At 62.4% G+C, this 56,171-nt stretch carries 52 protein-coding genes and 1 pseudogene (2 of these 53 only partly in view); 23 read left to right on the top strand and 30 right to left on the bottom strand.

Translation table 11 applies throughout. The features are described 5' to 3' along the window. The 3 genes from D8Y22_RS17590 to D8Y22_RS17580 all read left to right on the top strand — a co-directional run. Positions 1-445, top strand: the 3' end of a protein-coding gene (locus tag D8Y22_RS17590; RefSeq protein WP_141465992.1) for a chemotaxis protein CheW. 662 nt of this gene lie to the left of the window's left edge; only the last 445 of its 1,107 coding nucleotides appear in the window; the start codon falls outside the window, past its left edge; its stop codon occupies positions 443-445. Between the two features lie 19 nt (positions 446-464). Further along, positions 465-902 carry a chemotaxis protein CheW gene (locus D8Y22_RS17585; protein WP_141465991.1) on the top strand — a complete coding sequence of 146 codons (438 nt, stop codon included), beginning with the start codon at positions 465-467 and terminating at the stop codon, positions 900-902. A 264-nt stretch (positions 903-1,166) separates the two neighbouring features. Further along, positions 1,167-1,589 carry a hypothetical protein gene (locus D8Y22_RS17580; protein ID WP_141465990.1) on the top strand — a complete coding sequence of 141 codons (423 nt, stop codon included), beginning with the start codon at positions 1,167-1,169 and terminating at the stop codon, positions 1,587-1,589. Here the strand turns inward: D8Y22_RS17580 and D8Y22_RS17575 are convergent. After that, entirely contained in the window at positions 1,567-2,232 is a 666-nt protein-coding gene (locus tag D8Y22_RS17575; protein ID WP_141465989.1) for an HAD family hydrolase, read from the bottom strand. The genes D8Y22_RS17580 and D8Y22_RS17575 overlap by 23 nt on opposite strands. A gap of 68 nt (positions 2,233-2,300) precedes the next feature. Continuing rightward, on the bottom strand, positions 2,301-3,167 hold the full coding sequence (locus tag D8Y22_RS17570) for a hypothetical protein (protein WP_141465988.1): 867 nt from the start codon (positions 3,165-3,167) through the stop codon (positions 2,301-2,303). A gap of 364 nt (positions 3,168-3,531) precedes the next feature. Between D8Y22_RS17570 and D8Y22_RS17565 the strand changes: the two genes are divergently transcribed. The 6 genes from D8Y22_RS17565 (at position 3,532) to D8Y22_RS17540 (ending at position 9,050) form a co-directional block, all read left to right on the top strand. After that, a complete protein-coding gene (locus D8Y22_RS17565; protein ID WP_141465987.1) occupies positions 3,532-4,134 on the top strand; it encodes a helix-turn-helix domain-containing protein in 603 nt (200 codons plus the stop codon). A 17-nt stretch (positions 4,135-4,151) separates the two neighbouring features. Then, the gene (locus D8Y22_RS17560; protein WP_141465986.1) at positions 4,152-4,601 is read left to right on the top strand and encodes a DUF4870 domain-containing protein; all 450 of its coding nucleotides are present in this window, start codon (positions 4,152-4,154) and stop codon (positions 4,599-4,601) included. A 159-nt stretch (positions 4,602-4,760) separates the two neighbouring features. Continuing rightward, positions 4,761-6,521: a cation:proton antiporter gene (locus D8Y22_RS17555; RefSeq protein WP_141465985.1), complete on the top strand. Its 1,761-nt coding sequence runs from the start codon at positions 4,761-4,763 to the stop codon at positions 6,519-6,521. Further along, complete coding sequence (locus tag D8Y22_RS17550; protein ID WP_141465984.1) at positions 6,514-8,208, top strand: cation:proton antiporter domain-containing protein; 1,695 nt, start codon at positions 6,514-6,516, stop codon at positions 8,206-8,208. The genes D8Y22_RS17555 and D8Y22_RS17550 overlap by 8 nt, the downstream gene beginning before the upstream one ends. 132 nt (positions 8,209-8,340) lie before the next feature. Further along, positions 8,341-8,535 carry a hypothetical protein gene (locus D8Y22_RS17545; RefSeq protein WP_141465983.1) on the top strand — a complete coding sequence of 65 codons (195 nt, stop codon included), beginning with the start codon at positions 8,341-8,343 and terminating at the stop codon, positions 8,533-8,535. A gap of 71 nt (positions 8,536-8,606) precedes the next feature. After that, positions 8,607-9,050 (top strand): universal stress protein, encoded by a 444-nt coding sequence (locus D8Y22_RS17540; RefSeq protein ID WP_141465982.1) that lies wholly within the window; start codon positions 8,607-8,609, stop codon positions 9,048-9,050. A 75-nt stretch (positions 9,051-9,125) separates the two neighbouring features. Here D8Y22_RS17540 and D8Y22_RS17535 read toward each other — a convergent pair whose 3' ends face one another. Continuing rightward, positions 9,126-10,826, bottom strand: a complete 1,701-nt coding sequence (locus D8Y22_RS17535; RefSeq protein WP_141465981.1) for a cation:proton antiporter — start codon at positions 10,824-10,826, stop codon at positions 9,126-9,128. Further along, entirely contained in the window at positions 10,819-12,603 is a 1,785-nt protein-coding gene (locus D8Y22_RS17530; RefSeq protein ID WP_246084488.1) for a cation:proton antiporter, read from the bottom strand. The genes D8Y22_RS17535 and D8Y22_RS17530 overlap by 8 nt, the downstream gene beginning before the upstream one ends. A 190-nt stretch (positions 12,604-12,793) precedes the next feature. Here D8Y22_RS17530 and D8Y22_RS17525 point away from each other — a divergent pair, with 190 nt between their 5' ends. After that, positions 12,794-13,516 (top strand): LLM class flavin-dependent oxidoreductase, encoded by a 723-nt coding sequence (locus D8Y22_RS17525; protein WP_141465980.1) that lies wholly within the window; start codon positions 12,794-12,796, stop codon positions 13,514-13,516. Positions 13,517-13,565: 49 nt separating this feature from the next. On the opposite strand, the gene D8Y22_RS17520 is transcribed toward D8Y22_RS17525, so the two are convergent. Together D8Y22_RS17520 and D8Y22_RS17515 are read right to left on the bottom strand one after the other, a co-directional pair. Then, positions 13,566-15,212: a cation:proton antiporter domain-containing protein gene (locus D8Y22_RS17520; protein ID WP_141465979.1), complete on the bottom strand. Its 1,647-nt coding sequence runs from the start codon at positions 15,210-15,212 to the stop codon at positions 13,566-13,568. Further along, complete coding sequence (locus D8Y22_RS17515) at positions 15,205-16,923, bottom strand: cation:proton antiporter (RefSeq protein ID WP_141465978.1); 1,719 nt, start codon at positions 16,921-16,923, stop codon at positions 15,205-15,207. The genes D8Y22_RS17520 and D8Y22_RS17515 overlap by 8 nt, the downstream gene beginning before the upstream one ends. Before the next feature lie 234 nt (positions 16,924-17,157). On the opposite strand from D8Y22_RS17515, the gene D8Y22_RS17510 reads away from it, so the two are divergent. Then, on the top strand, positions 17,158-17,577 hold the full coding sequence (locus tag D8Y22_RS17510) for a VOC family protein (protein WP_141465977.1): 420 nt from the start codon (positions 17,158-17,160) through the stop codon (positions 17,575-17,577). 55 nt (positions 17,578-17,632) lie between these two features. On the opposite strand, the gene D8Y22_RS17505 is transcribed toward D8Y22_RS17510, so the two are convergent. Further along, the gene (locus D8Y22_RS17505) at positions 17,633-18,778 is read right to left on the bottom strand and encodes a thiolase family protein (RefSeq protein WP_141465976.1); all 1,146 of its coding nucleotides are present in this window, start codon (positions 18,776-18,778) and stop codon (positions 17,633-17,635) included. A 259-nt stretch (positions 18,779-19,037) separates the two neighbouring features. Between D8Y22_RS17505 and D8Y22_RS17500 the strand changes: the two genes are divergently transcribed. The 3 genes from D8Y22_RS17500 to D8Y22_RS17490 are packed head-to-tail and all read left to right on the top strand — an operon-like array spanning position 19,038 to position 20,352. After that, positions 19,038-19,346, top strand: coding sequence for a 50S ribosomal protein L21e (locus D8Y22_RS17500; RefSeq protein ID WP_141465975.1), 309 nt, complete (start codon positions 19,038-19,040; stop codon positions 19,344-19,346). 7 nt (positions 19,347-19,353) lie between these two features. Further along, positions 19,354-19,710 carry an RNA polymerase Rpb4 family protein gene (locus tag D8Y22_RS17495; protein ID WP_141465974.1) on the top strand — a complete coding sequence of 119 codons (357 nt, stop codon included), beginning with the start codon at positions 19,354-19,356 and terminating at the stop codon, positions 19,708-19,710. Between the two features lie 45 nt (positions 19,711-19,755). Continuing rightward, the gene (locus D8Y22_RS17490) at positions 19,756-20,352 is read left to right on the top strand and encodes a DUF655 domain-containing protein (protein WP_141465973.1); all 597 of its coding nucleotides are present in this window, start codon (positions 19,756-19,758) and stop codon (positions 20,350-20,352) included. A 173-nt stretch (positions 20,353-20,525) separates the two neighbouring features. Here D8Y22_RS17490 and D8Y22_RS17485 read toward each other — a convergent pair whose 3' ends face one another. Both D8Y22_RS17485 and D8Y22_RS17480 read right to left on the bottom strand, forming a co-directional pair. Further along, positions 20,526-21,389: a 2-oxoacid:ferredoxin oxidoreductase subunit beta gene (locus D8Y22_RS17485; RefSeq protein ID WP_141465972.1), complete on the bottom strand. Its 864-nt coding sequence runs from the start codon at positions 21,387-21,389 to the stop codon at positions 20,526-20,528. Continuing rightward, complete coding sequence (locus D8Y22_RS17480) at positions 21,389-23,140, bottom strand: 2-oxoacid:acceptor oxidoreductase subunit alpha (protein WP_141465971.1); 1,752 nt, start codon at positions 23,138-23,140, stop codon at positions 21,389-21,391. The genes D8Y22_RS17485 and D8Y22_RS17480 overlap by 1 nt, the downstream gene beginning before the upstream one ends. A 307-nt stretch (positions 23,141-23,447) precedes the next feature. On the opposite strand from D8Y22_RS17480, the gene D8Y22_RS17475 reads away from it, so the two are divergent. Beyond that, entirely contained in the window at positions 23,448-24,086 is a 639-nt protein-coding gene (locus D8Y22_RS17475; protein WP_141465970.1) for a ferredoxin--NADP reductase, read from the top strand. A 346-nt stretch (positions 24,087-24,432) separates the two neighbouring features. Here the strand turns inward: D8Y22_RS17475 and D8Y22_RS17470 are convergent, their stop codons facing one another. Beyond that, entirely contained in the window at positions 24,433-25,689 is a 1,257-nt protein-coding gene (locus D8Y22_RS17470; protein WP_141465969.1) for a magnesium transporter, read from the bottom strand. Positions 25,690-25,792: 103 nt separating this feature from the next. Then, positions 25,793-29,626, bottom strand: a complete 3,834-nt coding sequence (locus D8Y22_RS17465) for a PAS domain-containing sensor histidine kinase (RefSeq protein WP_141465968.1) — start codon at positions 29,624-29,626, stop codon at positions 25,793-25,795. Positions 29,627-29,964: 338 nt separating this feature from the next. On the opposite strand from D8Y22_RS17465, the gene phoU reads away from it, so the two are divergent. After that, entirely contained in the window at positions 29,965-30,636 is a 672-nt protein-coding gene (gene phoU / locus D8Y22_RS17460) for a phosphate signaling complex protein PhoU (RefSeq protein WP_141465967.1), read from the top strand. Here phoU and D8Y22_RS17455 read toward each other — a convergent pair. The 9 genes from D8Y22_RS17455 to D8Y22_RS17415 form a co-directional block, all read right to left on the bottom strand. Continuing rightward, positions 30,630-31,400 carry an ABC transporter permease gene (locus tag D8Y22_RS17455; protein ID WP_174811902.1) on the bottom strand — a complete coding sequence of 257 codons (771 nt, stop codon included), beginning with the start codon at positions 31,398-31,400 and terminating at the stop codon, positions 30,630-30,632. The two genes, phoU and D8Y22_RS17455, sit on opposite strands and share 7 nt — an antisense overlap. After that, positions 31,397-32,242, bottom strand: a complete 846-nt coding sequence (locus D8Y22_RS17450; RefSeq protein ID WP_141465966.1) for an ABC transporter permease — start codon at positions 32,240-32,242, stop codon at positions 31,397-31,399. The genes D8Y22_RS17455 and D8Y22_RS17450 overlap by 4 nt, the downstream gene beginning before the upstream one ends. Further along, complete coding sequence (locus D8Y22_RS17445) at positions 32,239-33,318, bottom strand: ABC transporter ATP-binding protein (protein ID WP_141465965.1); 1,080 nt, start codon at positions 33,316-33,318, stop codon at positions 32,239-32,241. The genes D8Y22_RS17450 and D8Y22_RS17445 overlap by 4 nt, the downstream gene beginning before the upstream one ends. Positions 33,319-33,352: 34 nt before the next feature. After that, positions 33,353-34,465 (bottom strand): ABC transporter substrate-binding protein, encoded by a 1,113-nt coding sequence (locus D8Y22_RS17440; RefSeq protein ID WP_141465964.1) that lies wholly within the window; start codon positions 34,463-34,465, stop codon positions 33,353-33,355. 238 nt (positions 34,466-34,703) lie between these two features. After that, positions 34,704-35,069: a hypothetical protein gene (locus D8Y22_RS17435; RefSeq protein ID WP_141465963.1), complete on the bottom strand. Its 366-nt coding sequence runs from the start codon at positions 35,067-35,069 to the stop codon at positions 34,704-34,706. 85 nt (positions 35,070-35,154) lie between these two features. Next, positions 35,155-36,837 carry an FAD-dependent monooxygenase gene (locus D8Y22_RS17430; protein WP_141465962.1) on the bottom strand — a complete coding sequence of 561 codons (1,683 nt, stop codon included), beginning with the start codon at positions 36,835-36,837 and terminating at the stop codon, positions 35,155-35,157. Beyond that, positions 36,834-38,396 (bottom strand): electron transfer flavoprotein subunit alpha/FixB family protein, encoded by a 1,563-nt coding sequence (locus D8Y22_RS17425; protein WP_141465961.1) that lies wholly within the window; start codon positions 38,394-38,396, stop codon positions 36,834-36,836. Before D8Y22_RS17425 ends, D8Y22_RS17430 begins: the two co-directional genes overlap by 4 nt. 2 nt (positions 38,397-38,398) lie before the next feature. Continuing rightward, complete coding sequence (locus tag D8Y22_RS17420; protein WP_141465960.1) at positions 38,399-39,265, bottom strand: electron transfer flavoprotein subunit beta/FixA family protein; 867 nt, start codon at positions 39,263-39,265, stop codon at positions 38,399-38,401. Positions 39,266-39,432: 167 nt separating this feature from the next. After that, entirely contained in the window at positions 39,433-40,290 is an 858-nt protein-coding gene (locus D8Y22_RS17415; protein WP_141465959.1) for a polymer-forming cytoskeletal protein, read from the bottom strand. Positions 40,291-40,444: 154 nt separating this feature from the next. Here D8Y22_RS17415 and D8Y22_RS17410 point away from each other — a divergent pair, with 154 nt between their 5' ends. After that, positions 40,445-40,642 carry a DUF5800 family protein gene (locus tag D8Y22_RS17410; protein WP_141465958.1) on the top strand — a complete coding sequence of 66 codons (198 nt, stop codon included), beginning with the start codon at positions 40,445-40,447 and terminating at the stop codon, positions 40,640-40,642. A 75-nt stretch (positions 40,643-40,717) separates the two neighbouring features. Here the strand turns inward: D8Y22_RS17410 and D8Y22_RS17405 are convergent, their stop codons facing one another. Beyond that, positions 40,718-41,245 (bottom strand): DUF7097 family protein, encoded by a 528-nt coding sequence (locus tag D8Y22_RS17405; protein ID WP_141465957.1) that lies wholly within the window; start codon positions 41,243-41,245, stop codon positions 40,718-40,720. A 336-nt stretch (positions 41,246-41,581) separates the two neighbouring features. Next, positions 41,582-43,051, bottom strand: a complete 1,470-nt coding sequence (locus D8Y22_RS17400; RefSeq protein ID WP_141465956.1) for an aldehyde dehydrogenase family protein — start codon at positions 43,049-43,051, stop codon at positions 41,582-41,584. A 202-nt stretch (positions 43,052-43,253) separates the two neighbouring features. Here D8Y22_RS17400 and dpsA point away from each other — a divergent pair, with 202 nt between their 5' ends. Next, positions 43,254-43,799 (top strand): DNA starvation/stationary phase protection protein DpsA, encoded by a 546-nt coding sequence (dpsA, locus tag D8Y22_RS17395; protein WP_141465955.1) that lies wholly within the window; start codon positions 43,254-43,256, stop codon positions 43,797-43,799. Positions 43,800-44,109: 310 nt separating this feature from the next. Here the strand turns inward: dpsA and D8Y22_RS17390 are convergent. Together D8Y22_RS17390 and D8Y22_RS22505 are read right to left on the bottom strand one after the other, a co-directional pair. After that, positions 44,110-45,442 (bottom strand): annotated as a pseudogene (locus tag D8Y22_RS17390) (RNA-guided endonuclease InsQ/TnpB family protein). 213 nt (positions 45,443-45,655) lie between these two features. Further along, positions 45,656-45,823 carry a hypothetical protein gene (locus D8Y22_RS22505; RefSeq protein WP_174811901.1) on the bottom strand — a complete coding sequence of 56 codons (168 nt, stop codon included), beginning with the start codon at positions 45,821-45,823 and terminating at the stop codon, positions 45,656-45,658. 147 nt (positions 45,824-45,970) lie between these two features. On the opposite strand from D8Y22_RS22505, the gene D8Y22_RS17380 reads away from it, so the two are divergent. Beyond that, entirely contained in the window at positions 45,971-46,510 is a 540-nt protein-coding gene (locus D8Y22_RS17380; RefSeq protein WP_141465954.1) for a macro domain-containing protein, read from the top strand. Between the two features lie 48 nt (positions 46,511-46,558). On the opposite strand, the gene D8Y22_RS17375 is transcribed toward D8Y22_RS17380, so the two are convergent. After that, positions 46,559-47,557, bottom strand: a complete 999-nt coding sequence (locus D8Y22_RS17375; RefSeq protein WP_141465953.1) for an ABC transporter permease — start codon at positions 47,555-47,557, stop codon at positions 46,559-46,561. Positions 47,558-47,771: 214 nt separating this feature from the next. On the opposite strand from D8Y22_RS17375, the gene D8Y22_RS17370 reads away from it, so the two are divergent. Continuing rightward, positions 47,772-48,887, top strand: coding sequence for an ABC transporter permease (locus D8Y22_RS17370; RefSeq protein ID WP_174811900.1), 1,116 nt, complete (start codon positions 47,772-47,774; stop codon positions 48,885-48,887). A 30-nt stretch (positions 48,888-48,917) separates the two neighbouring features. Here the strand turns inward: D8Y22_RS17370 and purM are convergent, their stop codons facing one another. The 5 genes from purM to D8Y22_RS17345 all read right to left on the bottom strand — a co-directional run bounded on the left by purM (position 48,918) and on the right by D8Y22_RS17345 (position 53,617). Continuing rightward, a complete protein-coding gene (purM, locus tag D8Y22_RS17365; protein ID WP_141465951.1) occupies positions 48,918-49,916 on the bottom strand; it encodes a phosphoribosylformylglycinamidine cyclo-ligase in 999 nt (332 codons plus the stop codon). An 80-nt stretch (positions 49,917-49,996) separates the two neighbouring features. Next, on the bottom strand, positions 49,997-50,635 hold the full coding sequence (locus tag D8Y22_RS17360) for a zinc metalloprotease (protein ID WP_141465950.1): 639 nt from the start codon (positions 50,633-50,635) through the stop codon (positions 49,997-49,999). Then, positions 50,632-52,404, bottom strand: coding sequence for a TraB/GumN family protein (locus tag D8Y22_RS17355; RefSeq protein WP_141465949.1), 1,773 nt, complete (start codon positions 52,402-52,404; stop codon positions 50,632-50,634). The genes D8Y22_RS17360 and D8Y22_RS17355 overlap by 4 nt, the downstream gene beginning before the upstream one ends. 112 nt (positions 52,405-52,516) lie before the next feature. Next, positions 52,517-52,951: a universal stress protein gene (locus D8Y22_RS17350; protein WP_141465948.1), complete on the bottom strand. Its 435-nt coding sequence runs from the start codon at positions 52,949-52,951 to the stop codon at positions 52,517-52,519. A 75-nt stretch (positions 52,952-53,026) separates the two neighbouring features. Next, on the bottom strand, positions 53,027-53,617 hold the full coding sequence (locus D8Y22_RS17345) for a 50S ribosomal protein L15e (protein WP_141465947.1): 591 nt from the start codon (positions 53,615-53,617) through the stop codon (positions 53,027-53,029). Positions 53,618-53,853: 236 nt separating this feature from the next. Between D8Y22_RS17345 and D8Y22_RS17340 the strand changes: the two genes are divergently transcribed. The 3 genes from D8Y22_RS17340 to D8Y22_RS17330 all read left to right on the top strand — a co-directional run. Then, the gene (locus tag D8Y22_RS17340; RefSeq protein ID WP_141465946.1) at positions 53,854-54,963 is read left to right on the top strand and encodes an OBG GTPase family GTP-binding protein; all 1,110 of its coding nucleotides are present in this window, start codon (positions 53,854-53,856) and stop codon (positions 54,961-54,963) included. An 84-nt stretch (positions 54,964-55,047) separates the two neighbouring features. Further along, the gene (locus D8Y22_RS17335; RefSeq protein WP_141465945.1) at positions 55,048-55,842 is read left to right on the top strand and encodes a VOC family protein; all 795 of its coding nucleotides are present in this window, start codon (positions 55,048-55,050) and stop codon (positions 55,840-55,842) included. A gap of 178 nt (positions 55,843-56,020) precedes the next feature. After that, on the top strand, positions 56,021-56,171 hold the 5' portion of the coding sequence (locus tag D8Y22_RS17330) for a CheR family methyltransferase (protein ID WP_141465944.1). 659 nt of this gene lie beyond the right edge of the window; the window shows 151 of its 810 coding nt (coding positions 1-151); it begins with the start codon at positions 56,021-56,023; its stop codon lies beyond the right edge, outside the window.

Below are 56,171 nucleotides of genomic sequence, written 5' to 3'. Positions count from 1 at the left end.
TACCATCCAAATGCTCGAGTTTTACCTCAACGACAGCCGATACGCGGTCGAAATCGAGCAAATCAGTGCGATCGTCGAGATGAAAGAGATCACGCGATTCCCGCGCGGTCCGGACGCGATCGATGGCGTCACCGACCTTCGCGGCGAAATTACGGCCGTCCTCGATCCCACAGTCATGCTCGACATCGAGCGAAACGAGCGCAGCGACGACCAGTACATCGTCGTCTTGGAACGCGACGACGACAAACAGAAACTCGGCGTTCGCGTCACGGATGTCTCCCAGGCCGTGACCTACCGAACGTCGCAGATCGACGAAACGGCCAGCGTCATGGACGCCGCCGAAGAGCACGAGTTCATCAACGGTATCATCAAGAAATCGACCGACGATCGAACCGAGCTCGTGACGTGGCTCGACACCGCCACGCTCATCGAACACACCGGGTAACTCCTCCAGACAACAATCTATGGCTTCAACGAAATCGACCCAACCGACGAGTACGGATGTCCTCGAGTTTACGCTCGGGGAGACTCGCTACTGCGTCGACATCGGCTACGTCGCAGAGATCGTCAACACGGACAAACTGACGGGGATTCCAAACACCCCACCACACGTCGAAGGCGTGATGGACCTTCGCGGGGAGACGACCAAAATCGTCAACCTCCGCGAAGTGTTCGACGACAGTACCGACGATACCGAGGATCTCGGTGAGCGGATCATCGTTTTCAAACGCAAACGCGGCTCGAGCGAGCGAATCGGCTGGCTCGCGGACGAAGTCCAACAGGTCAGCAAGCTCGAGACGAATACGGTCGACACCTCGGTCAAGGGCGATGGCATCGCCGGCATTGTTCGACGGGAGGACGACTTCGTACTCTGGATCGATCCGACGACGGTTCGCGTCTAGACGGCCACGAGACGCCAGTAGTCGGCCAACGTGGATCGTAACAATCCGATAGGAGACTCGGTTTTGTACCGAACCTGGATATGGTGTCACCGTGTACTGTCGGACAACAGGCTGTCCCTATCCGATCACGACTCACCGGTGTCGACGCCGGCGACGGCCGTTCGCATGCAGGGGGACCGTGAACCGGTTTCTCCGAGAGTACAATGTGTGGCCCATCGATTGGCGAGTCGAAGCGCGTTTGTCCCTCCCCAACCCAGCACCGACATGGTCGAGGAGCAGATTTCCGACGGCAAACGGATCGCCCAGTTGCTCGCGTCCGAACTCGAGGGCCGGAACGACGGCGGTCTCGAGGCTGTCGTCGTCACGAACGCTGACCGAGATGTCGAGCCGACGGCCGATGGCGCACGTGCCTACGACATCGCGTTCGCTGACACCGACGCCGACCCGGACGACGACGCTGAAACGGGGCGCCGGTTCGCCAGCGTGTTCGTCCAGGACGATCGAGCGCGCCTCGAGGTCGAGACATCCCAAGAAACTGCTGCAGAGACGGCCCGGAAATCCGAGTTGCGGGTCCGTCCGAAAGCAACCGAGCCGCCACGAACCCTCGTGTTCGTCGAAAACGGTGCAGCGGTTAAACGGGCGGCCGATGTCGTCCAGGCGGTCGTCAGAGACGCTCGAGACTCGTGATCAGGTCCGGAACGGTCGACGCTACCGACCCCTGTTCGACGTGGGCGATGGCTCGCGAATCGGGGCCGGGGCCGTCCTCGAGAAGCACCTGGATCGCGTCCATGCCGGCCTCGGTCGCCCCGACGATATCGGCCTCGAGCTCGTCGCCGACGTAGACCGTCGCCGTGGGGTCGACCCCGAGTGCGTCCGCGATCGCCTCGAACGCGCGCGGATCGGGCTTGCCGGCCTCGAGTTCGCCGGTCACGAGCGCGGCGTCGAAGCTCTCAGTCCAGCCCAGCGTCTCGAGTTTGTCCCGCTGGGCGCGGACGGGCCCGTTCGTCAGGAGCCCGACGCGGTAGTCGCGTTTGAGGTCTGCGAGCATCGCCTCGACGCCCGGCAGCGGCTCGATCACTGACGCGATCGTCTCGCGGTAGGCCGTCGCCAGTTCGGCGGGGTCCGTGTCGGTGTCCTGATCGGCGAGCAGATCGGCGAAGATCGGTTCGCGCGTCTCGCGCGTGAGATTTCGCCGGTGGGCTGCGAGATACTCCTCGCGTGTCAACGCGGGTGCGTCGGCGGCGTCGACGGCCTCCTGGAGCACTGTCTCCCGATCGCGCGTCGGGACCGCGAGCGTGTAGTCGAGGTCGAAGACGACCGCCTCTGGCATAGCTGTAGGAGCGTACTCGAGGGAGTTGAAGGTATGCCTTCCGGCTCGATCTCTCGAGTAGCGATCGGTTACGCGGGGGTGTAGTGTTCGCGGTGGACGATCTCGTCGTCGCCATCGACGACTGCAGTGACGACGATCTGGTCGCCCTCATCGTGGAGGGAGACGAGGAGCCAGGCGTCGGCCCACGCGCCTTCGACCGAGCCTTCGTACCCCTCGATCGTCGTCTCGACCTCGATTCGGTCGGCCTCGAGACCTGGGTCGTCGGTGAGGTGAACCTCGGCGAAGACCAGCGAGTCGTCCGCGTGGCCGTCCTCGAACCCATCACCGGCGTCGACATCGTACTCGATCCGCTTGAGGACATCCCCATCCTCGTCTTCGATCGGATCGTCGAAGACCGCCTCGGGATTGTCCGGCGTCTCGTCTTCCTCACCGATCCAGAAGACCACCCACTCTCCGTCTTCGGTCGTGAGTACCCAAACCGCTTCGTTCGCGTCGGACTCGGTGTTCCACTCGAGGGCGACCAGCCTGGTCTCGTTGCCGAGCGCGCGCTCGAGGTCGTCTTCGCCGAAGAAAAACGAGGCGTCCTCGAGTGCGAGGACATCCGCGGCCGTCGCGTCCTCGGTGACCGTCTCGGTCTCGTAGTCGCCCGTGGCCGGGATGCCGTCGAAATCGACCGTCAGGTCCTCGTCCGCGTAGCCGGACGGGTCGAGGGGACTCTCACTGTGGACGGCGGCTTCGATCCCCTCGAGATCTTCGTCTCGAGCGGCCTCGATGTAGGACTCAACGATGTCTTCCGGTGCGGTGTCGTTCCGTTCGTCGTCGTCCGTGGAATCGTCGTTCGAATCCTCGTCCGGTGGACGTTCGCCCGCGTCGTCTGTGCTGTCGGACCCGCCGTCGTCGGATGTCCCCGACTCATACGGTTTACTGTAAGTCATTTCCGGCGCAACCGCGACCCGGACGGCGGTTGCGCCGATAAATCGTTACAGCAATCCGTATCAGTCGACGGTTCACCGAGACAGCCGGCGACGATCGGGATCGATGCGATATTCGCGCTCAGGTACGTTCGGCGCTTCATGTATCCCGACTCGAGCGCCAGCAACGGCATAAACCGCCAGCCAATTTTCGCGGTCGCCCACTCCAAACCCTCTTACGGATTGGCGGGTCGCGCGGCGGTGATACCCGCATTGACACTGTCATCGGCGCCCGGCAAAACGGGGTTGTGAGGCGTGAAACGGAGTTTGGCGTCCGCCAAATCGATACCAGGGTTTACATCGTCGCTGCCCGTTCGGTCGACCACCGATGACCGCGCTCCCCGCCTGGATCGACGACCGGCTCGATCCGGAACTCAACAAAAAGCTCACTCAACGTCACGTTATCGAGACGATGATCGAGGCCGACCGCCCGTTCTTCTCCGCCCAGCAGATTCGAGCACGCGTCAGGCCCGACGTCAGCAAGGAGACCGTCCGCAACCGTCTCGCCGAACTCCGCGAGATCGATATCGTCGCCGCCGAAACCTACCCCGAGTCGATCACGCTGTACTACGTCAACCACCCCGAATCGAACTGGCCGCTCTCCCCCGAGGGACAGCAGGCGCTGGCCTACGACACGCCCCTCGAGACGCTGTCGCTGGGCGACTTTCTGCGACTCCGGAATCCGGCCGGGTTGCGAACGCTCGTGCTCGCGGGCTTTCAGTTGAGTCTGGTCCTGTTCTGTGCGGGGACCGTTTTCGCGGTGCTCGCCGTCGATCCGTCGATCCAGAGCGAGAACGGGTTCTGGGAGGCGGCCGCGAACCTCTTCGTGGTCGCCGTGGGCCTCCTGCTCGCCGAACGAGTCGTCCGTACCGTCCGCAACAGTGACTCCTGGGGCGTTCGTTCGATCCCGATGCGGTCTCACTCCGAGTGAACGATCTTCGTACAGCCATGTCTACCGAACACGATTCCACGTCCGCCGCCGAATCGACGACCGAACCCGGCCCGTCCCTGCTCACAGAGCGACCGCTGCTTGGCATCTTCGTCCACCTGCTGGGTCTGCTCACGAGTATTGTCGGTCCCGGCGTGCTCTATCTCGTCTCGAGTCGGGAGTTTACGCGCCAAAACGCCCGGAACGCCTTCAACTGGCAGCTGTTACTGGCGCTTTCCTGGACCGGCGTACTGGTCGCGATGGTTGGGTGGATCCTTCTCGCCGAGTTGCCCCTCGTGCCGGATCTGCTCGCCATCGCGATGTTTCTGGTGATCTTTCTCGCCATGTTCGGGCTGATCGTGCTCTCGTTTTGCAACCTGCTGTTCCCGCTCGTCGCGACTGGAAAAGCCATCTTCGGTAGCGCCTGGTCGTATCCGCTCGTGCCGGATTTCCTCGCGTATCTCGAGTGACCGACGACTGATACGGATTGTTGTAGCGTTGTGCCGGTGATCACCGACCCCGTTCCGTGTGGTAACTAGTAACGAATTATAACAGACCGTGCGGATCGGACTCCCTGTAGCGATTTCTTTCGGCAGAATTAATCCTTTTCGCACGTATCGGCTATACGAATGGTCGCCGACGTAGTGCTTACGGTCGACTTCGCGATTATCCTTCTGAGTGCGACGATCGTCGGCTTCATCGCCAAGCAGACGGGCCAACCGACGATCATCGCCTATATCCTCGCGGGGATCATCATCGGCCCGGCGGTCCTCGGCATCGTCGAGACCAGCGAACTCACCGAGTTGCTCTCGGAACTCGGCCTCGCCTTCTTGCTGTTCTTGCTCGGCATCAAGATGCGACTCGAGGACATCCAGCACGTCCTCACGCCGATCGTCAAGATATCGCTTCCCCAGATGGCTGCGGTCTTTCTGGCCGGCATGGGCGTGGCGCTGGCGCTGCCGCCGTTTGGCCTCCTCGAGTCGTTCCTGATCGGACTGGCGGTGATGTATAGCTCCACCGCAGTCGTCATCAAGATGCTCAACGACAAGGACGAGGCGACCTCGCTGCACGGCAAGATCGACGTCGGGGTCTTGCTCGTCCAAGACATCGTCGTCGTCATCATCCTGGCAGTGCTCGCCGCCGGCCAGCCGGACGATCTGGCCGAGGTCGCGACCACGCTCGCGGTCGTACTCGTGCTCGTGGCACTCATCACCGTCGCCGCGATCGGTGCCTCGAAGTCGGTGCTGCCGGTCGTCTTCCGGCGCATCGCGGACAACACGGAGGTCTTCTTCCTCGTCGCCATCTCGTGGGCGTTCCTGTTCGTGTTCGTCTCCGATAACATCAACCTCTTTCTCGCGCCGTTTGGCATCGAAGCCTATCTCTCGATCGAGATGGGCGCGTTCCTCGCCGGCCTGGCGATCGCCCAACTGCCCTACAGCAAGGAGCTCCAGGATCGGGTCAACCCGCTGACCGACCTGTTCGTCATGGTGTTTTTCGTCTCGGTCGCACTCGACCTCGAGGCCGCCCAGTTGCTCGGCCTCTGGCAAGAGGCAATCGTCGCCGCACTCGTGTTGATGCCAGTGAAGTTCCTGATCTTCTTCTATCTGCTCGACTGGCAGGGATTCGACACAGAGACGACGTTTCTCGGCTCGATCAACATGATCCAGGTCAGCGAGTTTGGCATCATCGTCGCCGCCGTTGCCTTCGAGGGCGGGTTCATCCAGGCTGAAGTGCTCGGCTTCATGACCCTGCTCGCAATCTTTACGATGAGCGTCTCGGTGTACTTCATCGAGTTCAACCACGCGCTGTTCAACCGGTTCGAGCCGACGCTCGAGCGGTGGACCGGCGACGGCGAGTTCGAGGGCGGCAAGCAGGAATATAGCGGTCACGCCGTCGTCATCGGCTACGACGATGTGACGAAAAACGCGCTTCCGTTGCTCGCCGATCACTACGAGGACGTCGTCGTCGTCGATCGGACAGTCAGCCACATCGAAACCCTCAAGCAAGAAGGGTACGACGCGATTTACGGCGACTTCCGGAACTCGACGATACGGAAGGACGCGGCCGTCAAACAGGCCGACTTTGTCCTCTCGTCGTCGGTCCAGACGGAAGTGAACAAAGCGCTGCTCCGAGAAGTGAGTGACGACGCGACGGTGTTCGTCGAAGCCGAACGAGTCGATCACGCGCGCGATCTCTACGCGAACGGCGCACACTGTGTTATCATGACGCCACATCTCGCAGCGGACAGACTCGCGGACTATCTCCGGGCATACCTTGAGGGCGAGGACGACACGCTGATGGAAGCGATCGACAGCGATGTCGAACTGCTCGAGAAGCCGGACCCGTTCCCGGCCGATCACGACCGTCTCGGAGGTGAACTCGATGACTGACCTGCTCACAGCGGTCACGATCATCTTCATCGTTGCGGGGCCATTCCTCCTCGTGGCGAACCGGCTCGATCTTCCAACGGTGCCGTTTTTCGTCCTCGCGGGGATCGTCGCCGGAGAGTTCATCGATCCGGACCTCTTGCTCGAACTCGCGTACTACGGGATCGCGCTGCTGGTGTTCGCATTTGGCGCTCGGATCGACCTGTCGGGCGTCAGGACGGTGCTCGCCGACGGTGAATTTGCGGCGATCGGTCAGATCCTGGTCGTCGGATCGCTCGGTGTCGGGTTCGGCCTTGTACTCGGCGTTCCGCCGATAGAGGCAATTTACCTCGGAATCGCTGCCGCACTCTCGTCGACGATCGTCGGCACCGCGCTGTTACAGCGCACCATCAACTCAGATCCCGTTCGCGGACGGCTCGTGCGCTCGATCCAGTTCGTCCAGGACCTGCTTGCTATCCTTTTCATCCTCCTGTTGGGTGCGGGGACACTCGAAATCGGCTACGTGGGGCCGGCGCTCGCCGTTGGGGTAGCGTTGCTGTTGGCGGCTGTCCTCGTTAACCGGTACCTGTTCGATGTCGTCGGCCGGTTAGCGGGAGACTCGGACGAACTTATGATCCTGGGGGTCATCACGTTGCTCGCGGTGTTCGTCGGGGCAGCCGAATTCGCCGGTATCCCGATCGTCGTCGGCGCGTTCGCAGCCGGACTCGCCGTGCGGTACGATCCGGTCGACTACCTCGGGTTGTTCAACGGCCTCCAGTCGCTCAGGGACTTCTTCGTCGCCATCTTTTTCGTCACGATCGGCGCGCTCGTTGTCTTCCCGTTCGTCGGCGGTATCGGGTGGGCCGAGTCCGTGGAGAAGCTGGTGCTCGTCGCCGGCCTCGTCGCCCTGACCGCGGTCGTGAAGCCGGCCGTCACCACGGCGATACTCATCTCCCGCGGCTACGAGGCGCGTTCGGCGACGCTCGCCAGTCTCAACACGGATCAGATCAGCGAGTTCGCGCTCATCATCGCGATCCAGGCCTTCATGATCGAGGCGTTGAGCCCGGCAGTCTTCGACGCCATCATCCTCGCCGCAGCAGTGACGATGGTGACCTCGAGCCTGACCCACCGATACGACGAACAGATCTACCGGACGCTCGCCGACCGCGGGGTAATCGTCGGTCGCCACGACCGAGTCGACGAGTGGAGCGATGTCCCGGACGACATCGCCGACCACGTCGTCATCGTCGGCTACGGTCGGCAGGGGAGAACCCTGGTCCAAACCTGTGAAGAGATGGATCACCCCTACGTCGTCATCGAAAACGATCCTGCCCGCAGAGCGGACGTTGTCAGTGAGTGTGTGGCCGTCGTCATCGGTGACGCGATGGAACGCTACACGTGGGAAAAGGCAAACACCGCCGACGCAAAACTCGTCATTTCGACGGTCAACTCCCAGCCCGTCTCGCGTCACATTCTTTCGCTGGATACCGAGGCCGAAGTGACGCTGCGGGCCCCGGACCGAGCGACTGCCCTAGAACTGCTCGATGCAGGCGCGCTGTACGTCGGCCAGCCCGATCTACTCGCTGGCCAGCAGCTGGCCCAGCAGGTTCGCGGACTGCTCGACGGCGACCTGACCCGCGAGGAGCTCCGGGAACAGCAGCAGGCCGAACTCGAACGTCGGGCCGACTACCTGCCGCTTCATCTCCGGTGAACTCGTCCTACCGGACCGTCCGAGTCAATCTCCCAAATCGCACTGACTGTCACTGTCCGGATCGGCCTTACATTGTCCCGACCGTCGAATCGAACCAGCAGGCCTTTGACCGCGGTTTCGATAGAGAACACCGTGTTCGAGGCCAACCAGGTGCTACGAATCGGGCGTAACCTGCTCGTTTACGCCGCGGGAGTCGGATTGCTCGTGGTCGGCGCGCTCGGGATGGCAGACGCCATCGATCTGTCGACGGTTGTCGGTACGTCGCTGTTCGTCGTCGGATTAGTCCTCGTGTTGGTCGTCCACGAGTACTTCGGCGGCCCGGTGTGAGCAGTTGACGGTGTCGATACCCACCGTATCGATCGGTGAACTATTTTGCCGCCAGACCAGCAAGTCCTCGTATGGATGATTCGACCCCCGACTCGATCGATCTCCTCGAGAACGTTCTCCTGCCAGTCGCACACGAGGAGGACGCCGAAAAAACCGCCCGCGCGCTCGAGCCGTACGACCCGGCTGCCGTGACTGTGCTCCACGTCGTCGAGAAAGGTGGCGGCGTGCCGGACAAGACTCCGATCGAGCAATCCGAAGAGGTGGCCGCCGACGCGTTCGCCGCCGTACGGCGGGTATTTCCGGCGGCCGACGATCACACTGCCTACGCCAGGAACGTCGTCGACGCGATCTTCGACGCGGCCGACGAGGTCGATGCCAGCGCAATCGCGTACCGATCCCGCGGCGGAAACCGGCTGTTGCAGTTCCTTTCGGGCGATCGATCGCTCAAGCTCGTTACCCGGGCTCGTCGGCCCGTTATCGCCCTTCCGATCGAGGACAGACGGGAACCAACGTAACGGCTTCGCGAGCAGGACCCATCCGGATCGGGGAGCCTGCCCGGGTCGCACTACGATCCGTCGTATTCGGGCGGCTCAGATCCGTTCGTCGCGGCTCGCGAACCCGTACCGCTCGAGCGTCTGGAAGTACTCGAGTTGAGCTTGTTCGAGCGCGGCGGCGTCGGTGTCGCCCGAGGCGAGGTCCTCGACCGTCGAGACGAGTTGCTCGCCGGCGAGGACGTTCGGTACGGCGACGTGGGTCGCGCCCGCCTCGAGCAACTCACTCGCGGTGTCGGCCGATTCCGAGCGCAACAGTACGTCGGCGTCCGGTTCGCGTTCGAGGATTGTCTCGGAAACCGGCCGATGGTCGACCGTCGAGACGACGAGCGCCGCGTCGTCGATCTGGGCCTTCTGCCACGGATATTCAGCCAGCGCGTCGCCAAGCACGTAGTTGCGACACTCGGCGTTGAGCTCGTCCCACAGCACCGGATCGTTCTCGAGGACGACGTAGGACTGGTCGAACTCCTCGAGCGTCTGGACGAGTCGGCGGCCGATACGCCCGTAGCCGACCACGACGGCGTGGCCCGTGAGGTTGTCGACGTGGCTCCGCTCGTCGACCTTGCGCGTCCGCTGGCCGCGAAACAACCGGGCGACGACGATCTCGTAGACAGTGTCTTCGGACCGCCGGGCGAGGAATGTGATCAGCATCGTCGCCGCGGCCGCGAGGATGATCGCCTCGAACACCGCCTCGGCGATCGTTCCCATCAGCAGCGCCTGAATGGCGATGATGAGCGCGAACTCGCTGACCTGGTTGAGACTCGAGCCCGCCAGAAACGCCGTTCGGGCGTCGTAGCCCTCGTAGATGAACGAGAGGACGTGGACGAGCGGGTTGAGGACGAGCACCAGTCCCGTGAGCGCGCCCGCGATGAGGAGGACCTCGAGCGACGGGAACGTCACCAGCGCCCCGACAGTGACGAAGAATATCGCGACGAAGAAGTCCGTAATCGAGTCGATACCGTTCTGGACCTCGAGGGCCTGCGTGCCGTCGCTGCGGATGGCAACGCCGGCGGCGAACGCGCCGACGACGATCGAGAGCCCGACGTACTCGGCGGCGCCGATGAACGCGATCAGGATCGAGATGCTCCCGACGAGAACGAGTTCGCCGTCGCCGGCGGCCAGCCGAACCACGAGTGGGAAGCCGTGGCGGTAGATCACCAGTCCGGCGACGACGAACAAGACGCCGTAGCCGATCTGGGCGGCGATGGCGTCGGCGGTGACGACCTCCGTACTGAGGATCAACAGCAAGGCGATCGCAATCAGATCGTCGAAAAAGTGGATCGACGACGCCAGCCGACCGTGGACCAGGTTCTGGCGGATCTCCGAGCCGAGCACCACGCCGCCAACCAGCGACGAACTCAACACGACGGCCGCGCTGAAGTAGACGGCGTTGCGGACGGGATCGGTGAAGCCGAACAACTCGGCGAACCCGAAGCCGACGCCGAAGGCGATCGGTGCGACGACGGCCAGCTGGGTGAGCGCGGCGATCTCGGCGTCTCGAAGCACCGACTCGAGGTCGCCGAAGTCGATCCGGATCGCGAAGACGAACACGAGGAAGGCGATTCCCCACTGGGCCAAGACAATGATCTCCGCCTGGGTGACCGACTCGAAACCGCCCGCTATCAGGCCCGCGATGATGTAGAACGGGATCGGCGAGAGCCCGAAGTGGTTCGCGATCAGCGAGAGGGTGCCGGCGGTGACGAAGACGACGGCGAGCGTGATCACCAGCTCTTCAGCCATCGATATCACCCCCTGGCGTTCGATCGGCGTCGTCGACTGGTTCGTCGTCGACGCGGCCCCCCGTGGCCATCCCGTCCGCGCCGGCTCGACGGTGTCCGCCCTGTCGTGCCCGGATCCCCTCGACGTCTCGAGCGATCGTCTCGTCGAACGTCTGCTTGTCGGAGACGTACAACTCGAGGTACTCGCTCAATTTCTCGGCGGCCATGTGCGTACTCATGACGACGTAGGTCGCACCGCGGTTGTAGAGGGCGCGAGCGTCGTCGATGCGCTCGGCCTCGACGAAGACGGTCGCCTCGTCGTCGACTTCCTCGAGCAGTGCTTCGTTGACTTCACGCTCGACGCTCGAACTCAGGACGAACTTAGCCCCCTTCAGGTTCGCCTCCTTGCGAACTTCTGTATGGCGGAAGTCGCCAAAGACGTACTCGTATCGACCTGCCTCCTCGAGCGCCTCGATGTGGTCGGTCTGCCTGTCGATGACGACGACCTCTTCGTACGTGTCTTCGAGAAGCGGTAGGGCGCGCTCGGTGATCTCGTCGTAGCCGATGGCGATCGCGTGGTTCTGGTAGGTGCTGATCTCGGCGTCTTTCTCCTCGTCGGTCTCGAACCGCTGGAACCACGGCTCGAGGCGGGCGTAGATCGCGTGGTTGTAGGCGATGATGTACGTCGAGACGCCCATCGTCAGCAGCGCCATCAGACTGAGATAGCCCAGCACGTCGGGGCCGATGTAGCCCTGATCGATCGCGAGCGCGCCGACGATCAGCGAGAACTCGCTGACCTGGACCATGTTGATCGAGCCGAGAAAGGAGGTCTCGACGTCGAATCCCTCTCGGTCGATCAGGTAGAACATGATCCAGAAGTTGCCGACCATCAGGACGATCGAGGCGACGATCGCCTGCCACCAGTAGGCCAGCAGACTCGAGAGCCCGTCGATCTGGAGGCCGATGGTGGCGAAGAACACGAGGATGAAGAAGTCCGTGATCGGCGTGATTCGATCCTCGAGTTCCTTGCTGTAGGGGAGTTGGGCGAGGCTGATCCCGGCGAGGAACGCGCCGACTTTCGGATCGAGGTCGGCCCCTTCGGCGATGGCGACGAACAGGAACGCCCAGGCGATGGCGACGATGAGAAAGACGTCCTTGTTGTCCGCGATGCGCCGGAAGAGGCCGGGGAGGATGTACCGCGAAGAAAACAGCGAGAAGATGCCGATAAACGACATCATCACGAGGATGATGCCGAGCGTCGAGGCGATGTCGGCCGCATTCCCGAGCTCGTCGGCGGTAAATAGCGCGAGGACGACAACGAGATAGATATCTTGAACGATGAGGACGCCGACGTCGATCTTACCCGGTAGACTGGTGATCTCGTCCTTGTCGGTGAGGATCTTGACGATGATCGGCGTCGCGCCGAAGACGGTCGCCAGCGAGATGACGAGGATTTCGGTGGTCCCAAACCCGAGCGCCCACGCGACAAGAAACGCAAGCGCCGTCTGCATGACGGTCTGGCCGATGGCGACGTTCGTGACTGCGGGGAGAATCTCGCGAATGTCCTCGAATCGCATCTTCAGCCCGAGTAAAAACAGCAAGAAGGCGAAGCCGAGGTCGGCCATCAGTTCCACCAGCCCCTCCTCGGTCACCACGTCAAAGACGACCGGTCCGAGGATGATTCCCGTGAGAATGTAGGCGATGATCGTCGGTTGCCCCGTCTGTCGGGCGATCAATCCGATACCCGTCGCGACGACGACGATGATCGCAAAGTCGGCCGCAAGGGCAATTTCGCTCATCCGAAAAGTATTCGACTCCCTCTATGTGCAACCGGCTTTTATGCGTTGTCTTCCCGACAGTCCCACGTCCAACGTTTCGTATCGGTGAGCACCGCAGTAACGGATCGATTTCCCGACCCGTCGACTGTGGTAGTATGGGTGCCGTCGTGGTCGGACCGCCCGTTCCCGAACGCTCGAGGACGGAGACACTATGGTCGAGATCAGACACAAACTCGTCAGCGAACTGCACGGCCCGAACGACCTCGTCGAGTACGCCCAACTGACCGAGCAGTCGAACCTCGCGTTCGCCAACGTCTCGGATCACTTCCATCCGTGGCTTCCCGAACAGGGCGAGAGTCGATGGTCTGGAACGTCCTCGGGGCGATCGCTCAGGCGACCGACGATTAGCCACCACGGGGAGTACTACACCGTCGAGAACGCGAAGTTGTACACGCTTCCCGACGAGCTGCCCGAGATCGGAATCGCAGCGGACGGACCGAAGACGGCCCGCAAAGCAGGCGAGATCGGTGACGGCCTCATCACGGTCGTGCCGGACGAGGGGCTGGTCGACGCTTTCGAGTCGAGTGCGGACGCCGAAGACGCACCGATTTACGGCGAGGCGACCGTCTGCTACGCCGAAGACGACGCCGAGGCGATCGAGACGGTCGCCGACCTGTGGCCACAGGAGGTCCTCCCGAGTTCGTTGCTCTGGGACCTCCCCACGCCGGCACACTTCGCAGAGGCGACCCAGGCCGTCGCGCGGGCGGACATCGCCGAGACGGCCCCCTGCGGGCCGGATCCAGAGGCTCACATCGAGGCGATCCAGGCGTACGTCGACGCCGGCTTCGACATGGTGGCGATCCACCAGGTCGGCTCCCGACAGGCGGAGTTTCTCGAGTTCTACGAGGAAGCGGTACTGCCCTCGTTCGACTGATCGACGCGTCGGTCAAGCCGTCCACACTCGCCACCGCTTCGGGCGGTCGTCACTCGCCAGTTGTCTCTTCCCCGTCGCGACTCCGCTGAGTGAACGCCTCGAGCGAAATGTCGTCGGCCAGCAGCGCCTCGAGGTCGTCGCCGATGCGGTCGGCTGCGATGGCGTCGGGATAGATGACGCCGTCCGCGCCGCGCTCGAGGAACGTCACGGCCGCGTCGGTCGTTTCGACGCGGACGAGGCGGGGGACATCCGTCTCGAGGTCGACGACCGCTTCGGTACTGTCACGTTCGGGCGAGAGTGCGACGACGGCAGCGGCGTCCTCGAGACGGGCGGCCGCCCAGACACGGTCGTCGAGCACGTCGCCGTAGACGTACTCGTCACAGTGGTCCTCAATCTCCACCATCAGAGTCGGGTTGTCTTCGACGACGAGGATCGGGCGGTCGAACCGATCACGTTGCTCTACGAGCTGTCGACCGCCGTGTTGGTAATCGACGACGATCACGTGATCGGAGAGATCCTCGGAGACATCCGTCCGCGCGCCGGAGGTGCCGCCGATGGCCCGAAGGAAGCCACGCTCGTCCAGGGAGCGAACGATCGAACCGCCGTGGCGACTGGTGTAACTCGCGACGAGCATGGAGATCGCCGTCGCCAGCACGATCGCGTCGAACAGCGGGCGGGCGATCTGCTCGGCAGCGAGTGCCTCGACTGCAACGAGCAGCGTGAAGACGCTGATCTGATCGAGCGTCAGTCCGGCGAGAATCGCCGTCCGACCGTCGAATCCGCACCGGCCGAGAACGGCGGCGAGCACCAGCGGGTTCACGACGAGGATCGCCACGAGCAACGCGATCGTATAGCCGCCCGTCTCGAACCCCGGAACCGTCAACAACGCGCCGACGGTGACGAAGAAGATCGGCGTGAAAAAGTCCTCGAGATCGTCGACCGTATCGACCAACTCGAGGGAGTGTGGGTAGTCGTCCGCGATGGCGATGCCGGCGGCGAAGGCGCCGACGACGATCGAGAGGCCGGCGAGTTCGGCCAGCGCGATGAACCCGATCACGAACGAGATGCCGACGAGCATCATCACCTCGGAGTCGCCCTGTAGCCTCGCCGTCAGCCGGTGGAAGAGGAGGTATCGAACGCCGAGACCGAGCGCGATCAGCCCGGCCGCGACCGCAAACTGCTCGAGTGCCGGTGTGGCGGCGTAGACGAACGCACCCAACGCGAGAACGACGACCACGCCCAGGACGTCCTCCGTGAAGTGGATCGACTCCGCCAAGCGTTCGTAGGTCGGTCTGGCGCCGCTTGGCGCATCGAGATAGCTCGTCGCGACGAGCGAAGAGCTCAGGGCGGCGGCCACGCCGAAGTACACAGCGTTCACCCCGTCGAGACCGAACCCGAGACCGACGCCGAACCCGAGCGCACCGGTCACTGTCGCTTGCAGAATGCCGACACCGACGCCGATCCGACCGCGCGAGCGCAGCGCGTCGAGGTCGACGTGGACGCCAAAGAGGAACACGAGAAAGGCGATCCCCCACTGGGCGAGATCCAGCAGCGCCGTCTCGTCGACGAACGCGCCGGCGACGATGCCGGCGAGCAGGTAGAACGGGATCACTGGGAGCCCGCGCTGTGCTGCCACAATCAGCAGAACGGCCGCGAGGACGAATATCAGCGTCAGTGCGAACAGCATCTCATACATCGGTCTCACCTCCAGTACCGGCGTCGCTCGTCGACCGAGACGACGGACCGATCGCGCGCTCGTTGAGCGCCTCGATCTGCCGGTCGAACGTCTCCGAGTCCTCGAGGTCCGCGAGCAGCCTCGCCACCGCGTCGCCGACGAGGCCGCGTCCGTCGACGACGTAGTCGGCGCCGGCTTCGGACAGCGTTTCGGCGTCCGTATCGGTGGTCGCCGCGACGATCGATACCGCGTCGTCGGTCTCCTCGAGTAGCCGTCGGTTGACATCGATCCGTTCGCTTGCACTGACGAGGACGTCGGCTCCGGCGAGGTTCGCAGCCTGTCGAATGTCGCCGTGTCTGGCGTTGCCGAAGATGAAGCCGTACTCGGCGTCGGCCAGTTCCTCGACGTACTCGGCACCGTCCTCGACGAAGACGATGTCGTCGACGGCGTCCTCGAGCACCGTCGCGAGTTCGTCGGTCAGTCGGCTGTAGCCGACGATTACCGCGTGATCGTCGTACTCGACGGGCTGGGCGTCGATGGTGTCCTCGCGCTCGAGGCGTTCGAGGACGGGCCTGACGTAGCTGTAGATCTGACGGTTGTAGATCACGTAGTACGTCGAGATCGGCATCGTGATGAGTGCCATCAGGCTGAGGAAGCCGAGGATCCCCTCCTCGACGAACCCCTGGTCGACGGCGAGTGCCCCCAGTACCAGCGAGAACTCGCTGACCTGAAGCATCGAAATCGTCCCGAGAAAGGAGGTCTCGATATCGAAGCGCTGGCTGTAGAACAGGCCGAAGACGATGACGAAGTTGATCCCGATCAACAGCACGGAGGCGATAAGCGCCTCCTGCCAGTACGCAAGCAGCTGCTCGAGTTCCATCTGGAGGGCGATCGACGCAAAGAAAACGGCGATGAAGAAGTTCGTCGCCGGTCGCATCCGTTCTTTGAGTTCCGTGCTGTAGGGCAGTTGAGCCAGCGCGAGCCCAGCGAGGAAGGCACCGATTTCGACGGAGAGCTCGAGGCTCTCGGCGGCGAAGATGAACAGAAACGCCCAGGCGGCGCCGACGGTAAAGAGGGTACTCTTATTCCGTGCGCTGGCTCGCAACAGCGCGGGGAGAAAGTACTTGCTGGCGAGATACGCGACGACCCCGATGGCGCTCATCAGGGCGAGAACGCGACCGATACTGAACGCGATCTCGCCGACGTCGTCGACGGTGCCGACCGTCAGTATCGCCAGGGCCATCACGAGGTAGATGTCCTGAAAGATGAGGATACCGACGTCGACCTTGCCGTACAGCGCCTTCAGATCCTCCTTGTCGCCGAGTACCTTGACGATGATCGGCGTCGCGCCGAAGGTCGTCGCCAGCGCGATCATCAGCGATTGAAAAAGCGTAAAGCCGAGCAAGAGTGCAACCGCCGTCGAAGCGACCGCCTGCAGAATCGCCTGTCCGAGTGCGATCGCGCCGACGGGTCTGGCGATCCCTCTGATGTCGTCGAAACGCATCTCGATGCCGAGCAAAAAGAGCAGGAAACCGAGGCCGAGTTCCGAGACGACCTCGATCAACTGATCCTCCGCGACGATCCCGAGCCCAATCGGGCCGACGACGACGCCAGTCAGCACGTAGGCGACGATCGTCGGCTGTTTCGTCAATCGAGCCGCGTAGCTCAGGACGGTCGCCGCGACGATGAGCAACGCGAAGTCCGTCGCCAGCGCGATTCCACCGACCGTCATCGTTTCCCGTCGAGAGCGGCGAGGTCGATCGTCGGATGCCACCTACTCTCAGCGGCCGGAAACGCAGTCACTCCGTTCAACGGATACTGAAACACGACGACCGGGATTTTGAATTGTGCCTGCCCTTTCAGCGTCCCCCGTCGATCGGCACCCGACGTGTCGACCGTGGCCGCTCACGCTCGAGGTCCCCTCGGAGACGGAACGCTTTCCCAGCCGGCCCGACGAGTATCACCCGTGACAGATCCTACCGCACATCACGTCGGAATCACCGTCAGCGACCTCGAGGCCGTACTCCCCTTCTATCGGGATGTCCTCGGCCTCGAGGTCGTCGATCGATTCGCCGTCGGTGGCGAGGCCTTCGCCGAAGCGGTCGACATCGAGCGTGCACGCGGCGAATTTGCCCACCTCGAAGCCGACGACTGTCGGATCGAGCTCGTCGAGTACGATCCCGAGGCCCGCGCTTCCCCTGCAACTGGCCTCAATCAGGCGGGTGCGATCCACATCGGACTCACCGTCGACGATCTCGAGAATTTCGTCGCCGGGTTACCCGACGATGTCGACACGTTGAGCGAGCCCAGAACGACCGACAGCGGCACCACGATCTGCTTTCTCCGGGACCCGGAACAGAATCTCGTCGAACTGCTCGAGGCCTGATCGTCTCGTCGAACTGCGCTGAGGACGACGCCCCTCGAGCGGACTCGACTCGGGATTACTCGGGGAGGCTAAACTCGATCGCCGCACCCTGTCCGAAGCCGACACACTCGGTGGCGATCCCGCGTTCGACGCCCCGGCGACGCATCTCGTGGACGAGCGTCACTGGCAGACGCGCCCCCGAGGCACCGAGCGGGTGGCCGATGGCGATTGCGCCGCCGTTGACGTTGAGTCGATCGTCCGGAATGCCGAGTTCGTGCTGAGAGTAGATCGTCTGGCTCGCGAAGGCTTCGTTGATCTCGACCAGTCCGTAGTCGTCGATGTCACGACCCGCACGCTCGAGCAGGCCTTCGGTTGCGGGCACCGGGCCGATCCCCATGACGGTCGGGTCGACGCCGGCGACGTAGCTGGTGCCGACTTCCGCGAGGACCTCGAGGTCCTGTTCGTCGGCGAACTCGCGGCTAGTCAACAAAACGCCGGCCGCGCCGTCGGCGATCTGGGAGGCGGTGCCGGGGGTGACGGTGCCGTCTTCCTTGAAGACGGTCGGCAACTCGGCGAGTTTCTCGGCGGTCGTTCCCGGCCGAAGTCCCTCGTCCTCGTCGTGGATGCCGTCGTCGGTCTCGATCGGGACGATTTCCTCGTCGAAGCGGCCCTCTTCGGTCGCTTCGACGGCTCGTTGCTGGCTCCGTGCGCCGTAGGCGTCCTGTTCTTCGCGGCTGACATCGTACTTCTCGGCGACTTTTTCGGCGGTGACGCCCATCGCGAGGTTCTCCATGCCGTACTTCTCGTCGAGTTTCGGATGCATGTCGCCGCTGCTTGCTGCCCCCATCTTGACACGACTCATACTCTCGACGCCGCCGGCGAAGACGGCCTGATGGCGACCTGCCGCGATCGAGTCCGCCGCGCTAATGATCGCCTGTGCGGAGGACGCACACTGGCGGTCGACCGTCGTCGCCGGCACGTTCTCGCCGAGCTCCGAAAAGAGCGCGATCTGGCGGGCGATGTTGGTCCGTTGTTCGCCGCGTTGCTGGGCACAGCCCCACATCAGGTCGTCGATCTGATCGCCATCGAGGCCCGTTTCCTCGAGCATCGCGTCGACGAGCGGAATCGAGAGGTCCTCGCTTCGCATGTCTGCGAGCGCGCCGTCTTCTTTTCCCTGGGCCGTCCGGACTGCGCTTACCAAAACCGGTGTCGTATCGGTCATGATTCATCACAATCTTTGACTATACTAATAGATACGTGATTCGGAAATCCATCGACGGCGGTCGGTTAGCTGACGGCGGCGGTTCCAGTGGCGTCCCACACCTGCACTGGTGAGCGAAATCATTCGGTGGGTATCGATGTCGCTCACCAGTCGGCGGTCGGAACGGGACGAAGACCGGCTACCCACACGGCTGGGGACCCGCTCGCTGTCGGAATACGTGTGTTTTATAACCGTCACTGGCTAACGGCGTTGTACGACTATGCCCCACTCTAATGGCCCTCGGCAAGGAACCCGGAACAAGCTTGCAAACGATCCTCGAGACCGCGGCGGATCGCCGCCACAGCGTGCGATTCAGCAGTACGAGGAAGGCGAGAAGGTCCACCTCAAGATCGACCCGAGCATCCACAAGGGACGCTTCCACCCACGGTTCGACGGGCTCACCGGCGAGGTCGTCGGCACCCAGGGCAACGCGTTCAAAGTCCGCATCAACGACGGCGGGAAAGACAAGACGCTGATCGTCACGGCAGCCCACATGCGCGCCCAGGACCGAGCCGAAGATCGCGTCTGAACCCAGTATGACGATCTTCAAGGAGATCGTCGACGAGGAGTTCCTCACGGTCTCGGAAACGAAGGAGCTGCTCGCCGACATCGAAGCCGAACGCGCACTCGACGAGGATCGGGAGCTGCGCTACGAACTCGCTCGAGCGATCGAACACGTCAACCGATTCACCACCCTGGAGCCAGCGGAGGCCCAGGACTTGGTCGACGAACTCGAGGACGTAGAGAAAGTTGACGAACCGACAGCCTACAAGATCGCGAATCTGTTGCCGCGGAATCGAGACGAGCTTCGATCGGTGTACGCACAGCAACGATACTCGTTGTCCGGGGACGAACTCGACGAGATTTTAGATGTCGTCGCGAAGTACGCCTGAAAGCGAGCCGACTCTTTAAGTACGCCGTTCACGTACCGTCAGTCAATGAGCGAAGCGGACAGCGACGGGACAGATGCCCGGCGCGCGGTCGTGTTGGATTATCTCGCGCACGGTCTCTCCGACGACGCGCGACCTCAATACGAGAAGTCTCCCGCCGGTTACGCCCTCGGAATCGACGACTTCACGCTGTACGAGGTCGCCTTCGACGAGGAGGAACGACTGACTATCGGGAGCGAGGTGACGGTCGCACCGGTGGATGCGCGCGAGGTCGTCCTCGAGTGTCGCGAGGTCGAGTACGGCGATCTCTCTTCGGGTGCCAAATCCGAACTGGAGTACGTCGTCGCCGACTTAGTCGAGGAAAACGAAGATCGATTCGTCGACTTCTACAACGATGCACAGCCGATCACACTTCGGCTTCACCAGCTGAATCTGTTGCCGGGAATCGGGAAGAAACTCCGTAACGGCATCCTCGACGAGCGAAAACGAAAGTCCTTCGAGAGCTTCGAGGAGCTTTCGGAGCGCGTTTCCGGGCTGCACGACCCCGACGAGATTCTCGTCGAACGCATCATCGAGGAACTGCGTGACGACGATCTGAAGTATCAGACGTTCGTCGGCCGGAACGAGCAGGAACAGAACCAGTAGCTGGCGGGTGGTATCCTTTTTACGGGAGGTCGAAGAACTCGCGTTTCGTTCACCTACCTCCAGATTCCGACATCTCTCGTTGCTCGATACCCAATCCGTCGCGCAGTAAGGAAAGCACGTGGGTAACGAGGGGGCAGCATCGACAAAAAACGGAAACCAACGGATCTACAGCGTTAGTAGAACTCGCGGACGAGATCCATCGCGTCCTCGGGAGCGCCATCGGGAATCTCGGACATATCTTCGGTGACGCCGTGTTGTTCGTGGTACGGGACCGATTGCTCGTCCTGATACATCACGCCCTGATACTCCTTGTCCGCGTCCAGGATGACCTCTTTAGCGGACTCGTAGTCGTTCGGGTCGTGACCCGCTTCCTCTAAGTCGACCAGCGTGTCGCGGAAGTAGTCGTAGGTGTCGACGTCGTTGAACGTGACACACGGACTGAAGACGTTGACGAAGCCGAAGCCGTCGTGTTCGATGGCCGCCTCGACGATCTCCTGGTGGCGCAGAGCGTCGGAGGCAAACGACTGGGCGATGAAGGTCGCACCCGATGCCAACGCGAGGGCAAGCGGGTTGACCGGTGGCTGCTGTGGACCTTCGGGGGTCGTCGAGGTTTCGAAGTCAGACCGCGAGGTCGGCGAGGCCTGGCCCTTCGTCAGGCCGTAGATGCGGTTGTCCATGACGACGTAGGACATGTCGACGTTTCGACGGACGGCGTGGACGAAGTGACCGGCACCGATCGAGTAGCCGTCGCCGTCGCCGCCGGCGACCATGACCTCGATATCGGGACGGGCCATCTTGACGCCGGTGCCGACCGGGAGCGCGCGGCCGTGGACGCCGTGCAGCGCGTAGCTGTGCATGTAGGTCCCGATCTTGCCGGAACAGCCGATGCCGGCCACGACGAACGTGTTGTCGGGATCGTTGCCCGTTCCCGCGAGGGCTTTCATCATACCGTTCATCGTCCCGAAGTCACCGCAGCCGGGACACCAGGTCGGTTGCTTGTCGGATTTGAAGTCTGTGAATCTGACGTCGGAGCTCATTATGCAGGCACCTCTTCGGAGAGTTGGTCGGTGATCTCTTCGGCGAGTTCGTCCGCCTTGAAGCGGACGCCGGTATACTTGTTGATGCGCTTGACGCGAGTAAGTGTGTCGTGTTCGATCACGTCTGCGAACTGTCCCGTCGCGTTACACTCGACGACGATGGTCTCCTCGGCGGCCTCGATCTCCTCGGTCAGATCCGGTCGCGGGAAGATGTATGGGACTGAGATCACGCGAACGTCGATCCCGTCGTCCTCTAAGTACTCGAGGGCTTCGACGAGTGCGCCCTCGTTCGACCCCCACGAGATGACGAGGTTATCGGCGTCGGGATCGCCGAAGTCGCGGTACTCCCACTCCTCTGTATTTTTAGCCGTCTCGACCTTGCGGTTGCGCTTGTCGACCTGTCGAACGCGTTCGTCCTGCGCTTCGGTTCGGCGACCGAGTTCGTCGTGCTCGAGTCCGGTGGACATGTGGGCGCCGTCGACGGTGCCGGGTTTGGCACGCGGGCTGACGCCGTCGTCGGTGACGGCGTGGGCGCGGAATCGACCCTGAGAGTCGAGCCACTCGTCGACACCATCATCGTCGACGAGTTTCCCACGGTCGATCTCGACATCGTCCATGTCGAAGGCTTCCGGCGGGAACGTCTGCTCGGTGACGGACATCGCCAGATCGGAGACGAGGAACACCGGCGTATTGTACTTCTCGGCCAGGTTGAACGCCTTGATCGTCTTCCAGAAACACTCGGTGATCGTCGTGGGTGCGACGACGAATCGCGGGACTTCACCGTGACCGGCGTACAACGCCATGTTGAGATCGCCCTGTTCCTGCTTCGTCGGCATCCCGGTCGAGGGGCCCGAGCGCTGGACGTCGGTGATGACCAGCGGCGTTTCGCTGGTTGCGACGAGACCGAACGTTTCGGTCATGAGGTCGACCCCGGCACCCGACGTTGCGGTCATCGATCGCGCGCCGCCGCGTGCGGCACCGAGTGCCATGTTGATCGCGGAGAGTTCGTCCTCGGCCTGGACGACGTGGCCGCCGTACTCTTCGATGCGGCCCGTCAGGTACTCCATGATGGACGTCGCGGGCGTGATCGGATATCCGGCGTAGAAGCGACAGCCGGCAGCGAGTGCACCCATGCCGATCGCCTCGTTGCCGTTCAACAGGACGTAGTCCTCGTCGGTGACCTCGAGATCGTACCCCAGATCCAGATCGTAGTTCGCCTGGACGTACTCCTGTCCCGCACGGGCGGCCGCTTTGTTGTTCTGGACGATCTTCGATCCCTTGCCACCGAAGCGTTTCTCGAGGGCTTCGTCGAGGTATTCCACGTCGAAGCCGGTGATCTCGCAGGCGGCACCGAGCGCGACGATGTTGCGCATGATCGCCCCGCCAGCCTCTTCGGCCAGTGACTTCAGCGGGACGTCGACAGCGGTAGCGCCGTCGGGAATGTCGGCCTCCCAGGAGCGTTCGCCGTCGTAGATGATCGCGCTGCCGTCGTGAAGTTCGTCGACGTTCTCGTCGATCGTTCGCTGGGTTAGTGCGACGAGGATGTCGAGTCTGTCGACGACGCTCTGGACATCCTCGACCGCCGTCCGAATCTTGTAGGCGGTGTAGCCGCCACGGATTCGTGAGGCGAAATCTTTCGACGTGAATACGTGGCGCCCGGCTCTGGCGAGTGCCTGAGCAAAGATCTTCCCGGTGGAGTCGATACCGTCTCCGGCCTCGCCTCCAACCGCCCAGTTGAGGTCCTCAGCCATGTTATGCCGAACCTTGCCCCCAGTAAATGAAAAGGCTTCTGAAAACCCAACCGGATCGTCCGTTCGGTGGGTGATATGTCCGAGGCAGGAGGACAGTTTCATTAATCATTATGGAGTTTGTCGAAGAAACCCAACAACAACGCGCCTGGCAAAAATTGCAAGCATGCGTCGGCCTCTCGGGCAGGTCACACGATACCTCTCATGAATCAGTCACAGACGACGAATCGAACCGACGTTCCGTACCCCGAACCGGTCGATGACGGACAGAACGGAACGCCTTTTCAATCAGCCCCCGAACGTCTTACTCATGGAGGGGACGCCAGTCACCGTCGAATCGGTACGCGACGTCGGCCCAGCAACCGTTGCACTCGAGCTCGAGACGCCCACAGCGTTCGATGCGCTGCCCGGACAGTTCGTCCTGCTGCGGGCTTCGCCCGCGGACGAAGAACTCGCGCGCCACTACACGCTTTCCTCGCCGTCGGTCGGTGAGACGTTCGAACTCACGGTCGGCATCGATCCGGACGGTGATCTCTCACCCTGGCTCGCCGAGCGTGAACCCGGTGATACGGTCCACGTCGAGGGACCGTTCGGCGAAATTACCTACGAGCGCGACCGCGATGTCGTCGCCGTCGCGGGCGGACCGGGTGTCGGTCCCGCCGTCTCTATCGCCGAAGCCGCCACAGCGACAGGCTACGACGCGGTCGTCGTCTACCAGGACGACGAGCCGGCACACACCGACCGGCTCGAGGCTCTCAAGGCCGACGGTGCAACTGTCCACGTCCTCGAGAGCGATGACGACGGCGAACTCGCAGATGCGATCGAAACCCACGTCGGCGACGGCCAGATCTACGCGTTCGGATTCGCGGAGTTCGTCAGAACCGTCGCGGACGAAATCGACGCTGCCGGCGGCGACAGTGACGACGCACTGATCGAAAACTTCGGCTGACGATCCGTCGCTTTCGTCCGGACTATAGGGCGTCATACGGACCGCTGTAGTTCTTTACCGGTGATCACCCGGACGGGGTCGGTGATCACCGGTAAAACGCTACAACAATCCGTATCAGAGGACGATTCACATGATCTTCTTTTCATCCTATTTAGACTGACATATTCCTGGGTACACCGCACTTCTCTCGCATAGAGGGCAGGTTGGAGCCACCAGATCGGCCAAGCACAGCAGTGACAGGTGTTTGCTAGTGGCTTCCCAAGCCTGCACTGCTGGGTCGAACCGACACCCGCCAACTGGTTCGACCCAGCAGTCGACGGTTGGAACGGAACGGTACTAGCAGCGCTTACAACAGGACTGCCTGGGCTAATCCGAGGAAAACGAAAAAGCCCAGCACATCGGTCGCCGTCGTGATGAAGATCGTCGCAGACGTGGCTGGATCGAATCCTACCCGGTCGAGTAACAGCGGCGTAATGGCACCGAAAAAGCCTGCGATCACGAGATTTGCGACCATTGAGATGCCAATAACGGCCCCGAGTAAGAGGCCAAATTCGCCGAACGAAAAGGCGATGGCGATCACGGCGACGAGCACACCGGTAATCAGCCCGTTGACGGCACCGGCAACGACTTCGTTGAAAATGACACGCTTGCCAGTGTTGAGTGACACCTCATCGAGTGAAATCCCGCGGACCGTGACCGCCATCGCCTGTGTGCCAGCATTGCCACCCATCCCAGCGACGACCGGCATGTACGCTGCTAAGATGGCGACAGCAGCGATGGTTGACTCGAACAACCCAACCACCGCTGCAGCCATAAACGCCGTTCCGAGGTTGAGAATCAACCACTTGTATCGTCGCCGTACCTTCGTTCCAGGACCGTCGAGAACACTCTCTTCTTCAGCGACCCCGGTAAACTCGTAGAGCGTTTGCCCCCGTGCCTCTTCGAGCAGCCGTAACAGGTCCTCGGCGTGAATCACGCCGAGGATGTCTTCCTCTTCATCGAGCACGGCAACGGACCGCTCACGGTTTTGCTTGAAGACCTCGAGAACCGCTTCGTCATCGTGGTCGTACCGGACGTGCGGTGTCTCTTGAACGTAGTCGCTGATCGCCTCGGTTTCGGGATCGGCCACGGACAGCGCTGCGCCGGGGAGTTCGCCTCGTAATTCCTCATCGTCAGTAACGAAGATCGTCGGAACCTGTCCCCTTCTCTCTTCGAACCGACGAACGCGTTCGATCACTTCCGAGAAGTCCCGCCTTTCATCGACGGTGACGTAATCGAGGCTCATCACCCCGGCTGCACTTTCAGGGTCGAACGAGAGTAAGAAGTTGATTTTCTCGCGGCGTTCGCTATCGAGCGTCGCGAGCAGCGCTTCACGTGTCTCCTCGTCAGTGTACCCGAGAACGTCCGTCACCTCGTCCGGATCGAGCCGGGCGATAAACGTCTCCAGTTCCGACCGACCCATATCAGCTATAAGGTGTTCTTTTACGTCTTCGGTGAGTCGGAAGAACACCTCTCTCCACTCGTTCAGTGGCAAGTCTGTGAACGGATCCGACGGCTCCGGATCTACCGCAATTGCTTCCTGTAGGCCCGTCTGCCGAGTCATATGCAGATCAAATAAATCAGGCAGTAAAACACAACCGATAGCGTATCGTGAAAACACGACATCAACAGTCGTTACAGCGGTAGCGAGGCGAAAGCCCACGTGGTCATCCCTCGATCGCCGGCAACGATACCAGAAACGTTGATCCCTCACCGGGGGTCGACTCGACCCGAACGGTACCGCCGTGGCGTTCGGCGATCCGTTGGCACAGCGCCAATCCGATCCCCGTTCCGGTGTAAGAATCACGGCTGTGTAGGCGCTGGAACACCTCGAAGATTCGATCCTGGTCGGCTGGATCGATGCCGATCCCTTCGTCTTCGACCGCGATCGTCCACTGTGACCCGTTTCGTTCGGCGTCGATGTGGACGCGTGGCGGCTCGTCGCCGCTGTACTCGAGCGCATTCGACAGCAGATTTTGGAAAAGCTGTCGCAGCTGGTTCGAGTCGCCATCGACCGTCGGGAGCGATTCGGTGGTAACCTCGGCACCGGTCTCCCGGATCTGGACCTGCAGATCGTCGAGCACGTCTCCGATCACGCGTTCGAGATCGGTCGGCTCGAACGGCTCACCTTGTGTCTCGACGCGGGAGTACGCTAGCAGCCCGTCGATCATCTCGCGCATGCGGTCGGCACCGTCGACGGCGAACTCGAGGAACTCCTGACCGTCCGCGTCGAGTTCGTCGCCGTACCGGTTCTCGATCAACTGGAGGTAACTCGAGACCATCCGCAGCGGCTCCTGGAGGTCGTGGGAGGCGGCGTAGGCGAAGTGTTCGAGACGTTCGTTCGAGGCCTCGACCTGGTCGATCGTCTGCTCGAGTCGCCGCTGATACTCGCGTCGTTCGGTGATCTCGGTCATCGTGACAACGGCCCGGCTGACCGCGCCGTCCCCGTCGACGATCGGCATCCCGTGTTCCATGATGATCCGTCGGTCGCCGTCGGCGGTCTCGATCTCGTAGACGTTCGGATCGGTAACGGCCGATCCCTCGAGGACCTGTGCGAGGGTCCACTCCTCGGGTGCGACCGGTTCGCCGGAGTCGGCCCACACCCCCGTCTGTCGCTCGTAGGGTGAGACGGAGCCGCTGTGAAAGTACTCGCCACCCCAAATCTCCGTCGCGGTGTTGTTCGCTTTGGTCACCTCGCCGTCCTGGTTCGCGACGACGACGCCGATCGGGAGGACGTCGAACAGCGTCTCGAGCTGTTTGCGACTCTCCTCGAGCGCGATCTCGGCGCGCTTTCGCTCCGTGATGTCGGTCAACGCGCCTGGGAACGTCACGGACTCGCTGTCGTCGTCACACTCGACGTGACCGCGCGCGACGACCCACCGGAGCTCGCCGTCACCGTTCCGGACGCGATACTCGGATTCGTACTCGCCACAGCTGTCGACAGCGTCCTCGATCTGCGCCTCGACTCGCGCGCGGTCATCCTCGTGTATCGACGAGAGCAGTCGGTCAATCGGGACGCCCTCGCGAGCCGTCTCCGGATCGATACCGAAGGTCTTGGCGAACGAGCGATCGGCGACGAACGTATCCGAGTCGACGTGCCACTCCCAGGTACCGACCGCCCCGGCCTCGGTCGCGGCCTCGAGCTGGGATTTGGCGTCTTCGAGGTACCGCTCTCGTTCTTTCTGTTCGGTGATATCCTGGGCCATCGTCATGCCGGCGAAGATCGCCCCTTGCTCGTCGGTAATCGGCACCGACCGGATCTGCCACTCCTGCTCGGCGTACTCGAGTTCGATCGTCTCCTCGCTGCCGTCGAGAGCGGACTCGAGAGCGGGCTCGAGTACGTCTGCAGTTTCGGCGGGCCAGGCGTCTCTCACGGTTTCCCCCTCGAGATCGTCGGGATCGACCGGTATCCTGTCGAAGCCCTGTCCAGCTGCCAGCGTATACTCGAGATCGTGATCGAACAGCGTCACGATCCCGTTCGGAAAGTACTCTGCAAGCGTCCGGTGTCGGCGTTCGGACTCGAGCAGTTCTCGGTCGCGTTCTTTCCGCTCGGAGATGTCTCGGAAGTAGACGGACAGGCCAGTTTCGGACGGATAGGCGTGAATGTCGAACCACGTTTCCAGCGGTGCGGGATAGTAGAGTTCGAACGAGGTGGCATCCTGGGTTTCCATCGCCCGCTCGTACTCCTCGCGGAGTTTCGAGTCGGCACCCCACTCGAAGACATCCCAGATGTTCTCCCCGAGCAGTCCCTGGTCCTCGACGTCGATCAACGCCCGCGCGCGATCGTTGACGTATGTGAACGTCCAGTCGTCGTCCAGCGCGTAAAAGGCGTCGGTGATCCGGTTGACGGTCGCCTCGAGTTCGCTCTCGAGTTCGACTTCGCGGCGCTTGATCGGCGTCACGTCTTCGACGATGGCGACGGTTCGATCGCCCTGATCGTCGTCCTCGATCGAGACGGCGCTCGTGACGAGCCACTGCTGGCTCCCGTCGGAGCGATCGATGCGGAGTACTCGATCCAGGGTCGGCTCTCCAGTCTCGATCGTTTGCCTGACGGGGTACGCAGACGGCGTGAGTCGCCGCCCGCGATCGTCGAAGACGGTTCCATCGAAGCTGACATCGCTGATTGTCTCCGATCCGTTCGCCGTCGTCGACGTCTCGATGTCGAGGAGGTCGTCACTGCGATCGTTGCACCTGACGGGGTCGCCCCCGTCGTCGAACACCACGATACCGACGGGACTCACCTCGAGGATCCGATCGATCAGATCGCGTTCGCGTTGAAGCTTCTGCTCGCGCTCCCGGCGGTCGGTCATGTCGCGGGTGACTTTCACGTAGCCGCGGTGGGTCCCGTCGTCGTCTCGGACCGCCGTGATCGTGACGTTGGCCCAGAAGCGACTGCCGTCCCGTCGCACGCGCCAGCCTGCGTCTTCCGCCGACCCGGTCTCGTCGGCCCGCTCGAGATTGGTTTCGGGAATCCCGGCTGCCCGATCCGACTCCGTGTAGAACGTCGAGACGTAGTCCCCGAGAATCTCCTCGCGCTCGTACCCTTTGATCCGTCGGGCACCCTCGTTCCAACTGATCACGCGGCCCTGGCGGTCTAACCGAAAGATGGCGTACTCTTCGACCGCATCGATCATCGTCTGAAACTGTGCTTCGCTCTCGCGCAGCGCGGTTTCCGATCGCTTTCGGTCGGTGATGTCGTAGTAGAGCTCGACGCGACCGCCCGCGTACTGGCCCGATTCGATCGGTTGACTCCGGTGCTCGAGCCAGCGTTCCTCGCGGTCGTCGCCTGCGGTCACGCGACACTCGAACCGTTCGACGTAGCTGTTGTCCTCGTAGGATGCACGCACAGTGTCTCTGAACCGTGCTGACTCCTCGAACACCCCGGCGATCTCGTCGTCGAGTACGGTAGGTTTGTCGCGACCGAGCAGTGCCGATCGATCGAGGCCGAAGTACTCCTCGATCGTCTCGTCGACCCAGGCGATATCGAACTCGTCGTCGAGGACGAACACGCCGATATCGGCCTCGTCAAGAACATTCGTGATCGTCTCGTAGGATTCTCGGGCGTCTTCGAGATGTTCACTCTGCTGGCGTCGGTTGGAAACGTCCCGAGCGACGCCGATACTGCCGGCGAACTCGCCGTTCTCTTCGAGTACCGACGGTCGAACCTCGACTGGAATCCAGTCACCCTCGGCGGTTTCGACCTCGAGTCCGACGGTATCGCACGGCTCGCCGGTGGCGATCTGTTGGCGCAGCTCTCGCTCGACTCGCGAGCGGTCCTCGCTCGCGAGCACTCGCGTTGCGGGTTCGCCGATCAGTTCCGACCGATCGTACCCCGTCATCTCGAGGACGATATCGTTGACGGCGACGAATCGACCCCTTCGGTCGAGCTGGTAGATGCCGTCGTCGATCGCATCAACGAGCGTTTGGTAGCGCTCGCGCGCGATGTCGTCGGCGGCGTCCCCCCAGAACGCCTGTTCGCCGTCCGTCGCTCCATTTCCCATGGTATCCGGTGGGCTTTCTCCCGGATAAACACCACGCCGGTCGACGATCCTCCGGACTATTGTAGGCCGTGCCGTGGAACCGCGACCTCTTGGGAGGCCACTGGTATATCGGTTCGAGAGACCGTCCCGTCATACGGTTTACTGTAAGTCATTGCCGGCGCAACTGCGACCCGGACGGCGGTTGCGCCGGTAAATCGTTACAGCAATCCGTATCAATCGTGGTTCGACCACCGTTGGTCACTTGCTATCACACCGAGGGGACCGTCGGTGCGGATGGTCAGCCCGGCGATTTCGCGGCGAGCACAAGTTATATTGTTCCACGTACAGGTGCCACCACCATGGCTCGGAAATCCTATCAAGAACAGCTCGCGGAACTCCGCGAGGATATCCTCTACATGAGCGAGGTCGTGATGGAACGGCTTCGCGTCGGTCTCGACGCCTTAGAGCAGAAAGACGAAGCGCTCGCTCGTGAGGTTATCGAAGGCGACGGCGAGATCAACCGGATGTATCTCGACTTAGAGCAAGACTGTATCGACCTGCTGGCGCTCCAACAGCCCGTCGCCAGTGACCTGCGATTTATCGCCGCCTCGTTCAAGATTATCACCGATTTAGAACGCATCGCGGATCTCGCGGTCAATCTCGGCGAGTACACCTTAGACGCCGAAGAGAACCTCTTTCCCGATGTCGACGTCCAAGAGATGGGCGAGTTGACCCTCGAGATGATCGAGACCGCGATGGACGCCTACGATACCGAAGACACCGACGCCTGTCGAGCGCTTGCCGAGCGCGACGACGATCTCGATCACTTCGCCGAACGCGCGAGCGAAATCGTCGTTCGAGACCTGATCGAGCGCGAGCTCGACTCCCCACAGGAGGTCGAAATCCTGCTTCAGGACGTCTCTCGGCTGTTGCTGACGATCCGGGATCTAGAACGCGTCGGCGATCACGCGGTCAACATCGCCGCGCGAACGCTGTACATGGTCGAAAACGACGACGAACTGATTTACTGAATCCGGTCGCCGAGGGCGCCGGCGACCAGCGCCAGTGCGACCAGGACGGTCGCCAGCGCGCTGATCTCCGGACTGAGTCCGGTCTGGATCTGCGTGTAGATGATCACCGGCACGGTCGTCGTCTCCGGCGAGACGAGAAACTGCGTCGCGGTAAACTCGCCAAAGGAAAAGACGAACGCGATAACCATCCCCGCGACGATCGACGGAGCCAGGATCGGCAGCGTCACGTTACAGACCGTCTCGAGACTGTTCGCACCCAGCGTCCGCGAGGCTGCCTCGAGTCTGTCGTCGAAGGTGAGCAGTCGCGCGCGCACGATGAGGAAGACGAACGGGAAGGTGAGTACGGCGTGGCCGAGGATGATCTGGACGTAGCCGGTTGGGATGCCGACCTGACTGCCGAACCGCAACAGTGCCAGCCCGACGATGACCGGCGAGATCATCAGGGGCAACAGCATGACCGTCGCGAGCGATTCCTTGTAGGGTATCTCGCTTCTGACGAATCCGAAGGCGGTAATCGTCCCCATCGTTCCCGCCAGCAAGGCCGCACAGATCCCGACGATCGTACTCGTCGTAATCGCACTGATCATCTGACTGTTCTGGAACAGGGAAACGTACCACTCGAGACTGACGCCGTCGGAGGGAATCGTTGGCGCCTGGTTGACCGTCAGTGACGTGAGGACGACGATGACGACCGGAAGCAGCAAGATTGCGTAGACGACCACCAAGAGCGGTGAGAACGCGAGTTTCTGGAGTCGCTCGTTCATAGATCACCGAGCACCTCCGAGACGTTCGCGACGTGATTGAAGGCCCCGATGACGATCAGCAACGAGCCGGTAAAGACGACGGCCATCGCCGCGGCCAGGGAGACGCTGTAGCTCTGTGCTTCCTCGATGACGTTTGCCATCATGAAGTTGCTCGGCCCGCCCATGATCGCCGGCGCGAGGAACGAACCGGCGGCGAGAATAAAGACGAACAGCGTCGCGGCGATGACACCGGAGAGTGAAAGCGGGAAGATGACCGACCGAAGCGTCTGGAACTGCCCGGCACCCAACGTGCGCGAGGCGTGGATGAGTTCGTCGTCGATCGATTGCAACGAGTTGTAAATTGGCAGTACGGCAAACGGTAACAGCGCGCTCATGAGCCCCAGGATAACACCGTTTCGGGAGTTCATGATCCCGAAATCGGTGCCAAACAGTTGCTGGACCGGCCCCGACGAGAGAAAGAAGAGTCGAACGCCGAAAAACCGGATGATGATCGCGACCCACAGCGGCAACAACACTAACGTCAGCAGGAGGAACGGCCGCGACGATTTAAACGCGATGTAGTAGGCCGTTAGATAGCCCAAAAGCAGCGTGAGTACCGTCGTCAGTAACGCGTAGCCGAACGTCCGATACAACGCCTGCCGGTAGACTGCCTGCAGGGCCTGCTCGTAGTTTGCAAGCAGGCTGCCGTCGCCGAAGTTCAAACTCTCGAACAGCAGGTAGACGACCGGAACGACGAAAAACACCGAGAGCCACAGCAGGCCGATACCGATCAAGACCCGCGGCGAAACGAACCTGCGAACCGGTCGTGGCAACGCTGCCGAAGACACCGTGATCGTCCTCATAGCACGATCACGTCCGACGGATCGAACTCGATCGTTATCGCCTCGCCTAACTCGAGATCGATCGTCGCGTCCGCGTAGGCAGTCACCGTCGTTCCGTCCTCGAGGGTCGCTTCGATCTCGTTTCGGTGGCCGAGATACTCGATGTGTGCCACCGTCGCCTCGAACGCGTTTGCCGTCCCGGTTTGCTGGCCCGTCTTCCGGATGTCGATCTGTTCGGGCCGGACGTACAGCGAGACCTGTTCGTCGACACTATCGTCCGTATCCGCGAACTCGATCCGTCGGTCGCCGACGCTGACGGCGGCGGTGTCGGTCGCCAGTACCTGGCCGTCGCCGCTACTCGAGGGGGCGGTCGCCGTCCCGGTGAACTTCGTCGACTTGCCGACGAACTCGGCGACGAACTCGGTATCGGGCGCTCGGTAGAGTTCTTTGGGCGAGCCCTCCTGTTCTTTCTGTCCGTCGTTCATGACGATCACGCGATCGGACATCGAGAGCGCTTCGGCCTGATCGTGGGTGACGTGTAACGTCGTCACGTCGACCTCGCGTTGGATCTGTTTGATCTCGTTTCGCATGTCCTCTCGGAGCACGCGATCGAGTCCGGTCAGGGGTTCGTCGAGCAACAGAATGTCCGGCTCGTAGGCCAGGGCACGTGCCAGCGAGAGTCGCCGTTGCTGGCCGCCGGAGAGTTCGGTTGGCTTGTGATCACCGTGGTCGCCGAGTTGGACCATCTCGAGGAACCGCTGGGCCTGTTCGTCGTGATCTCGGCCCTCGAATCCCTGCATCTCGAGACCGTAGGTGATGTTCTCGAGGGCAGTCATGTGGGGAAACAGCGCCGAGTGCTGGAAGACGAACCCGATGTTGCGTTCGTCCGTCGGCACGTTCGTAACGTCCTCGCCCCGCAGGGAGACCGATCCCTCGGTGGCCGCCCTGAGGCCGGCGATCGTGTGCAGCGTCGTACTTTTGCCACAACCACTCGGTCCGAGCAGCGTCGCGAACTCGCCCTGTTCGATCTTGAACGAGAGGTCGTCGACGGCGACGAGCGACCCGTAGGCTTTCGTCAATCCGTGTACTTCGAGCATGTGTCAGTAAGAATCGTCGTCAGCGTTGGGAAGTCTAGGCTCCGGCCTTGATTTCGTTGAACGTCTGTTCGATCTCCGCGAGATGGGGCATGACGGCCGTCCAGTCGAAGGAGACGACATCGTCGGCATCCATCGATTCGAACCGTCCCTCCATCGTCTCGTGGTCGCCTTCCAACGGGATCGGGTAGTAGTGTTGTTCGACCATGTCGATGGCGATGTCTTCCTGGTAGATCCAATTGAGCAGATCGTAGACCTCTTCTTTCATGTCGCTCTCCTCGAGAATCGAAAAGGCGACCGACCACTGGATACAGCCTTCGTCCGGGACCGTATACGCCATCGGATGGCCGTCGTGGTGTAGCGCTTCGACGCGACCGCCCCAGGCCGAGGCGGCGCTTGCCTCACCCTCCCGAAGATCCGTCATGAAGTCGTTGCCGGCCATCCAGTAGTCGTAGACGTTCTGGTGTTGGGCTTCCATCTCGGCGACGACTTCGTCGTACATATCGTCGTCCTCGACGACCTCGGCAGGCTGGTAGCCAAGCGCCGCACAGCAGTTACCGAAGCGCGTCGGTGCGCTGTCGAACAGCGTTACCTCGCCCTCGAGGTCGTCGTCTTTGATATCCTCCCAGGAGGAGATGTCACCGACATCCTCGGTGTTGTATCCCAGCCCCTGTGTCGAGATGTGATAGAACAACCCTTTGTCGTGGCCTTGCAGGAACTCGATCTCTCGCCACTCCTCTTGGATGTTGTCCGTGTAGTTCGGTACTTGGTCGTAGTCGATGTCGGCCAGATAATCGGTCTCGGCGAAATCCGGATGCGCCTCGTTCAGCGCGTAGCCGTACGGTGAGAGGCTAACGAGATCGAACGAGCCGGGGTTCGCCGAGATTTGGTCGAACATCTCGGTGTCCTGTGCGGCCGCCTGGTACTCGATCTCGATGCCGCTTTCTTCCTCCCACTCCTCGAGGACCGCCTGTTCGGCGTCCTGGATGACGCCGCCCCGATTGAGGTAGGTGATCGTCTCGCTTCCCCCACCGTTTCCACCGCCGGTACACCCTGCTAACGCTACAGCACCGGCCCCAGCACCGAGTTGCAGATACGTTCGTCGTGAAACACTCCGCGTGGGGTTTGCTCCCGTGTGTCCGTCACGCATAGTACAGCCGTGATCCCGCCATCCCATTAAACTTTCGTGATCAATATGAGTATTGGAAGGATTTCACCCATAGATACGAACCACATCTAACTATACTAAGTGACTAGTAAACAGGAGAAGCTATTTAGTGGAATTAGATAACAACCATAAACCACAGTCTTGGCGCAATTGTTACGTGCAACTCACAGTGATACGGCGCGACAGCTCACGCTTTCCCCTGTGTGAACCGAAGAAATCGTTACGCTCGGGATGGAACTCCGGTCAATAGTTGGCCGACATCGTCGATATTTCGCGTCTCGAGCAACAGTTCCGCCGCTTCCCGCACGGTGAAATCGGCCTCGAGGTCGACGCCGTGACACCGAGTGTAACACTCGAGCCAGGCGTTCATCGCGTCGGTCAGCGCCTCGAGTTCGGCCGCGGAAAACGGAACGAGCCGACCGCCGGTGCGCGCTTCGACGTAGAGCCAGACCGCCTGTCCGGCCCCGTCTCGAAGGAACTCGCTCGGTTCGTCGGGACAGGCCGTCGATCCCTTTCGCTCGATGGCAGTCCGGTCGCGCTCGGCACGGCGCTGTAAGGCGGCGATACGCGAGCCGTACCGGCTCATACGGATTCCTGTACCGATTTACCGGCGCGCCCGCGACCCGGACGGCGGGTGCGCCGGAACTGACTTCCAGTAAACCGTATCACGGTTACCCCTCGCGGTACTCGACGCCCTTGCCGCCGCGGGGATGTTCCCACTCGGTGTCGGCAACGACCGCACAGGTCCCACACTCGACGCAGGGCTGCGTATCGAGGCTGACGACCGTCTCTTCGGAACCGTTGCGTTTGACTTCCTCGGAGCGATAACAGCCCCCGCCGAAGTCCTCGGCACTGACCGGGCAGGCGTAGACGGCCGACCCGCTCGCATCGACGGACTCGTCGCGCAGTTCGATGTGTGGGTTGCCGACATCCGTATCGTAGGTCAGATCGCCGATGCGCTCCTCGAGCGTCGGCGGTTCGACCTCGTTCTCCCAGTGGATCGTCCGGCCGTGTTGTTCGCCGATGACCGACGGTAGCGTCACGTAGCCGGTACTTGTGTCGGGTAGCATCGACACCAGGAACGGCGAGTTGTACGCCCGCTGTAACAGACGATTCGAGATCGGATTACCAACCGCGACGGAGCCGAGTGGCGACTCGAGCACCCGATCGACGACGTTCGTAATCACGTCGCGCTCTGCGAGCGTGCGAGAGACCTCGTAGCGCCGTGGTCGGAGCTTGGCCATCGTCCCCGACTCCTCGAGCATCTGGGTATAGCGACGGCCGGCGGCTGCCGGATCGGCGTTCCCGCGGGTGACGGCGAATGCGTCGGCTGCGAGCGCCCCCGCGGTGACGGCGTGGTTCATCCCCTTGATGATCGGCCCCTGGGCCTGCATCTGCCCGGCGGCGTCACCGACGAGGACGAGTCTGTCCTGATACGGCTCGGGATGGGCGACCTTCTTCGAGTCGGGCACGAGTTTCGCGGCGTACTCGCGTTCGTCGTACTCGTCGCCGAGCCAGGTCGCCATCATCGGATGCGTGAGCAAGGCATCCAGCAACTCCTGTGGTTCGGCTTGCTGTTCGACGAGGCTGTCGAGGTGGAAGACGGTCCCGATCGAGAGCGAGTCCTCGTTCGTGTAGAGGAAGCCCCCGCCCCGGACATCCTCGAAGAGGTCGCCCGAAAAGAGGTGGGCGACGCCCTCGTCGTCGTCGATATCGAACCGGTCGTTGACGACCGCCGGATCCATGTCGACGACGGCTTTGACGCCCTGGAACCACTCGTCGGGCTCCTCCCAATCCATCAATCCGGCCTCGCGGCCGAGTTCGGAGTTGACGCCGTCGGCCGCGACGATCAGGTCCGCCTCGATCGGATCGAGTTCGTCGCAGGTGACGCCGACGATCTCGCCGCGCTCGCGAAGAAGGCCGTTGACGCGAACGTTCGTCAGGACGCCGCCGCCGGTCTCGCTGGTCTTCTCGTGGACCCGGTCCTCGAGCCAGGCGTCCATCCGCCGGCGCAAGACGGCGTCACACCAGTCGGTGTCGTGCTCGTGGAGGTCGGTGAGATCGTAGGTCTTGACCTTGTTGCCCGCCACGTTGTGGATGCGGTAGTCGGTGACGGGTCGTTCGGCCGCCGCCTCGCGGAAGCCGTCGAAGAGATCGTCCAGCGTATAGGGCGCGGATTCCTCGCCGTAGATGAGGCCCCCGGAGACGTTCTTCGATCCGGATTTGGTGCCGCGCTCTAAGACGAGCGTCTCGATACCGTGATCGGCCAGTCGCGCCGCAGCCGCGGCCCCGCCCGGGCCACAGCCCACGACGACCGCTTCGTAGTGCTCTCGATCCGTGTCTGTCTCGCTCATTCGTCGTCACCTCCGCTGCCGTCTGCGACGGCCTCGAGTGCTATCTCGCCCGATTCGACTGCCTCGGTGATCTCTGGGAGAACCTCGAACAGATCGCCCTCGACGAAGTAGTCGCTGAAGTCCCGGATCCGCGCGCTCGGATCGGTGTTGACCGAGACGATCGTGTCGGATTCGTCCATCCCGACCTTGTGCTGGACCGCCCCGGAGACGCCCGCGGCGATGTAGAGGTCGGGTGCGACCACCTGTCCCGTCTCACCGATCTGGCGCACCTCTTTCGAGTACTCCTCGACGTGACCGTCGAACTCGTAGGAGGAGGTTACGATCCCTCGCGTGATCCCGAGTTCGGCGTTCTCGAAGGCCTCGACGAGGTCGAGGCCGAGTTCCATCCCCTTGGTAGGGTCGTCCGCGATACCCCGGCCGAGACAGACGATCACCTCGTGGCCGGTCAGATCGACGCCGGCCTCGAGTTGGTCGTACTCGGTGATCTCGACGCGGAACCACTCCTCGGGCAGTTCCATCTCGTGTTCGACCACGAGGCCGTCCCGGTCGTGGTCGGGTTCCATCGGCTCGAAGCTGCCGGGGATGACCGAGGCCCCTTGTGGGTGGAACTCCCGGCCCGGATTGTCCAGACAGAGGATCGTCGAGTACTCGAAGCCCGAGAAGTCGGGCCGTTTCATGTGCAAGACTTTCTGGAAGGTTTTCTTGACGCCGGGCTCGCCGGTCTTGACGGGGTTGGAGACCTCGTTCTCCTCGATGAAGAGGTCCGAACAGTCCGACGCCAGTCCGGAGTCGAGTTCGGCCTGCACCTTCGCCGAGAGGTCCCGCCCGTTGTTCGTCGCCGGGAACAGTACATACCTGGGTTTGTCGTAGTCACGCCAGTCCGTGCTCTCGGTCGAACCCTCGCCGCGAGCCATGTGGGCCGAAATCTCGGTGTAGGGCTTGTGGAGGAATCGCTCGAGGCGGTCGTCGTCGTGATAGACCGCGACATCTGCGCCGTAGGCGATACACTCCTCGGCGAGCCCTTCGCAGTCGTCGCCCATCAAAAACGCGACGACTCGTTCTTCGTCCTCGTAGTCCTCGGCGAACTGGTCCATCAACTCGCGAGCCTTCCCGAGCATCTCCTTGGATACCTCGAGTAACTCTCCCTGCTGAGTCTCGCAGAACACCCACATATCTTCGTAGTGGCCGTCCTCGAGACCCCGGACGTGTTTCTTGTCCCGGGTTGGGTGTGAGAGACCATCGTCTGGTTCCGCTTGGTCTTCCGCGGACTCGTCCGCTTGCTCGTCTGGCTCGACTTCGTCCACCTCCTCGCCTTCTGCCTCCTCGCCGACGCTCTCTTTGGTCTCCTCGTACTCGCCTTCGGTCTCGGTGTCACCCTCGACACCGTCGCCCGATTCGACAGCCTCGAGGCGCTTGTGGACCGCCTCACGGGCCGTTTGTCGATCCTGGCCGGCCTGTTCGGCCTCGAGAACGGACTGGAGGACGTCCTCGTCGTCGATCGTCTCGAGTTCGTCGCTCAGCTCCTCGACCGTGTACTCGTCGGGATCTAGGTCCGTCATCGTTATTCACCTGCCTCCGCGTACGGTTGCATTGCCTCGAGGACCTCTGCCATTCCGCCGCTGTCGTCGGGATCGATCATCGTCGCCTCCCGCTCGGAAGGGGCTTTCGGGATCGGATCGACCGAGGAGACGATCGTCGGCGAGCCGTCGAGGCCGATATAGTCCGGATCGAGGTTTAGATCCTGCTGGCTCCAGGTCGTCAGATGGTCCTCGTGCTCCTGAGCACGTTGCTCGGTCTCCGCGCGCAACCGCTTGTGCGTGAGCCTGTGTGAGGCCTTTCGATACGTGGGCTCGAACTCCGGATCGGTGACGACGACGCAGGGTAGGGGCGCTTCGACGGTCTCGATCTCGTCGACATCGCCCTCGACGAGTCGCTTCGCCCGCAACCGCCGCTCGTCGGGATCGATATCCAGCGCGATGACGTGGGTGACGATCGGCCAGTCCATCGCCCAGGCAGTCTGTGGACCGGTCTGGCCCGTCTCGCCGTCGGCCGATTTGAAGCCAGCGAAGAGAATGTCGATCTCCTCGACTTCCTCCTGGTACTTTTCGAGCCCAGCACTCAGCGTGATTGCCGTCGCCCAGGTGTCCGAGGCCGCGAGTTCCCGATCCGACAGGAGATAGCTGTCGTCGGTGTAGACCGACTCCATCGCGCCTTGAAGGACGTCCGCATACCCCGGTGGCCCCATACTCATCCCACTGACGTGCCCGCCATGGCGGACCTTCGTCTGTAAGGCCGCCTCGACCGCAAACGCGTCGTTCGGATTCATCACGGTCGGTGTCTTCCCCCGTTCTAGATGGCCCTCCTCGTCGAACGACACCGCGCCCTCCGAGAAGTCCGGTACCCCTTTCGTCAGTACGATCGATCGCATCTATTCCTCCCTGTCCCGTGCGTGTCTTTTACTACCATGCCTGCCTATCACTATCGTAACTAACAGTATTAAGGATGGGGGTCCCAATCGTCACCGGAAATTAGTCCGCAGCCAGCTGTGACTGGTCACTCTTGGCCCGTCTCGAGTGTCGCGATTATCGCGGAGAATTACTCGTCTTCGCGTTTGGTCGTTCCCATCGTGATTTCGCCGTTCGCTCTGATCGTCCCGTCGATCTCGGCTTCGGGACCAAGCTCGAGGGCGCGACAGGAGACGTCGCCGAGAATGCGGGCGTCTTCGGCGATCGTCACGTCACCGTTGCGAGTGGTGAGATCGCCGTGAATGCGCGTCTTCGGGCCAACGGTGATGTCGCCGCGGGCGCGAAGGCTCCCGAAGATGTTACAATCGGCACCGACATCGATCGATTCGGCACGAACGTTGCCGTGCAAACGACAGTCGTCGCCGATTCGTGCCGGCGTCGAAACCCGCCAGGCGTCGTCGCTGACCGTCGCATTGCGGGGGATCACGAGGGGTTCAGTCTCGGGTTCCTCGCCGTCTTCGTCGACGAGTTCCGAGATCAGCCGCTGGGCTGTCTCTTCCTCGCCGACGACCAGCAGGTGCTTGAGATAGACGAAAAGCAGGACGATCGTCGGCATCGGGTTCCGAATGACGATCCAGCCGTTTGCCTCGAACCCCTCCTCGATGTCGACGTCGTCGCCGATATCGAGGTCGCCCGCGACTTTCAACTCGCCGGCGATGTGGACGCGCTCACCGATGTAGGCGTCCTGGCCCACCAACACATTTTCGGCGACGTCACACCACATATCGAGTCGACAGTCGCCGTCGGCTTCGATCTCGCCGCCGAATTCGACGTTCTCGCCGGCCAGGACGTTTCGGCCACGAACACCGAACTCGACGCTCGAGCGCGCACCGACCAGGACGTCGCCGTCGGTCTCTAAGGCGACTTCCTTCGCTTCCGTCCCGTCGGGGACCACGAGTTCGTCGAGCGGATCGCTGCGTACGGCCACACTCAGTCCCCATGTAACCGGCCGGTAATAAACTTCGTCGTTGGCCGTCCGACAGCCGTCATTCGAACTGGGCGTCGTGGCCACACGATCACGACCGTGCCGCTGGCACGCTCGTAACGGCCACCTTTTATTTGCTGATCGCATACGACTCGCCATGACCACGCTTGCGTTCGACGACGACGGCGTCGACGTCGTCTACGAAGGCACCGAGTTCCGCCTCGAGCGCGACCTGATCGAGGAAGCGACAGAAAAGACCTACTTCGACGTGACCGACCACGAAGTGCTGAAAATCGTCGCCGAACAGCCGAACCTACAGGGCGAGCCGCGTCGTATCGGCGATATCGTCGACTAGCGGAGCCGACCGTCTCGGCTCGCTGACGGGACGCTCTAGCGATGCAAGCATTTCGCCGGAACTGGCGCATTTCCGTCACTCATCCTCGCCGTATCGCTCGGCGGCTGATTCGAAGCCGAGTTCTTCGTTCTCGCGGCCGCGGCGTTGCTCTGACGCGGCGATCGCGTCCGGCTCCGGCGCAGCATCGTCGGTGATCCGCGCCCACGACTTGTGGACTTTCGAATGGCACCAGCGACAGAGATACACCGTAATCTCGTGGGAGAGGGTCTCGCCGTCGCGAGCATAGGAGAGGTGGTGTTCCTCGAGCAGCGGGCGCTCGTCGTCATGGGCCATCCGTTTTTCCTCGAGGCCACAGCGCACGCACTCGCGATCGCGATTGCGCGAGCGAAAGTGCGGACAGTCCGCCCACGTCTCGTCGGTCTCGGGGTCGACGACGGGACAGGCGTACTCCTGGGCGGCGCGCTCGCGGGCGAATTCCGGATCGTGACCGTAGTGCTCGAGGGCGTACCGACACTGGCCCTCGCCGGTGAGGTAATCGCAGAGGTCGGCGAACTCGTAGGGATCGTCGACGCCGACGGCAGTTCCCTGTGGCGTTTTCTCCATCGCTTTGGCCCCCGTTGGTGACCGATCGATTTGAATCTTTCATACGGTGTACTGTACGTCGTTTCCGGCGCAATCGCCGCCTAATCGCGGTTGCGTCGGTGCATCGTTACGGCAATCCGTCTCGCACGGAATCTCGTCGGTCACTGCCGGCGGTCTCGCAGGACGGTCGCGGTCACGTCGAGATCGTTCCACGAGATCGTATCAGCCGATCGTCGCCGCTCGCCGAGGCTGGGAAACGCTGAAAACTGGACCATTCTCGAGAACCGGTCATCGCTGATCCTCGTGTCGACTGTCGGGACCGATCAAAACTGGCAACGCTCGCGGCCGACGATGGTCCTACAGGACGATGCTCTTCTTTCGCATCAGCTCGTGAATCGTCGCGTCGAGGCCCTCGCGACCGATTCCCGAGCGCTTGTTCCCGCCGAATGGGATGTCGCCGAGACCGTGGCTTGGCGGCCCGTTGATGCGGACGCCGCCGGCGTCGACGCGATCGGCGACTCGCATCGCTCGCTTGTAGTCGTTCGTAAAGACGGCGGCATCGAGCGCCAGTTCCGACCCGTTGGCGATCTCGAGCGCTTCGTCCTCGTCCGAAAACGTCGTGACCGCGGCGACGGGGCCGAACTGCTCTTCGTCGACGATGCGGGCGTCGTGGGGGACGTTCGCGAGCAGCGTCGGCTCGAAAAACTGGTCGGCGAGATCGTCCGGCACGCCCGCGGGGGCGTGGCGACTCCCACCGCGAACGAGATCCGCGCCCTTCTCGACGGCGTCGTCGACGAGTTCCTGGACCCAGTCGGCCTGGTCCTCGCTGATCAGCGGACCGAAGGCGGTGTCCTCCTCGAAGAGGTCGCCAGCCTGCCAGGCGTCCATCTGGCCCTCGAGCAGGTCGACGAGCTCGTCGTGGACCGATTCGTGGGCGAGGACACGGGAGACGGCCGAGCATCGCTGGCCGGCATACTTGAACGATCCCTTCGCGCAACTGCCAGCGACGTCGGCGAGGTCGGCGTCCTCGAAGACGATGGCGGGGGCGTTGCCGCCCAATTCCATGTGGAGGGTGACCATCCCACTTTCGCGCGCGACGTGTTCACCGGCGCTCGAGGAGCCGGTCATCGCGATGGCGTTGACGCGATCGTCGCCCGCGAGGACGTCGCCGATCTCGCTCGCTTGACCGGGCACGAAGTTGAACGCGCCGTCGGGGATTCCCGCGACGCTCGTGACGATGTCGGTGAGGATCGCCGCCGAGATGGGCGTCTTCGAAGCGGGTTTGAGTAGGACGCTGTTGCCGGCTGCGATCGCCGGCGCGACCTGCAGGGCCGTCGTCGCCAGCGGATAGTTGTACGGCGTGATACAGAGGACGGCGCCGATCGGTTCGTGTTTGACGATCGCTTGCCAGCCCTCGTGGCCCTCGGTCGATCCCTCGCGGTACTCGCCCGTGCTGACGACGTTGCGGGCCTCTTCGGCTGCGCGGTCGAAGCGCTCTGCGGCCTGTTCGACTTCCCCGCGAGCCGACGAGATCGGTTTGCCAGCCTCTCGGACGATAACTTCGGCGAGTTCCTCCTCGCGTGCACGAAGCTTCTCGGCGATCTCCTCACACCAGTGGGCCCGTTCGACGACGGTCGTCTCTCGCAGCGTCGGCTTGGCCGCCTCGGCGGCCTGGAGCGCCGCCCGCGCCTCGGCTGGCCCCGCCCCAGCCACTTGGGCGAAGGTTCCGCCGGCCGCGAGGTCCGACACCTCGAGGGCACTGTCGGCCTCGCGCCACTCGCCGTCGACGTACAGTCGCTCTCGCCGCTGTGCAGCTCTCGTTGCCATACGTTGCCCTTCGACGCCCATACTGAAAATGTTTACTCACACTCGAAAAAACACAGGTGGCCTTGACGGTGACGATCGGTGATACGATCGCCGACAGTGGGAACCGATGTCGCACTACAGAAAACAAATCTTTTGGTACACCAAAGAATTGTTTTGTGGTGGGGAAGGTTTAAGGAGATCGCGCGCGTATCGATTTAATACGATGAGCACCCAGAAAACCGTCCGTCAATCCGCAGACGCCGTCGAAGAGAACGAGCTCCGGCTCGACCAGGAGAAAGCCGAGCAGATCGTCGACGCGCTGAACACGGAGCTGGCGAACTCCTACGTGCTGTATCACCAGCTCAAAAAACACCACTGGGTCGTCGAGGGTGCCGAGTTCCTCCCGCTGCACGAATTCTTAGCGGAGGCCTACGAGCACGTCGAGGAAGGCGCAGATGTCATCGCCGAGCGCGCGCAGGCGCTGGGCGGCGTCCCGGTTTCGGGTCCGACCAACCAGGAGCGCCGAGCGACCGTCGAGTTCGAGGGCGAGGACGTCTACGACGTCCGGACGATGTTCCAGAACGACCTCGAGATGTACGGCGACATCATCGAATCGATGCGCGACAGCATCGAACTCGCCGAGAACTTAGGCGATTACGCCACCGCTGAGATCCTGCGGGAAATCCTCGTCACGCTCGAGGAAGACGGCCACCACTTCGAACACTACCTCGAGGACGATACGCTCGTGCTCGAGGAAGCGACGAAGTAACGCCGGAAACGAACCGACGACGAGCCGCCAGGCGAGCAGCGCAACGGGAAGTACTGATACGGTTTACTGTAAGTCATTTCCGGCGCACCCGCCGCCCGGGTCGCGGGTGCGCCGGTAAATCGTTACAGTAATCCGTATGATTCATTTCGCGACGAGAACCGGCAGCCGACGCGGTCGTGAACGGTTACGATCGACGCCGAGCGAGAACGGGGATCGCTGCTTTCGTCATACCGAGTCCGAACGGTCGCGGTCTTGACATCCTCTCCGCCCTGAAGGGCGAAGATTCCCGACCGCGTTGGGATATTATGGTTTACGACGTGATCTGTTCTTGAGGTGCGAACGCACCAGTTTCCTTGTCAAACAGGAACGTCGATGGCTGTGCCAACCAGCCGTTACTCCTATCTCCCCCATCACAGGCGAGACTCGGAGATACTTTTTGCCGTATATTCTCAGCACCGTTCACATCAGCGTTCGCTACCGTCCCGCACTCATCGCAGACGTACAAGCCACGTTCAACACGGTTCGCGTCACGTTTACGGCCACAACACGAACACGATTTCGACGTATCCTGCTCGGACACTGCTTCAACCGTGATACCTTCCATCTCAGCTTTATACTCGAGGAGATCGGTGAATCGGTCGAACGCCCACGAGTGGAGGTCGAGATTGCCGTGTTTACCCCAGTCTTTCACCTCACCATCCTCATCTTCGCGGATACCGGATAGGTCGCCCACCACAATCGTCTCAACACATTCCTCGACACATCGTTGAACGATGTGTTTCGAGAGTGTATGGAAATAGTGGGTTCGCCGCCGAGACTTTTTCTGGTTCAGCCGGGTGGCCTGCTCAGAGTCGGAGTCGTCGCACCGAGCAATCCGCTTGCTGAAGTAGTAGTCATCTTGCTTCAGGCAGTTAAGCGGGTACAACTCGCTGTGGCCGTCCTCGTAGGCGAGTGCTGCAAAGTTGTTGATACCGAGATCGACACCAACGGTCTTCTCACCCGGTGTGTCGGCCACTTCGATCTCGACGTTACACACGAAGTGCAGTTCCCACTCGTCACCCGTCCAGACCGCCCGCACCTGTTGGACGGTTTCCACGGTGGAGAGATCAACGTCGGGTCGGGTCTGGTACTCACAGAGGATGAAGTCCGACCAGTACTCTTTGAGGTTCGAGCCTTTTGAGAGTCGAACCCGGTTGTACTGGGTGTCGAGTTTGAAGCCAGCGGCTTTGAACGTGACTGTGGAACGCGGGTGTTCGTCGCCGTGTTTGCGGTAACCGGGCGGGTTCGCTCGCGTGTCTCCGTTGCGTCGTTTGCCGTACCAGCCGTTGAACGCTTCAGCGAGTTCTTGTAGGACTCGCTGTGCTCAATGAGCGAAGCTCATTGGCATCACGAGACGGCTTCGCCGTCTCGAACGAACTTGACTGAGAATGCAGGTCATCGTAGCGTTCGTGGCTCTTGAGGTACGCGGTGAGTTCGTCGTGTTCTGGAATGTAGCCAATTTCATCCCAGACATGACTGATTGCCCACCGGCCGACGTTCCAGAGTTTCGAGGCGGCGAACCCGAGCGAATCAAGGTCGTTGGACACCCGTGACTGGTTCCTGATGGAAGCAGTGTAGGTGCGTGTGACGACCTGTTTCGCCATACGTAATCTATGTTGGTAAAATTACTTGAAGGTATGGATTGCACCGCGTGGAATATCCAGCCGTGCCATCGAACGTGGTTTGTGAATGGTAGTGTCGGATTCATCCCCGCCCTGAAAGGGCGAGGCTTTCTCCTTGACTCTCCGTAAAAGGTCCGTGCGCCCCTGTGTCGCGAACGCACGATCGATCGGGGCCAGCCGATACCGAGAGCGAGATTACGGCTCGAGGTCGACAGTCAGATCAGTCGCGATCCAGCCGTCGGTGTTGTTTCGTTCGGTAAAAACGAGTTTACCGGGACGGGGTTCGTGGCTGCTCACGATTGCCGCCGGCTCTGGCGGAGCCTCGGCGGTGTTTTCGTCCTGCCTGCGGGCGGGTGCTTCCATCACGCGAAGTTAGGCGACCCTAAATCCAAAAGGGTTTTGGTTTGCCTAAGAGCATGGGACCGATATCGAGGAGACTCGCTCGAGTGTGATCGGAACGCGAGGCGACCATACCCGACGTTCAAACTCCTCGCGACCGTAGGGCCGAACATGGATTTCGACGTGATTCAGGGAGACATCGCCGTACAGTCAGCCGACGCGCTCGTCAACGCCGCCGGGACGAGCCTCCGGATGGGATCGGGCGTCGCCGGCGCGCTCCGGCGGGGCGCGGGTCAACAAATAAACGAGGAAGCCATGGACGAGGGACCGATCGATCTCGGCGCGGTGGCGGTGACCGACGCCTACGACCTCGAGGCCGAGTACGTCATCCACGCGGCCGCGATGCCCCATTATGGCGACGGGGAAGCGACCGCCGAAAGTATCCGCGACGCGACGCGTAACAGCCTCGAGTGCGCCGACGAACTCGGCTGTCGATCGCTCGTCATCCCGGCACTCGGCTGTGGCGTGGCGGGCTTCGACCTCACCGAAGGCGGGGAGATCATCGGCGAGGAGATCGATGCCTACGAGCCCGAAGCGCTCGAGGAAGTCCGCGTCATCGCCTACAGCGACGAGGAGTACGACGCGATCCGCGCGGCGACCGGCGAAGCCGAAGAGTCGAAACGGACCGACGGGAGGAAGGCCGATCGATAACCCGGCGCTCGAGGTACGACGTCCGTCTGAGACGAAAGCTGGATCGGTTCATTCGAGATCGACGCGCGGATCGAGCGCGCCGGCAGCGAGGTCCTGTACGTACGTGGCGACAATCCCGACGATGGCGATGATCAGCGTCGCCCCCATCACCAGCGGCAGGTCGCGTCTGAGGATCGCGTTGTAGGTCACCAGTCCAAACCCGGGAAGTTCGAAAACGTACTCGAGTACGAAGACGTTCACCAGGAGGACGCCGAAGAGCTTCGAAAGGGTCAGCGACAGCAAGGGGACGGCTGCGACCCTGAGGACGTGGTAGCTCACGCGCCACTCGCTCAGCCCACCTGCGCGTGCCGTCCGAACGTAGGGCCGTGATTCGCGCTCGAGCAGTTCGGCCCGGACGTGTTGGGCCTGTCCTGCGATCAATCCTGTTCCGAGAATCAGTGCCGGGAGCGCAACGCGTTGGAGGTTGTACGAGGAGACGAGGCTTCGCTCGAGGTCGTACCCCGTCAGGACGATGCCGAACTGGAGCGGCACGATCGCCAGTGCGACCGCCGCGATCCAGAAGTTCGGCACGCCGTAGATCGTATACGTGGCGATGATGCTGAGCCGCGAGAGGAGTTGGTTCCGCCCGAGCGCGCCGTAGGTGCCAAGTGCGACGCCGCCGACCAGCGCGAGTGCCAGCCCCGGGAACACGTACGTCGCCGTGACGGCGAGGCGTTCGCCGAGCACGTCCGTCACCGGCTGGCCCGTCGACTCGGACAGTCCCCATTGGAACGTCGCGATCCCCGAGAGCCACTCGAAGTAGCGCTCGTGCAGTGGGAGATCGTACCCCCGTTGCTCGCGGTACGCCTCGACGGCTTGCTCGACGTGGACCTCGACTTCGTCTTCGTCCATCGTCCCGTCCGCGACCTCCATGGCGGCAGCCTGTCGGACGAGCGCCTCGTTCGGGTCGTCCGTCGTAGCCAGAAGGACGAACGCTCCCGTGACGACCAGCCAGAGTGCAAGCAACGCGAACGCCGTCCGCCGAACAACGGCCCACCAGGACGCCACTGTCTCACCTCGTCGCTTGGAACCGCCGGTTCGCGACAGAGTCACGAGCGCTCGAGACCGCGATCGACGCGACCGATGGAGACACGATTTCGAACTACCGCCCCTATCCGTTTAAAATTTTGTCAGGTTTGGAGGGCGGAAGATGCGCTCTGCACCGACCAAAGAACTATTGACGTTTATGTACTGGTGTTGGAACGTTCGTGGGGCGCCGACGATGGCATCTCGACCACCAACCGACTCCGTGAAGATCGGCGACGCGGATTCGCGCGGCGCTGGTGACCGTCGGTTGTGTGAATTCGTCTCCGGGAAGACCCTCGGCTTCCTCCTCTCGGCGTCGGTACTCGCACTCGGGTTTCTGGCCCACCGCGTCGTCCGCGGAGTCGAGGAGCCGCTCGTGCTCGAGTGGACGCCCTCGCGCGTCGACTGGCTATTCCTGCTCGCTGTAGCCGCGTTCACGTGGTTCGTCGTTATACCGGTCGTGACCGACGCGATGCTCCGACGGCGACTCTGGCGCTCGCTTCGTGCGGATCCGCTCGCGCTCGCGAGTTGCTGTTATCTCGTCGCGTTCGGACTCGCAGGCACGGTCGGCGCCGCACTCGTCGAACACTACGGTCCGTTCGTCACGGACTCGCTGCAGCCGCCGGGTACCCTCGAGGCGCCACTCGGGGCCGACGGCCACGGACAGAATCTCGTAGCGCTGCTGCTCGAGGGTGCCGGCGTCAGCCTGCGGGTCGCGTTCGTCGTCGCAATGGTGATCGTTCCGACGGCGCTCGTCGTCGGGACGGTCGCGGGCTACGCGGGCGGAGCCATCGACTCGGCGCTGATGGGCTACGTTGACGTCCAGGAGACGGTTCCCGTCTTTCTCTTCTACATCGTGCTTGGCTACGTCTTCGAGTACAGCCTGTTCCTGCTCGTGGTCGTCTTCGGCCTGCTCGGCTGGGGGCGCGTCGCACGGCTCGTCAGGGCAGAGGTTCGCCAGCTACGCGAGCGACAGTTCGTCGAAGCGGCCAGAAATTGCGGTTGTACGACGGCACAGATTCTGCGGTGGCACCTGCTTCCAAACGCGGCCAGCGTGGCCGTCGTCGGGACGACCCAGCTGATCGCCTGGCTGTTGCTCGTCGAAGCCGCACTCGCGTTCATGTATCTCTCCGATCCGAATGTCGCCTCGTGGGGGCACACGATCGCTCGAGGGCTCGTCGAGGGCGGCACGAACGTCCGGTTTCAGAATAGCTGGTGGGTATCGACGATGCCGATGGTCGCACTCGCCGGGACCGTGGTCGCGTTGTCGGTCGTCGGCGACTGGTTGCGTGATGCGCTCGATCCGCGATAAGCGTTCGGTCCCTGACAGACGTTCGCTGCTCTAGGAGAGCGAAAGTCCACGAATCTCGACCGAGTCGCCCGCTTCGACGCGACCGATAATTCGTCCGTCCGTGTCGGCAACGATGTCTGTGGCCCGGTCCTCGGGGAGCGCGACGACGAAACCGGTACCCATGTTGAAGGTGCGGTGCATCTCCTCGTCGCTCACGTTACCCTCCGCCTGGACGAACTCGAAGATCGGCTGAGCCGGCAGTGGCTCGTCGATCACGTACTTGTTCTCGCCCATCCGCAGCAGGTTCGTCCAGCCGCCGCCGGTGACGTGAGCCGCAGCGTGAACACCGAACTCACCCATCGGCTCGAGCAAGTCCGTGTAGATCCGGGTCGGTCGAAGCAGTTCCTCGCCGATCGAGCGGTCGTCGTCAGCGTGTGGGAACGGGTCGGTGTAGTCGTGCTCGCGGGTCACGGCCTCGCGAGCGAGTGTGAGACCGTTTGAGTGGATCCCACTGGAGGGAAACCCGACGAGCGCGTCGCCGATCTGGGCTTCGCCATCGAGCACGTCGCCTTTCGCCGCGAGGCCGACGCAGGTGCCCGCGAGGTCGAACCCTTTCACGACCTCGGGCATCACCGCCGTCTCGCCGCCGAGCATGGCCAGATCGGCCTGCTCGAGGCCCACCGCGAGCCCCTCGCCGATCTGGTTGGTCAGATCGTCGTCTGGCTCGTCGATCGCGAGGTAGTCGACGAACGCGACGGGTTCGACGCCCGCCGCGACGAGGTCGTTGACGTTCATCGCGATGCAGTCGATACCGATCGTCGAGAAATCCTCGATAGCTTCCGCGACGAGCAGTTTGGTGCCGACGCCGTCGGTCGCCAACGCGAGGTAGCGGTCGCCGATGTCGATCAGGCCGGCGTACTCGGTTCGGAGGTCGCTGCCGAAGGCCTCGAGTAAGGCGGCGGTCGCGTCCTCGCTGGCTGCGATGTCGACGCCGGTGTCGGCGTAGGTGAGCCCCTCGGACTCACGCTCGTCGTCCGCTGAGTCGGTCATGTGGGAACGACCGCGTGGGGCGAGCAAAAGGTCACCGGTCCCGAGTGGAAATCGGTATCGAAACGAGTCCACTCGAGTGGCTACCAAAAGAAGCCAAAGACGAGGAAGAACGCGACCAGGGCGACGACGCTGAACCCGAAGACCGCCGCGAAGATCGCTTTGTTCCACTCGAGGACGGTCTTGCCGTCGAGCGGGCCGAATGGAATCATGTTGAACGCGGCCAGGAAGAGGTTGATGAGTACGCCCATGTGGCCGATCATGCCGAGGTAGCCGCCGAAAAGCATCAACGGGAAGAAAAGCAGTGCGAGCAGGTGGTTAGTCACCGGGCCCGCGAGCGCGATATGACCGTTCTCACGGACCGTGATCCGACCCCGGTGGTAGACCGCACCCGGGGCCGCAAAGAGAAAGCCGATCAGGGCACTCATGATCGCCAGAAACAGCATCTGGTAGTCCGCCCGAAATTCGGCGATCTGGCCGTATTCGATCGCGACGACCTTGTGTGCGAGTTCGTGTAAGAGGAAGGCAACGCCAACGGTGACGAAACTCAGCCCGATCATCGTGACGAAAAAGCCGATCGTCACGTCGGCCCCGCGGTGGATCGGCGCGAGCAACAACGCGAACGCGACGCTCAACACGACCCAGGCCAGCGCGAGATCGAACAGCTCCTTGTCGCTAAAGGAGAGCTCGGGCTCGGGCTGGCGACGGGCGCGGGTGCTCACGTGAGCACACCCCGAATCAGCTCGAGGCTGTTTTCGGCGCCGGCCCAGAGTTCGCCCATCAGTGCGTCGACCCCGCCGATCTCGGTGCCCATCCACGGGACGACGACGATGAAAAACAGGAACGACGCGAGCATGCTCCCGATGTTCGTCAGCGCGACGATCATGATGAGCCGGAACAGTGGCACGTCGAACATCTCCGCGAGCGCGTCGTCGATCGGGCGGTCGGTGTCGCCGATGATCTCGTTCAACGTGGCGATATCGCCGACGTTGACCGGACGGTGTTTGAGTTCGACGTAGCCGGCGAACCAGCCGGGCGCGAGCATGGGGTTGATGCTAGTCAGCCAAGCCACGGCACCGCCGACGCCGGCACTGCTCCAGTGGGCGCCGGCCAGTCGAGCGAGTGTAAACGCGAACACGCCGTTGAACAGGAACCAGGCCGCAAACAGCTGGAGCAGGAAGGTGTTCTGGACGCCCGCCATGACGAGCAGGAAGAAAAAGGCGACCACGCCGACCATGATCAGATAACCGAAGATCTTCACCGGCGAAAAGCGCCGCCCCGTGGCTGCGCCCGTCAGTGACTCCATCGGCGGCAATCCGGACGGGTTCTCGAGGTGTCGTTCGATGCCGGCCTTGTGTCCCGCGCCGACGACGGCCAACACGTCGTAGCCCTGTTCGCGAAGCTGGTGGAGGTTGTGGGCGATGTAGGCGTCGCGTTCGTCGATCAGGGCGTTGGCCCCGCGGGGACTGAAGCGACGGAACTCTTCCATCATGGCGGCGACGACGTCACCGTCGGTCATCTCCTCGATGTCGATTTCGTCGATCTCCTCGACGTCGGCGCCGGCGGTGCCGAGGACGGCTGCGAGGACGGCACCCAGTAGCGCACCGAGTCCGACGCCGGCGACGAGTCCGGTGCCCGTTCGTATCGCGTAGATGCCGGCGCTTTCGAACCTGCCCGCGGAGACGGGTCCGACGAACGTTTCCGTGGCGACGAGCGCGAGACAGCCCCCGATACCGATGACGAGACCGCCGAGAATTCGTAACGAGAAGCCATCGAGCAGGCCGCCGGTGTACTGACTCGGCGTATCGAACGACGGCAGGGCGAGGAGACCGACGAAGACGCCGACGAGCGCCCCCAGCCCGACCGCACCCACGTACTGATGGATTCCGGGATCGGTCATGCCGAGCAGTGTCACGTCACCGAACCCGAGCAACGGCGCCAGAAAGACCGAGGCGATGATTCCGACGATTGCGCCGATGCCGACACCGACGCCGATCCCGATCGTTCGCGGGTCGGTCGCGCCGAGGGCGAGACCGCCGACCATCTTCAGTTTCTCGAGAAACGATAATCGGCGCCAGAATCGCTGGATCGTCACCTGGATATCGCGGTCGACTAACGCGACGCCGCTGCCGTTTCGTTCGGCCGCGTCGATCGCCGCGCGCATGTCGGCGCCGGGTTCGATGTCGAACTGGTCGCCAAGTCGGGACTGGACGTAGGACAGCATCCAGTAGGCCAGAAACTGAAAGACGGTGTTGCCGGAGAGGAGATCGTTCGCTTCGATATCGTCGGGAGTTCCTCCTTGCATCTGCCGGAATCGACCCTCGTCGAGTTCGACCGCTACGACGTCGGGTTGTTCCTCGTCGACGGTCTCGTGAACCTCGTCGACGCTGGCCTGCGAGACGTGGGCGGTCCCGAGGACGTGAACCGAGCCCCGACCCGTCTCCGGCGGCTCGGGCGGCTCCGGCACGTCGGCGTCGCCTGCATCACTCATTAGGGGAAAAACTCGGGCGCGACTTTTACCAGTATCGGAGTTGCCGATGCCGTCCCGCCGTCTCGAGACAGGAGCAAAAATCACGACCAGTTTCACTATCCCGTGCGAGGCGCTATCTGACGATCGTCACCGGGACCGGTGAGCGCCGGGCGACCGTCTCGGCAACGCTGCCAAGCAGAATCCGGGACGCCCCGGTCCGGCCGTGACTGCCGATCGCGATGTGGTCGACATCGTGTTCCGTCGCGTAGTCGACGATCGATCGAGAGACACCACCGACGACCTGCTCGGTCTCGATCTCACGTCCCAGTTCCGTCGCCTGTTCGCGTGCGGCTTCGAGGACCGTCTCGGCCTGTTGCTCGTGTTGGTCCCGAATCTGTTCGTAGTTCGCCATCGCACCACCTTCGACGCCCGTCGCCGCGTAGACGTCGCCAGGGTCGATGGCGTGAATCGCGGTGATCGTCGCGTCGGGATACTCCGTGCAGGCGAACTCGAGTGCGTCGGTCGATTGGATCGAATCGTCGACAGGGACGAGCACGTGGTCTGTCATACCCACGGCTACGGCAGTCTGTGAGTTAAATCCTCACGAAAATCGAGGTGGCCGTCTCGCGCCGGTACGAACGAGTTACTTCGCGCGGCCCTGGCCGCCGGTGTTGGACGGTCGGACCTTCTCGGCGCCCTTGCCGCGGTTGTTGAGACCACGGTTGTCCTTGCCAGCGTTGGTGAGCCCGCGGAACGCGCGGTTCGTGTGGGCGTCGTCACAGATCCAGTTCAGATCGTCGTCGTTCTGGATTGCGGGGTGGTTTGGATCTACCAGAATCACTTCGAACCACTTCTGCGAGCCGTCTTCACCGACCCAGTAGCTGTTGAGCACACGCAGGTTCGGGTACTTCCGGGAGACGCGCTCCTCGCCGATGCGCTGGATGTTCTTGCGCCGCCCGATGCGGTTGACACCCTGGCGCTTGGACCGACGACCGGCCGTGAATCGTTCCTTGCGTGCGGTTCCTTTGCGGACCGAGACGCGAGTCACGATAATACCCTGTTTGGCCTTGTAGCCGAGTTCGCGGGCCTTGTCCAGGCGTGTCGGTCGGTCGATACGCTCGATTGCGCCCTGGTCGCGCCACTCCTGTTTGCGCTGCCACTGCAGCTCCCCGAGCTTCCCTTCGTCGGGGTCTTTCCATGCGTCTTTGATGTGTGAGTAGAAGCTCTTTGCCATCGTATCACCGCGGGCGTTTCCTGGTTCAATCCCGATCGTGGGATCACATCCCGTCCTGTGGTGGCGTCGTCGCCGAACAGGTGCCCACTGGTGCCCGCGATCCAGCGAGTCTACCCGATTCTATCCAACTCTCGAGTATAAGCGCTTCGAAGCCGAGACACCCACGAGGATCTATCACACGCCGTCTGGCGACGCATGGAAAGGGTTTTTCGGGACGACCGGCTGGGTATAGACAAATGGGGCTCGAGGAGGAGATCGAGGCAATCGAAGAAGAGATCGCCAATACGCCCTACAACAAGTCGACGGAGGCCCACATCGGCCGATTGAAGTCGAAGCTCGCGGAGAAAAAGGAGAAACTCCAGAATCAAAGCTCCGCGGGCGGGGGCACCGGCTACTCCGTCGAGAAACACGGTGACGCGACCGTCGCCCTGGTCGGGTTCCCGAGCGTCGGCAAGTCCTCGCTGTTGAACTCGCTGACCAACGCCGAAAGCGAGACGGGCTCCTACGAGTTTACGACGCTCGATGTCAACCCCGGGATGCTCGAGCACCGCGGCGCGAACATCCAGATGCTCGACGTCCCCGGCCTGATCGAAGGCGCGGCGTCGGGCCGTGGCGACGGGCAGCAAGTGCTGGCGGTCGTCCGCAACGCCGATCTCATCGTCTACGTCCTCTCGGTGTTCGAGATCGAGCAGTACGATCGGCTCCAGGAAGAACTGTACGACATCAACATTCGCGTCGATCAGGAGCCCCCGCGAGTGACGGTCCGCCCGAAGATCAAAGACGGCATCAAGATCACCTCGAGCACCGAGCAGGACTTAGACGAGGAGACGATTTCGGACGTCCTGCGCGAACACGGCTACGTCAACGCCGACCTCAACCTCCAGGAGAACGTCAGCATCGATCGACTCGTCGACGGACTCATGGAGAATCGGGAGTACATCCCCTCGATCACCTGCGTCAACAAGGTCGATCTGATCGAGCCCGACTACAAGGAGACGGTCGACGAGCAACTGCGCGAGCGCGGGCTCGACCCCGAGGAGGTCACGTTCATCAGCGCCGAAGTCGAACGCGGGCTCGACGCCCTCAAAGACCGTATCTGGGACAACCTCGGGCTCATCCGTGTCTACATGGACAAACCCGGCCGCGGCGTCGACTGGGAGGAACCCCTCGTCGTCGAGAAAGGAACGACCATCGGCGAAGCCATCGAGAAACTCGGCGGCGAGATGGAAGAGCGATTCCGCTTCGCCCGCGTCAGCGGCCCGAGCGCGACCCACGACGAACAGCAGGTCGGCACCGAGCACGTCCTCGAGGACGAAGACGTGCTCAAACTGATTCTGCGGCGGTAGGTCGCGACTGTTCGCCAACGAGAGTCCGCGCCCGCGAAACACGCCTTCGCCACGTTTTTGGCCGGCGCTCCCGTCCTCTCACGTATGAACGGAACGCTCGATCACACGATGATTCGCGTCGCCGACCTCGAGGCGTCCCTCGAGTGGTACCAGACCCACCTCGGATACGAGGAAAAAGACCGCCACGAGGGCGACGGCTTCACCATCGTCTATCTCGGTCCCGAGGAGATGCACGAGGACAGTGCGATGCTCGAGATCACCCACAACGAGGGCGAGGATGTCGAGGTCGGCGACGCCTGGGGACATATCGCGGTACGCGTTCCGGAGGGCGAACTCGAGGATTACTATCAGCAACTGATGGACGAAGGCGTCGAGGACTATCGAGACCCCAAATCCTGCGGCGGGCGGTACGCCTTCGTGAAAGATCCCGACGGCCACGAGATCGAGATCGTCCAACGTGACCCCGACGAGGGTGCGCTGTGGTCGCTCGATCACACCATGATCCGTGTCGAAGACGCCGACGAGGCACTCGGTTACTGGACCCGCAAGTTCGAGTACGACGAGGTCGGCCGCTGGGAATCCGATACGTTCGCGAACTACTTCGTCGAACCCCGCGACGCCGCGCCCGAAGCGATGTCCGTCGAACTCACCTACAATTACGACGGCCGCTCCTACGAGTTCGGCGACGCCTGGGGTCACCTCTGTGTCCGGGTCGACGACCTCGGCGACGACTGGGAGACCCTCGTCGAACGGGAGGCGCCCGACTACCGCGACCCCGAGAGCAACGACGACATGTACGCCTTTACGAAAGACCAGGACGGCCACGAGATCGAACTGATCGAACGCGACCTCGAGGCCGACTCGCTGTTCCCGTTCTAAACGCCCGGTTTTCCCCCAAACGCCACCGCAGTCGGGAGGTCTTCGGCCGATCGGACTGGCGATCGAGCGCCGGATCACACCGCTACAGCGTCCCACGCTATGTATCCACTCACAGTGATATTCCCGATCAGCACACTTATCCGCTGGACACCCGACTCTCGGATAGAGTGACCTGTTCGTGGTAACCGAGGACGCGTTTTCCACGTTGCTCGAGTACATGGAATCGGAGTTGGGGTTTGCAACCAGCCACTACAACGAGAGTTATCTCGACCGACGCATCACCGCGCGCATGCGCCGGACATCGTGTGAGTCCTACGCCGAGTACCTCG

Source organism: Salinadaptatus halalkaliphilus (assembly GCF_006543045.1).
Classification (GTDB): Archaea; Halobacteriota; Halobacteria; order Halobacteriales; family Natrialbaceae; genus Salinadaptatus; species Salinadaptatus halalkaliphilus.
The sequence above is the reverse complement of the archived record's forward strand: the minus strand, read 5'-3'. Positions and strand labels throughout refer to the sequence as shown.

What these genes read in the sequence shown, in the direction of transcription:
- D8Y22_RS17525 (WP_141465980.1), top strand. Translation starts at nt 12,794, where the DNA reads ATGGTCGAGATCAGACACAAACTCGTCAGCGAACTGCACGGCCCGAAC.
- D8Y22_RS17445 (WP_141465965.1), bottom strand. Translation starts at nt 33,318, where the DNA reads ATGCTCGAAGTACACGGATTGACGAAAGCCTACGGGTCGCTCGTCGCC.
- D8Y22_RS17535 (WP_141465981.1), bottom strand. Translation starts at nt 10,826, where the DNA reads ATGGCTGAAGAGCTGGTGATCACGCTCGCCGTCGTCTTCGTCACCGCC.
- D8Y22_RS17455 (WP_174811902.1), bottom strand. Translation starts at nt 31,400, where the DNA reads ATGAACGAGCGACTCCAGAAACTCGCGTTCTCACCGCTCTTGGTGGTC.
- D8Y22_RS22505 (WP_174811901.1), bottom strand. Translation starts at nt 45,823, where the DNA reads ATGGAAGCACCCGCCCGCAGGCAGGACGAAAACACCGCCGAGGCTCCG.
- D8Y22_RS17565 (WP_141465987.1), top strand. Translation starts at nt 3,532, where the DNA reads ATGACCGCGCTCCCCGCCTGGATCGACGACCGGCTCGATCCGGAACTC.
- D8Y22_RS17560 (WP_141465986.1), top strand. Translation starts at nt 4,152, where the DNA reads ATGTCTACCGAACACGATTCCACGTCCGCCGCCGAATCGACGACCGAA.
- D8Y22_RS17490 (WP_141465973.1), top strand. Translation starts at nt 19,756, where the DNA reads ATGAGCGAAGCGGACAGCGACGGGACAGATGCCCGGCGCGCGGTCGTG.
- D8Y22_RS17530 (WP_246084488.1), bottom strand. Translation starts at nt 12,603, where the DNA reads ATGAGCGAAATTGCCCTTGCGGCCGACTTTGCGATCATCGTCGTCGTC.
- D8Y22_RS17520 (WP_141465979.1), bottom strand. Translation starts at nt 15,212, where the DNA reads ATGTATGAGATGCTGTTCGCACTGACGCTGATATTCGTCCTCGCGGCC.
- D8Y22_RS17515 (WP_141465978.1), bottom strand. Translation starts at nt 16,923, where the DNA reads ATGACGGTCGGTGGAATCGCGCTGGCGACGGACTTCGCGTTGCTCATC.
- D8Y22_RS17345 (WP_141465947.1), bottom strand. Translation starts at nt 53,617, where the DNA reads ATGGCAAAGAGCTTCTACTCACACATCAAAGACGCATGGAAAGACCCC.
- D8Y22_RS17335 (WP_141465945.1), top strand. Translation starts at nt 55,048, where the DNA reads ATGAACGGAACGCTCGATCACACGATGATTCGCGTCGCCGACCTCGAG.
- dpsA (WP_141465955.1), top strand. Translation starts at nt 43,254, where the DNA reads ATGAGCACCCAGAAAACCGTCCGTCAATCCGCAGACGCCGTCGAAGAG.
- D8Y22_RS17585 (WP_141465991.1), top strand. Translation starts at nt 465, where the DNA reads ATGGCTTCAACGAAATCGACCCAACCGACGAGTACGGATGTCCTCGAG.
- D8Y22_RS17495 (WP_141465974.1), top strand. Translation starts at nt 19,354, where the DNA reads ATGACGATCTTCAAGGAGATCGTCGACGAGGAGTTCCTCACGGTCTCG.
- D8Y22_RS17550 (WP_141465984.1), top strand. Translation starts at nt 6,514, where the DNA reads ATGACTGACCTGCTCACAGCGGTCACGATCATCTTCATCGTTGCGGGG.
- D8Y22_RS17485 (WP_141465972.1), bottom strand. Translation starts at nt 21,389, where the DNA reads ATGAGCTCCGACGTCAGATTCACAGACTTCAAATCCGACAAGCAACCG.
- D8Y22_RS17580 (WP_141465990.1), top strand. Translation starts at nt 1,167, where the DNA reads ATGGTCGAGGAGCAGATTTCCGACGGCAAACGGATCGCCCAGTTGCTC.
- D8Y22_RS17480 (WP_141465971.1), bottom strand. Translation starts at nt 23,140, where the DNA reads ATGGCTGAGGACCTCAACTGGGCGGTTGGAGGCGAGGCCGGAGACGGT.
- D8Y22_RS17425 (WP_141465961.1), bottom strand. Translation starts at nt 38,396, where the DNA reads ATGACGGACCTAGATCCCGACGAGTACACGGTCGAGGAGCTGAGCGAC.
- D8Y22_RS17475 (WP_141465970.1), top strand. Translation starts at nt 23,448, where the DNA reads ATGGAGGGGACGCCAGTCACCGTCGAATCGGTACGCGACGTCGGCCCA.
- D8Y22_RS17340 (WP_141465946.1), top strand. Translation starts at nt 53,854, where the DNA reads ATGGGGCTCGAGGAGGAGATCGAGGCAATCGAAGAAGAGATCGCCAAT.
- D8Y22_RS17420 (WP_141465960.1), bottom strand. Translation starts at nt 39,265, where the DNA reads ATGCGATCGATCGTACTGACGAAAGGGGTACCGGACTTCTCGGAGGGC.
- purM (WP_141465951.1), bottom strand. Translation starts at nt 49,916, where the DNA reads ATGACCGACTCAGCGGACGACGAGCGTGAGTCCGAGGGGCTCACCTAC.
- D8Y22_RS17410 (WP_141465958.1), top strand. Translation starts at nt 40,445, where the DNA reads ATGACCACGCTTGCGTTCGACGACGACGGCGTCGACGTCGTCTACGAA.
- D8Y22_RS17380 (WP_141465954.1), top strand. Translation starts at nt 45,971, where the DNA reads ATGGATTTCGACGTGATTCAGGGAGACATCGCCGTACAGTCAGCCGAC.
- D8Y22_RS17350 (WP_141465948.1), bottom strand. Translation starts at nt 52,951, where the DNA reads ATGACAGACCACGTGCTCGTCCCTGTCGACGATTCGATCCAATCGACC.
- D8Y22_RS17570 (WP_141465988.1), bottom strand. Translation starts at nt 3,167, where the DNA reads ATGACTTACAGTAAACCGTATGAGTCGGGGACATCCGACGACGGCGGG.
- D8Y22_RS17435 (WP_141465963.1), bottom strand. Translation starts at nt 35,069, where the DNA reads ATGAGCCGGTACGGCTCGCGTATCGCCGCCTTACAGCGCCGTGCCGAG.
- D8Y22_RS17430 (WP_141465962.1), bottom strand. Translation starts at nt 36,837, where the DNA reads ATGAGCGAGACAGACACGGATCGAGAGCACTACGAAGCGGTCGTCGTG.
- D8Y22_RS17440 (WP_141465964.1), bottom strand. Translation starts at nt 34,465, where the DNA reads ATGCGTGACGGACACACGGGAGCAAACCCCACGCGGAGTGTTTCACGA.
- D8Y22_RS17405 (WP_141465957.1), bottom strand. Translation starts at nt 41,245, where the DNA reads ATGGAGAAAACGCCACAGGGAACTGCCGTCGGCGTCGACGATCCCTAC.
- D8Y22_RS17450 (WP_141465966.1), bottom strand. Translation starts at nt 32,242, where the DNA reads ATGAGGACGATCACGGTGTCTTCGGCAGCGTTGCCACGACCGGTTCGC.
- D8Y22_RS17505 (WP_141465976.1), bottom strand. Translation starts at nt 18,778, where the DNA reads ATGACCGATACGACACCGGTTTTGGTAAGCGCAGTCCGGACGGCCCAG.
- D8Y22_RS17465 (WP_141465968.1), bottom strand. Translation starts at nt 29,626, where the DNA reads ATGGGAAATGGAGCGACGGACGGCGAACAGGCGTTCTGGGGGGACGCC.
- D8Y22_RS17575 (WP_141465989.1), bottom strand. Translation starts at nt 2,232, where the DNA reads ATGCCAGAGGCGGTCGTCTTCGACCTCGACTACACGCTCGCGGTCCCG.
- D8Y22_RS17555 (WP_141465985.1), top strand. Translation starts at nt 4,761, where the DNA reads ATGGTCGCCGACGTAGTGCTTACGGTCGACTTCGCGATTATCCTTCTG.
- phoU (WP_141465967.1), top strand. Translation starts at nt 29,965, where the DNA reads ATGGCTCGGAAATCCTATCAAGAACAGCTCGCGGAACTCCGCGAGGAT.
- D8Y22_RS17400 (WP_141465956.1), bottom strand. Translation starts at nt 43,051, where the DNA reads ATGGCAACGAGAGCTGCACAGCGGCGAGAGCGACTGTACGTCGACGGC.
- D8Y22_RS17355 (WP_141465949.1), bottom strand. Translation starts at nt 52,404, where the DNA reads ATGAGTGATGCAGGCGACGCCGACGTGCCGGAGCCGCCCGAGCCGCCG.
- D8Y22_RS17500 (WP_141465975.1), top strand. Translation starts at nt 19,038, where the DNA reads ATGCCCCACTCTAATGGCCCTCGGCAAGGAACCCGGAACAAGCTTGCA.
- D8Y22_RS17470 (WP_141465969.1), bottom strand. Translation starts at nt 25,689, where the DNA reads ATGACTCGGCAGACGGGCCTACAGGAAGCAATTGCGGTAGATCCGGAG.
- D8Y22_RS17370 (WP_174811900.1), top strand. Translation starts at nt 47,772, where the DNA reads ATGGCATCTCGACCACCAACCGACTCCGTGAAGATCGGCGACGCGGAT.
- D8Y22_RS17540 (WP_141465982.1), top strand. Translation starts at nt 8,607, where the DNA reads ATGGATGATTCGACCCCCGACTCGATCGATCTCCTCGAGAACGTTCTC.